The organism is Micromonospora sp. NPDC005979 (assembly GCF_040614415.1).
Lineage (GTDB): Bacteria > Actinomycetota > Actinomycetes > Mycobacteriales > Micromonosporaceae > Micromonospora.
Genome location: NZ_JBEXUR010000013.1, coordinates 113,452 through 170,668, shown reverse-complemented (window position 1 = coordinate 170,668; position 57,217 = coordinate 113,452). Strand labels below are relative to the sequence as shown.

The following is a 57,217-nucleotide window of genomic DNA, read 5'->3' as shown; positions in this document are numbered from 1 at the left end:
TCGGGGCCGCCGGGCAGCGGGGAATCGCCCAGTTCCTCCCCGAGGTGTGGCAGGCGTACGGCCCGAGCAACGCCTCCGCCTGGGATCCCGCCGTCGCGATCCCGGCCGTCGGCACCGCCATGTGTGCCCTGACCGGAGAGCTGTCCCTCCTGGAGGGTGATCCTTATCTGCTCGCCCTCGCCGCCTATCGCAGTGGTCCGACCGTGGTGCGGCAGAGCGGCGGCAGCCTCGACGCCGACACGAAGGCGTTCCTGAAGTCGGTGAAGTCACTCACCGACTTCTACGCGCTCGACGGACGACTGACCGTCGGCGTCAGCAAGCCCGCGCCCCCGCCCGCGCCGCCGTCGGCGACACCGCTCGCGCCGACGCCAGCCGGCCCGGGTACGCCGACGCCGAAGGCCGGCGACCCGCCCGCCCCGCCGGCACCGGCCACGCCGCCCGTGCGCCCCGTCGGCGCCAAGCAGCTCTACCACCCGATGACCAAGCTCTGCGCCAGCACCGGCGGGACCGGCGGGGGCACGCGGATGAGGCTGCAGACGTGTGACGACGACGACCCGACCCAGTGGTGGGTGGTCCTCGCCGACGGCACGTTCCGCGCGGCCGGGCTCTGCATGGACCTGGCCGAGGGCTCCGACCGGGACGGCACGGCCGTGTTCGCCTCCACCTGCGACGGGAGCCCAAGTCAGGTGTGGCGGATGAACGAGAAGGGTGGCGTCCTCAACATGCATATCCGCAAGGCACTGGACGCGAACGTGAACGTGCCGAACAAGCCGCTGCTCGTCTGGACCTTCGTGGAGAACCGCGAGCAGCAATGGGCCTGGCGGTAGCGCGGACGCGGGTACGCGGACGATCCGCGTACCCGCGTCGTGACGTCGTTGCGGGTGCGGCCGCCAGCTACCCGCCGTTCGCGCGACGGCGGAAGCGGAGTGCGAAGACGAGGCCACCGGCGGCGACCAGCCCGAGGCCGAGAAGGACGGCGAGCGCGGTACCACCACCGCCGCCGTCTCCACTCTGGGCACCTGACACCTGTCGCTCCTCGTCGAGCTGCCGGGCGACCGACGCGGCCGGGTTGATCATCCCAGCGCCGTAGCGGGCGTCCGTCTTGCCCTTCTCCATCGTGTCGGCCGTGCTCCGGATGCGCTCCTCGACCTGCACGGCGGTCAGATCCGGATAGGCGGCCCGGACGAGCGCCGCCTGGCCGGCCACGAATGACACAGCGAGCTGGGTTCCCGTGTTGCTCAGCACGCCGGCGCCACTGATCCCGAAAGTCGCCACGTCGATCCCCGGCGCGACGACCTCCACCGTCCCCTGCTGATACTCCTCGGCGAGCTGCCCGTCGGCGCCGACACCTCCGACCAGGAGCAGGGCGCCGGCCGCCGACCGTTCCCCGCCCGCCGGGACCGTGACGGGTTTCGTGGGCGCCCCCACCACCACGACCACGTCGTGGTTCATCGCCGTCGAGATCGAGGCCGCCACCGTGGGGTCGCCCAGGTCGACGTGGGAACCCAACGCGACGACCGAAGCGCCCGCGCTGACCGCCACCTCGATGGCGTTCGACGCGTCCATGGCCCGTCCGGTCGCGGAAGGTCCCACCATCCGGATGGGCAGGATCGTGGCGTCCGGCGCGATGCCGACCGGGGTGTCGTCGGCGCTGGCGCTGGCGGCGATGATGCCGGCCATCGCGGTGCCGGTGCCGAGGCAGTCGGTGTCACCCCGCCCGTTGCCGACGGTGACGTCCGCGCCGACGGCGACCCGACCACTGAGCTGGGGCAGCTTGCCGTCCACACCCGAGTCCACCACCGCGACCATGACACCGTTGCCCCGGCTCAGGTCCCAGGCGCCGTCGGCGGCCAGCCGCAGTTGCGCCCAGTTGGATCGACGGCTCGACCCGGCGGTTGCGGTACAGCTGGACGGTGTGCCGCTGCCGGTCGGTGGCCCACCCGGCGACGTGCTCGGGCTGGGCTTCGGGGAGGCGGACCCGGTCGACGTGGGCTTCGGGGCGGATCGGGTCGGCTTGGGGCCGGGCGGAAGCTGACCGTACCGGACGCCCTCCCCCGCCGCGTCCCACGGCAGCACCAGGTGCCAGCCGGGGTGGAGCTTGGCCGGATCGGTCAGGCCCGCCCCGTCCGCCTGGACACGCCCCGCGTTCAGGTTGTAGATCTCCGCGGACCGATCGCCACCACCGAGGAACCGGCTCGCGATCTCGGTGAGGTTCTCCGGCTGACCCTGGTGCTCCGCCACCACCACGTAGTATTTGACGTACGCCTGCGGGTCCGGCGTCGGTGCCCGGCCCGCCGACGCCCCCGCCGCCGAGGCGACCACGCAGCAGGCCATCGCCACGACCGCGACCAGGCGGGCCAGGATAGAGCGCTTCGCCAGCACTGGTGTCCTCCTTCAGTTGCCGCGGGCGACCGCCCCGGCTGTCACCATCTATTGCGGATCCGCGCCCGGTTGGTTCAAATCAATCTGAACCTGGGTTGCATCGACGTCGTGGTGTGGGCAGATCTGGTGTGGGCGGACCGAGGGTACCGAGGCCGCGATGTGCTGCGGCTGGCCGGCCGGCGGCCGCCCACCCTCGGGGACGAAGGTGCAGCGAATGGACGGTGGTGAGCCCGTGAATCCGGTGACGACGACGATCGACGCGGGCATCGACGAGCTGCCGGCCACCAGCCGCTTCGATCCACGTCGGCACCTGAGGATCCCTGGCCTGTTCGACCTCTGGTTGGAGCCCGGCCCCCGGGGCGGGCTGGTGGTGCCGGCGGAACCCAGCGCCACCCTGACCGCGCGGGGCATCGCCGACCTGGTTCGACGGTCCGGGGAACCCGCCGACGACGTACGGATCCTGACCGGAGACGGCGCCCGCAACGGCGACCTGTTCAGCGAGGTCGCCGGACTGCTCGGACACGACGTACTGGTCAGCCCCGACGGCGCGGAGATCCGGCACCGGCGTCGGGGAGACGCGGCGGTCGGACCGTCGCACGCGGTCCCACTGGATCGGATCACCCGCCGCCCGATGGACTGGATGGTGATCCAACCGCCGGACCTCGCCACCCCTCTGCCCGGTTGGTTCGCGGTGGATCGGGGCGTGGTCCGTCCCCGCACCGGTGTGGTCGGCCTGCCGCTGCCGGCCGGGCTCGCCCTCGCCACCCGCGCCGACTTCGTGCACCGACGCGCCGTCGCGCACCGACTGACCTCTACATCGGACGCTCTGGTGACCGTCGCCGTCACGGCGCGCGCGGCGGGCTTCCTCGTCGGCGACTACAGCGGGACGCAGAAGGTACACGGCGGTGAGCAACTCGCCGCCCTCCTCGGCGACCTCCCGCTCTACGGCTGCGACCTGCGGCTCTGGTTTACCTGGCCCTCCGATCCGCAGGAGCAGCGCAGCCTCGCCGCGCAGGCCCAGGAGTTCGCCGAACGAACCGGCGCCACGGTCTGGACTCCACCGCCGGGCGGCAGCGCCGAGTTGGTGGACGGCGGCCGCGACCTGCGCGCCCTCGACCCTGCGGGGAGCCCCGCCGAATGGCAGGCGCACCGGCCGGAGTACGCCGCAGGTCCGCTGGCACTGCGGGCGACGCCAGACGGTCTCCTCGTGTCGGTGTCGGCCCGCCCCCGCATCGCCGTTGCGGACGCTCCCATCGGGCCGCCGCATCCCGGCCTGCCGGACGCCGCGCAGGGACCGCTCACGGTGCCGGCCACGGCCCTCCCCCGCCCCGGCCTGATCACCGAAGGTCGCCGAGCGCAGGGGTACGGACCGCCGTGGCTGCCACCCGGGCAGCAGGTCAACGCCGAGGAGTTCGAGGCCTTCGTCGTCTGCCCGATGGAACCCGCCCGCGCGGTGGCCGAGGGGATACCGAGCGCGGAGCTGTTCGTCATCGCCCTCCTGGACCCCGGTCCGGTTCCCGACGACAGCCACCTGATCCGGGTTCGCGTCGCCCCCGGGGGCGCCATCCCGATGGCGACGCTCCGCTCGCACATTCCCGCGCGTCTGCAACATCTGCGGGGAGTGAACGACGCCTATCTGCTTCCGGCGGCGCGACTGGACCGGGTGTCCCCACGCGGAGGCTTCCGCACCTACCAGTTCGGACGACTCGTTCCGACTGCCGAGTGCGGGGGCGGTCCGCTGCGCATCCACTGTTCGTCGCGGGCCCGAACCATCGCCGGCCTGCCCAACGACGTCCGCCGTTGGCCGGAGACGGGCACCCGTCGCGCGTACGCACTCGTGCCGGCGTCGGGCGGCCGCCTGCCGCGCGGCTGGCTGCGTCTCTACCGCAAGGCGCCACCGGCCCGACCCGGCCGGCTCATGCTGGAGGTCCGGGTGCCCCGTGGACGCACCATCGACGTCATGTCGACGGCCGAGATGATCGTCCGGCTCGACCGGGTACGCCACCAGGCGGAGCGGCTGCGGGACGCCGGCGTCGAGCTGATCCTGGGCAGCCGCTCGTACGAGCGAGTCCAGGTCCGCCGCGCCTACCTCGCGCACGAGAACGCCTGGCAGCGGGTGCCGGGGACGGAGCCCGGGCCGCTCCCCGCCATACTCACCCGGGTTCAGCCCTCGATCCCCACCTGAATCGACCAGCGGCTGTGCGGGACGGGGCCGACCACGACCGGGATGCAGCGTCCGCCGGTCGCCGCGACGAGTCCGCGTAGGCCGTCTGCCCCGCCAGACGGCAGCCCGGCCAGGAAAATCACACACGGATCCGGCAGCTGCTCACCGGCGGCCGGCGCCTCCGGCAGAGCGGTCAGTCTCTGGTAGCCCTCCAGGTCCAGGGTCCCGAGCGCCTCACCGATCACCGCGACTCCGACTCGGCCGGCGTGCAGCCGACGGGCAAGTGCCGCGGCCAGTCGCTGGCAGGCGTCGAGGGCGCCGACGAGGGTGAGCACGTCGGGGGTTTGCCCGAGATCGACATGGAGCCGCCACGTGCCCCGGCTGCCCAACACCAACGGAACGGTCGACGGGGGCGTCGGCTCGGTCTCGGCGAGCCAGGCGTAGGCGGGCGTCTCCCCCCGGTTCGCCATGCCGATCAATCGGACGCGCACCGGGCCCACCGCGCTGAGGAGGTCGGTCCGCAGGCACGGCACCTCGCCCAGGGCCAGCGCCGCCGGCCTCGACTCCGGAGAGTCCAGCGAGTCTGACGAGTCCGTTGGCAACGGCGGCGAGGATGGCGGAGCCGGCGGCAGCGGGGGAGCTGACGGCGGCGGTGGAGCGGGCCGGGGCAGCGGGAGCGGGCTCTGGGACACCTCGGTCGCGCCTTCCCCAGCGAGCTCGGCGGGGGTCGGGGTGTGGTGCAGCTCCGGTGGCCATGGGCCGGCGTCATCGAGGGCGACGGCGCGCAACCCGTACCTGCCGCGGCGTAGCATCAGCACGGCGAAGACGGCGAACACCGCCGCGAGCAGGCCAGCGCCACCCCTGACCAGCAAGGGCGTGAACCGACCGGCGTCGGACGCGCCGGAGGCCGGGGGACGCCGGGACGCCACCGTTGGTGCAGTCGTCGGTGACCGGGCGACGGTGGTCGACGTCGTGGCCCCGGGCCTCGGTGCCGTGGCACTTGGCTTGGGCACGGCCGGGCTCCTGCTGGTCAGTGGGGAGTTCACCAAGATCGGTGGCAGGGCCCCGGTCCGCACCCCTGAGCCCTTGGCATCGCGGGGCAGCACGAGGAGCCAGCCGGGTCGCAGCTCGACGCCGTCGGTGAAGGTACCGCCGTCGGGCTGCTTCCTGCCGATGTTGAGTTGGGTGATCTCCCGGAACCTGTTGCCGTTGCCGAGGGTGCGCAGCGCGATGTCATAGAGGTACTCCCGCTGGCCGTCGACCGGCGGTCCCACCACGTAGTACCTGCCTGTCTCGTCGGGTAGCGCGGCTGCCGGCACCGCCTGGCTGAACAGCACGATCCCGACCGTCAGCAGCACCAACGCCAGCGCCCGCCGCATCAACACCGCTGACCTCCACGCCCCTCGCACCATCGCCATCCTTCCGTCCCGGCCCCCTTCTACGCAGCCGCGCCCGGGAGGTTCAACCGGGCAGCAGTTTTGCCCAGCCGTGACCCCTACCAATGAGCCTCCGCCTGCGCGGCCGCCGATGACATGGCCAGGGACTGCTTGCCAGTCAGCGGGCGTTCCTGCTGATCAACCAGAGCGGGCCAGCCCCTGCTTCGCCGTCACCGGGCCGCAGGCTGCTCACCGGAGCCAGCCGAGGAAGCGTCTGTGCAGCGCACCCGCCGGCACCCAGGTCAGGTCCTCCGAGGCCCGCACCAGCTGGGCACCTAGGTAGATTGCCAGGGAGATCGGAGCGCCGTCGAACTCGGCGCGCAGCTCGCGCTGCCGCGTGCGGCAGGGCCAGGGCGCATCGCAGCCGCCGCAGCTCCAGATCGGCAGCACCGGGCCGTGCGCGGTCATGCGCGACCTCCGAGCAGCGCCGCCACCAGCAACCGCGCCCGCCGACTGGTCCCCGAGGCCACCTGCCAGCATGGGTACGTCCTCACGGCCGCTGCCCCGCGACGGTGGCCAGGACGTCGACGCTGACCAACACCTCAAAGCACCACGGGACGGCACAGTCGGCCGTGGGCCAACTGCAGTCCGGGCCGTGGCCGTACACCCACGCGAACCGCGGGTCGTGCGACTCGTGGACCTTGACGATGACGATGTCGTGGCCGGTCTGGCCCTCGATACCGGGGCTGGGCTGCCACTGGCCGGGCCGCACCGACACCCGCGCGCCGGGCTCGGGCATCTGCCGGCCGCTCACCGGACCGGTGCCGGGCGGTACGGGCGGCGGGGCGGCGGTGGTTTCGCCGCAGGCGATTCGCATCCCCTCCTGAGCGAGTTGGGCCAGCCGGCAGGGGTCGCGTTGGTTCTCATGCCAGCAACCGGCGATCACGCAGAAGCCGGCGCTGTCCGGTCGGTGGGCCTCCCAGAGTGCGCGCGCCAACTGCCACAGCAGGAGGTGTTGGCACTCGTCGGGAGATTCCACGGATGGGTTCTCGACATCGAAGGACATACGCCGACCATCCCGCCCTGCGGGGCACCGCTCCATGGCCAGGTCATGTCACGGTGACATGGGACGGCTCGACCAGCACGAATGGCCGACCTAGGCTATGGCCGCGAACACATTGAGTAGTTGGAACGCGACGCTGGGAGCTGCCGTGCTGCTCGATCCGCTGCGAATACCGGAGGATGCGTGGTCGCACGGCGAGGTGTTGGCCGTCCTGGCCGCCCGCGATATCGGCAGGCTGTTCCGCTGGATCACGAGTCTCACCGGGGCGAGTCAGAGCCGGATCGGGGCTGCGGTCGGGCTCGAACAGGGCTACGTCAGCCGGATCATCGCGGGTCGCAAGGTCACTTCGATCGACGTCCTGGAGCGGATCGCCGACGGCTGCCGGATGCCCGACCAGGCGCGAACCACGATGGGCCTGGCACCCCTACAGACCGCAGCACCATCCAGCCTCGACCGTCGCACCCCCAGCGAACCGCCGGCCACCCGGACCTGGCAGGAGGACGTACACAGTGCCACAGAGCTTTGGGGAGGTGACGTGAACCGCCGAGACGTACTCCGGCAGGTGGCTTTCAGTTCCGCCGGCTACACCCTGCCGGCTCTGCGCTGGTTCACCGCCCCCGGCCCAGCCCCGGTCACCCAACCCGGCCGCAGGACGGTCGGTCAACCGGAGATTGACACCATCCGCGCGATGACCGCGACCTACCGCCAACTCGACAACCAGTACGGCGGCGGCCACGCCCGCGACACCGTCGCCCGCTACCTCCACCAGGAAGTGGCCCCACTACTCACTGACGGCCGCTACGACCATGTCAGCGGTCAACGGCTGCTCAGCGCCGCCGCCGAACTGGCCCAACTCGCCGGCTGGCAGGCGTACGACACGGCCGAGCATGGCATCGCCCAGCGGTACCTGACCCTCGCCCTGGACTTCGCCCACGCCGCCGGAGACGACGGTCTTGGCGCGGAGATCCTCGCCGCGATGAGCCACCAGGCCACCTATCTCGGCTACACCACCACCGGCCTCGACCTCGCCCGCGCCGCCGGCCAGACCGCCCGCCGTGCCGGCGTTCCCGTGCTGACCGCCGAAGCCCACGTCATGGAAGCCCACGCCCTGGCCAAGGCCAGCGACGAACGGGCCTGCGCCGCCGCCCTGCACCAGGCGGAGCAAGCCCTTGACCGTGCCGACCGCAGCACCGATCCGCAATGGCTCAGCTACTTCGACGAGGCATACCTGTCGGCCAAGTTCGGCCACTGCTTCCACGCCCTCGGCCGCCACGCCCACGCCGAACGCTTCGCCACCCGATCCCTGCGCATGGACAACCGATACGTCCGAGGCAGAGCCTTCAACCTGGCCCTGCTCGCCAGCGTCCACGCCCAACAGGGCCAACCCGACCGGGCCTGCGCCATCGGCGCGGAAGCCCTGACTCTGACCGAGCAGCTCCGCTCGGCCAGGGCCGTTCGCTACGTCCGTGACCTGCAAACCCAACTTGCCGCATACCGGCGACTACCCGCCGTCCGGCACTTCACCGGCCGCGTTGACGCCACCCTCGGCCCCCGACGCTGACCGTCAAAGCTCTCCCCGGGCATTACGCGCGACCAACTCCAGCACCGCAATCACCGTGCCGGCACCGACGATCTCACCGCGGGACACCAGCTCGTACGCCTCGTTAAGGGGGATCCAGGCGACCTGCTCGGCCTCGTTCACGTCCACGGGCGCACCGATGTGCTCAGCCTGCCGGGCGAGGAACAGCAGGTTCTCGGCGTCCGCAGTGCCGACCCACGGTTGGAAGGACAGCAACGGCTCGACCTCATGGGGCCGCCAGCCGGTCTCCTCCTCAACCTCCCGCACCGCGCACTGCGCCGGATGCTCTTCGTCGTCGACGTAGCCACCAGGCAACTCCCACACCCACCGGTCGAGCACGAACCGGTGCCGCCGCATCAATAACAGCCGCTCCCGATCGTCGAGTACGGCGACCATGGCCGACCGGGGAGCCCGGATCACGTACTGCTCGAAACGAACCCCGTCCGGCAACTCCACTTCGGCAATGCTCAGCCGCGCCCGGCGGGAGTCGTCGACCACCCGCTCGCCGTGCACGGTCCACCGGGTCAACTCCGTCGCCTGATCCTGCTCCTCCACCCCGCCAGTATCCGCGCCGAACCTCACCACGCACCGCATGCCCGGTGAGGCAAAGAGCTGCAATCCGCTGACCGCATCTGTGTCAAGCGATGCCTATCCTGCGTCCTTTCGCGAGGTAGCTGGTCACGCCTTTGTCAGCAAACACGCCGACCCCGGCCGCGTCCATCGGCACCGGTTGCTGTCACCGCTGCTGTAGACGACGCAGTGCGGCAGGTACGGGATGTCCAAGCGGGCCATGGCTATGCAACACCGCAGCCAGGGCGCAGCCACGTCTCACTGCCGTCCTAGCTACACTCGGCCTCTATGACGACGATCTATGCGGCCCAGGAGTGGCACGGCCACGGGAAGCAGAACTACTACTGGAACGAGTACCGGCTCGAAGATGACACTGTCGTCAAGTACAAGTGCCACCGACAGAAGTTTTTCGACGGGGAAGAAAACACCTGGCAGGAGAGCGAGACGGTCGTGAAGTCCTGGAGGGTTGACGATCCGAGCATCCCCGACTGGCTCAAGCAGTATCTCTGATGGCGCACTCTTAGTTCGTGACGTCGCTCAGACGTTGAAGCGGCACTTGAAGCGGCTTCTCTTTGGCCTCTGGCAACGCTGATAGGGCGCTCCTCGGGGCACCCTTCGGGTCCTCGTCATGTCGCGCTACTTACCGACGGTTCACGCGGTCTTGTGCCCCGGGGTGGCGTCTGAAGTCCCGGCGGCCATTACTTTGTCTCGCCTGGACAGCAGGAGCATCCAGGCCCACATCCGCAGGCGTCGGCGATATCCGGCTGCACCTTAAGGGGCACCGCGCAGCAGGCGTCGCCACGCCACGCCTCTCGCCCTTCCTTGACCGCCACTGCTGCAATAACGAGCCCGGCCAGTGGGTCTGCCCAGGACCAGCCGAACAGGCTGTTGAGGCCCAGACCGACCAGTACCACGGCTGACAGGTAGGTGCAGAGCAAGGTCTGCTTGGAGTCGGCCACCGCTGACCGGGAATCCAGCTCACGACCGGTGCGCCGCTGCGCGTAGGACAGCACCGGCATGATGAGCAGCGACAGGGCGGCCAGGACCAGACCGACCGAGGAGTGCTCGGCCTCTCCGCTACCAGCGAGCGCGCCGACCGACTCGACGGTGACGTACGCGGCAAGCGCGTAGAACGACACCGCGATGATCCGCAGTGCGACCTTCTCCCGCGCCTCGGGGTCACGGCCGGCGAACTGCCACGCCACCGCCGTCGCCGAGGACACCTCGATGACCGAATCGAGGCCAAAGCCGATCAAGGCGGTAGAGGAAGCAGCGGCACCGGCCGCGATTGCCACCACCGCCTCGATCACGTTGTAGGTGATCGTCGCCGCCACCAGGAGCCGAACCCGCCGAGCAAGGACGGCCCGCCGAGCTGCGAGGCCGCCGGACTGGACGTGAAGCAAAGGGACGGACATCAGCAGCAGCCCTTCTCGTCGACTTCCACACACACGCTTGGGTCAACTGACAGGACCAGGCTCAGCAGGTCACCGAGCGCATGAGCCAGCCGCATGTCGGCCAGCTCGTAGCGGGTCCGCCGCCCCTCGGGCACTGCCACAACCAAGCCACAGCCACGCAGGCACGCAAGGTGATTGGACAAGTTCTGGCGCGTCGTGCCGACCAGGTCGGCTAGGTCCGCCGGATAAGCCGGAGCCTCCCGCAGCGCCAAAAGCAACCGCGCGCGAATGGGGTCAGACAACGCATGGCCGAACCGGGCGAGCACTTGTCCGTACGTCAACGTCTCCACACAACCACAGTACAGGGAACGCTGTATTCAGCGCTGGATGTACCAGGTCAGCCATCCCGCTTGCCGGCGACCTGCCCTCCTGCGGAGCAGGCCGCCCGGACCGCCACGTCAAGACGGCCTAGCTGCACGATCGGACGCTGGCAGGTCGGGCACACCCGCCGCCGCCCTCAATGGACAAGCCCTCACCGGGCTCACGCCTCCGCCCCACGAGTAAGCCCTTAAGAAATGCGCCGGGCACAGTCGGTCGAAGCGGACAGGTTGGCGCGTGAGCTGTCGTTTCGCCTGGCATCGAGGTCAGTGGCGAACGCTTCGCTTTCCTCCAACGGCGGCCCGCAATAAGTCGCGACCGACTCATGGGTGACTCACGATCTCTGCTACGAGACAGCAAAAAGCCGGCTGGACTGCGTCCAACCGGCCTCTGACCTGCGAAGACTGAGAGTGGGCGATGCTGGTATCGAACCAGCGACCTCTTCGGTGTGAACGAAGCGCTCTCCCACTGAGCTAATCGCCCTCAGCGCCGTTGACTCTACCCGATCGTGGAACCAGACCAAAAATCCGGGGTCAGCGCGCCGCGAGGTACTGCCTCGCCTCGGCCACCACGTCGATGCCGAGGCTGAGCTTGAGGGAGAGCCAGACCACCGCTGCGACGAAGACCAGGCCGACGGCGCCGAGGACGAAGCGCAGCGGCAGTGACTGCCGTCTCACCCAGCGTGTCCAGCCGTGGACGTGCCGGCGGGTGAAGCCGAGCAGTCGGCGGGCCCAGTGGAATTCGACGGCCCAGATGCCGAGGCCGGCGATGACCAGCAGCCAGCCGGGGCCGGGCAGCGGGATGAGGGCGATGCCGATGGTGACCACCAGCGCGCCGGCGATCGCGATGAAGATCTTGAGGGCGATCCGGCCGGTGGGGTTGGCCCGGATCAGGTCGAGCGTGGTGGAGATCCGCTGTCGCCAGTGCGGGCGGCGCGAGGGCTCGCCGACGACGAGGACGCCACCGGGACGGCCCGGCTCGGGCGTCGACCGTCCGGGTCGCTCGGGCTGCTCCATCGGCACGTCGTACCCCCGCTTTTCGGCTGCTCGGACCGCGACGTTCGGCGAGCCCGGCGCGGTCACCGGATCCACTGAGGATCGGTTCGTGACCATTTCACCCCCCAGTGTCGCTCGGGCCCGTCACTGCAACGGCCGACTGGACGTTACCGGAGTAAGTCGACGACTGAGCCACCCGACGCCGGGCGGCATCACACACTGGGCAGAACCGGAAATCCTACATGAATGTTCACATTCACGAGGCGCTTCCGTCCCCCTTCCCACCACTGGGTGAAGTCAGCGTATGGCGGAGCGTAGCCAGGAGTAGCACCTGAGTATGGGAAAAGCGGGACACGCGCGTTCCGCAGCGGTGCCGGGGGGAGAACGTCCATGAGTGTCATCCGACCGACGACCGTAGAGGTCGAGACGTCGCTAAGGCTCGTCGCGCCTGACGCCACCGCCTTGCCGGTGCGTGCCAGTCTGCGTTACGACCCTGCTGACCCGTATGCGGTCCATGTCCTGTTCCACGCCGAATCGGCCGGTGGGGAGGCGGTGAGCTGGTCGTTCGCTCGCGAACTGCTGGTCACCGGCCTGGACGAGCCGGCCGGTATCGGGGATGTCCGGGTCTGGCCCTGGGCCACACCGCGCGGCGACTTCGTCGCGCTGGCCCTCTCGTCACCGGACGGCAACGCCCTCTTCGAGGTGCCGCGCAGCGTCCTGGTGCGATTCCTTCGACGCACGTACGTGGTCGTCCCGCGCGGTCGTGAGGCCGAGCACCTGGACGTCGACACTGCGGTGAGCCGGCTGCTCGCCGGCCGCTGAAAAGAGCAACACCGGGGCCGCGCGGATCTGCCGAGTCCGCGCGGCTCCGGCACACCCAACCCAGGGGGTACGACCACAGCCCGACCCGGGTTGGCCCGTGCTCAGCCGTGCGTGGTGATGCCGCCGTCGACGGGGATGACCGCGCCGGTCAGGTACGCGCCGGCCCGCGACGACAGGTAGATGGCGGTGCCGGCCATGTCCTCGGGGCGGCCGATGCGGCCCAGCGGCACCTGCTGTTCGATGGCGGAGCGGCTGGCCGGGTCGTCGAGCGCGAACGCCATCATCTTGCTCTCGAACGGGCCGGGCGCGATCGCGTTGACGGTGATCTGCTCACCGGCGAGCTGGTGGGCGAGGCTGCGGGTGAGCATGTGCACGGCGGCCTTGGTGGCCGAGTACGCGTACACCTCCATGAACGGCACCCGGATGCCGTCGATGGACCCGATGTTGATCACGCGGGCCGGGTCGTCGGCGCTGGCGGCGGCGCGCAGCGCCGGCAGCAGCGCGGTGGTGAGCCGGAAGACGGCCTTGACGTTGACCGCCCAGAGCTTGTCGAACGCGGCCTCCGGGTAGCTCTCCAGCGGCGCACCCCAGGTGGCGCCGGCGTTGTTGACCAGCACGTCGAGGCGGTCGACGCGCTCGCGTACGGCGGCGGCGAGGGCCTGCGCGCCGTCGTCGGCGCTCAGGTCGGCGGGGATGGCCTCGCACCGGCCCTCGGCGGAGAGTTCGTTGGCGACCTGCTCGCAGACGTCCGCCTTGCGGGACGAGATGATCACGCGGGCGCCGGCGCGGACGAAGCCCTGGGCGATCATCAGCCCGATTCCCCGGGACCCGCCGGTGACCAGGACCGTCTTGTCTTCCACCGAGAACAGCTCCGTCATAGGAATCCCATCGCGAGTCGGCGTGATCCGTCGTCCGGTGAGCGGCCGGCGGGGCGCCGGGCGGACCGGGCCCGGACGGCGCTACCGCCGGGTAACGTAGCCCGGCCGTGGGGACCACGACAAGCCTCGACGTCGCGGCGTACCCCGGTCAGGATGCGGTGACCTGCGGTTCGGGCTACCGTCGCAGGCGATGGTCTCCACCGATCCCTCCCCCGCGCCATCGATCGGAACGGCATCACCCGTACCCGACGAGATCTCCACGTTCGCGCTGGCCGACCTGGCCGGTGACCCCGGCTGGCGGCGGCCCGTGTTCGTCGAACGGGAGCTGCTGATCCTCACGACCCGCGGCCACGGCGACGCCGAGCTGGATTTCCACCTCCTGCCGTGCCGACCCGGCACGCTGCTGCGGGTCCGCGCCGGTCAGGTGCTGCGCTGCGCCGGCCCCCAGTTCGACGCGTCGGTGGTCGGCTGGACCGCCGACGCCCTGCACGGCCTGGCCGTCGACGAGGACGCGGCGCCGACCTGGCGGCAGTTAGCCGGCGAGGACGAGGACGCGGTGATCAACGAGGTGAGCCAGTTGGCGGTGGACTGCCAGCGGCACGGCGTCGGCCCCGCCGGCCGCGCGCTGCTGCGGCACCAGCTCGCCGTGCTGCTGCTGCGGTTGGCGCTGCCCGACGCGGACCAGGCCGGGCAGCGTAACGAGGCCGAGACGTTCCAGCGGTTCTGCCGCGAGGTGGAGCACGGCTACCAGGCGTCCCGGCGGGTCGAGGACTACGCCGCCGCGCTCGGCTGCTCGGTGCGTACCCTGACCCGGGCCTGCCTGGCCGTCACCGGCCGCAGCGCCAAGCAGGTCATCGACGAGCGGGTGGCGTTGCAGGCCGCCCGGCTGCTCGCGGCGAGCGACGAACCGATCGCGCAGATCGGCCGAGGGCTCGGCTTCTCCGAACCGACCAACTTCGGCCGGTTCTTCACCCGGGAGATCGGGGTCAGCCCCGGCGCGTTCCGGGCCTCCCGCGACCAGCCGGCGGGCGGCCGGGTCGTCCGACCCCGACCACCGGTCGAGCCGACGGGCGCCAACGGCGGGCGCTTCCGCTCCGGCACACCCGGCGGTCCCGGCAACTCGGGCCGGCCCGGTGGCCCGGGTATCCCGAGCGGGCGGGCATGATGACGGGGTGCAGATCTCCGCGCGCGGCGACTACGCGGTACGTGCGGCGCTGAGCCTCGCGACCGCGTACCCCTCGCTGCTGTCCACCCAGGCCATCGCGGCGGAGCAGGACATGCCCCGCAAGTTCCTGGAGGCGGTCCTGGCGGATCTGCGCCGGGCCGGTCTCGTCCGCGCCCAACGCGGCGCGGAGGGCGGTTACACCCTGGCCCGACCGCCTCGTGAGGTGACCGTCGGCGCCGTGTTGCGCGCGGTGGAGGGCCCACTCGCGGGCGTACGCGGCCTGCGCCCGGAGGAGACCCGTTACGAGGGCTCGGCGGAGAACCTGCCCGGCCTGTGGGTGGCGGTGCGCGCCGCGGTGCGACGGGTGGTCGACGAGGTGAGCCTCGCCGAGATCCTCAGCGGTCGGCTGCCCGCGCACGTCCGCAAGCTCACCGCGCTGCCGGACGCGTGGGAGCCACGCTGACGCCTCACAGGGCGCGCACCACCTCGTCGGTGTCGAGTCGGGGCAGCCGGTCGCCCCAGGCGTCCGGACCGGGGTGGCCGACGTTCACCAGCAGCAGCGCCTCGTGCCGGCCGTCGGGAAAGAACTCCCGCGTTACCCCGGCGGCGTCGAACCCGGCCATCGGGCCGGCGGCGAGCCCCGCCGCGCGTATCCCCAGCAGCAGGTAGCCGATCTGGAGGGTGGCGCTGAATCGGGCCTGCTCGGCGCGGGCCGTCCGATCACCCAGCCACTCCCGGGCCTGCGGTCGGTGCGGGTACAGCTCGGGCAGCCGCTCGTGGAAGTCCACGTCGGCGGCGAGCACCGCCGCCAGCGGCGCGCTGGCCGTCTTCGCCCGGTTGCTCGACGACACGTACGGCAGCAGCCGGGCCCGGGCCGGCGGCGAGCGCAGCAGCAGCACCCGTAGCGGCTGACCGTTGTACGCCGTCGGCCCGTACCGGACCAGATCGTGGATCGCGGCCACCTGCGCGTCGGTGACCGGCTCGTCGGTGAACGTGTTGGCGGTGCGGGCCGCCCGGAACAGCAGGTCCTGGGCGGCCCGGTCCAACACGAGCGGGTCGGCCGTGACGGGCGTGCTCACCCGCCGGCCGCCGTGGTGTAGCCGCCCCGGTGGTGCACCAGCGGTGGGCCGTCGCCGCCGTCGCCCAGGGCGAGCGGTTCGGCGATGACCAGGGTGTGGTCGCCGACCGGGACGCGGTGCACCACCCGGCAGAACAGTCGGGCCAGCACCCCGGTCAGCAGTGGCACCCCGAACGGCCCGGCCGTCCAGTCCGGGTAGGCGGCGAACCGGTCGATACCGCTGGTGGCGAAGACGGCGGCCGCCTCCCGCTGCCCGGCGGCGAGCAGGTGGACCGCGACGTGTTCGGCACGGGCCAGCACCGGCCAACTCGACGACTCCGTGCCGAGGCAGAACGAGACGAGCGGCGGTTCCAGTGAGACCGAGGTGAACGAGGTGGCGGTGAATCCGGCCCGGATCGGCTGGCCGAACCCGCCCAGGCACGCCGGGTCGGTGGACCGGGCCACGGCGGTGACCACGGTGACGCTGGTGGCCTGTCGGCGCAGCAGCGCGCGGAACAGGTCCCGGTCCACCGGTCGCAGGTCGGTCGCGTCCGTCGTCGGACGCTCCACGGTGGTCACGCCGGCACCGGGGCCGGCGCGGCGTGGGCGATGAGGGGAGGCTCAGTCCGCGGCAACATGAAACCCATGCTGCCGACGGCGCGAACGGCCGGTCAACGGTCTTCCACAAGATGAGACTTGCATCGCCGACGATGTTACGGAGCACCTTCAGCAGCGTTTACCGCAGCGCAACACCCATCTGGTGGATAGGAATTGCCGGTGTCGTGGCGGCACACCGTCCACCCGGGACGACGAGGGGGTTTCGGAATTCGCCCGGCCGGGAATGTTCGATACCGACACGGCAGGGAACGGTTGACGAGGGGAGTGCTCCGATGGGCCTCATGTTTCGCAAGCGCAAGAAGATCGGTCCGCTGATCCTGAACTTCACCGAGAACGGGTTCTCCTCGTGGAGCATCAAGATCGGACGCTGGTCCTGGAACTCCAAGGCCCGGGCACACCGCGTCGACCTGCCGGGACCGCTGTCCTGGAAGCAGGACAAGGCCCGGTCGTAACGACCGGGAGTCGAGCGGGGCGCCGGTGATTCACCGGCGCCCCGCTCGGCGTCTCCGCCCCGACCGCCCACCCTCCACCTCGTCGATCTTGCACTTTCGGTCGACGTTCTGCGCGGAAACATCCCTCGTGTCGCCGCAGCAACTGCAAGATCACGGGGGTCTCAGGGGGTTGGGGTGATGAGTTCGTCGCCGGCTAGGCGACCGGACTCGCGGTCTCGGGTTACCTTGCCCTCGTCCACGAGGGTGGCGAGGGCGTGGTTGGCGTCGGTGGCGCGGTAGACCGTCGCGGTCAGGGTGTGCCGGCGCAGCTCGGTGACCGGGCGCGGTCCATTCCGGCGTAGTTCGGCCAGCAGCTCGCGGGCCAGCGGTTCCCGGTCCGGGTCTTCGGCCACCTCGACAGGTGTGCCCGTCGGGTCAGCCGGATCGCGGTAGCGCACCCGGAGGCCCGCGCCGACCGTCCAGAGCGCATCGCGGACCGCCTCCAGGCTCCGGTCCGAACGGCTCCCGAACGCGATCACGCCGGGCGCCTCGTCGTCCGAAGCGTCGCCCACTCCCCCGTCCGACTCCAGCACCGGCGCCACCTCGGCGACCAGCGGGAAGCCGGCGAGGCCGAGGGCCGGGCGGGCGCTGGTGGCGGCGTGCAGCAGCACTTCGCCGTTGCGGCCGTTGGCGCAGGCACGCAGCACCTCGGCGTGCGCCGGGCCGGCCAGGTCGACGAAGCAGAACAGCGGCGCCCCGGCCGCGGCGGCCGCCTTCAACGCCACCGGCAGCCGGGCGGGGCCGCCGGGCAGCAGGTGCACCGTCACCTCGGGAGGCAACTCCGCCTCGACCGGCCCGAGCCGGGCCGGCAGGTCGCTGGCCTCGTCGGCCAGCGCCAGAATCGTCACCTGCCGGCCGCGTACCTGCGTGGCGTGACCGGCGACCGCCCGTAGCGCCGCCTCCGCGCCGCCTCCGTCGGCACCGGCCCAGGCCAGCGCGACGGTCACGCGGCGGGAGCGGTGCAGGGCGACGGGCAACCAGGTCGCCAGGTGGCGGACCAGCAGTTCGCGGAGGACGTCGGCGGTCCGGTTGGTTGGCATCGGTCCGTTCTACCCCATGGCCGTTCAGGCCGGGACGGAGATCCCCACGCCGCCGCGCGTCTGCCCGCCGTAGCGCTGCCGCTCGGCGGCCAGGTCGAGCCGGCCGATCCGCTTGCGGGCGGCCAACGTGGCGTCGTCGAGCTGGTCGGCCGGGACCAGCCAGACCACCTCGAATTCCAGCCCGTCCGGATCCTGCCCGTAGAGGCTCTTGGTGGTGCCGTGGTCGGACGTGCCGACCAGCGCCCCGGCGGCGGCGAGCCGCTCGGCGGTGGCGGCCAGCTCGTCGAGGGTGTCGACCTCCCACGCCAGGTGGTAGAGCCCGACGGTGGACCGGCCGGCGGTCGAGCGCCCGGCGCCCGCGCCGATCTCGAACAGGCCGAGGTCGTGGTCGTTGGTGGAGTCGGGAGCCTGGAGGAAGGTCGCGCCCCGGAAACCGGCCGGGGTCATCTCGACCGGGGTGAAGCCCAGCACGTCGCGGTAGAAGGCGACGCTGCGGGCGAGGTCACTGACGTAGAGAACCGCGTGGTTGAGCCGGTGGATACCCATGACCCCACACTAGCGCCAATTTGTTGAGCGTTCAACTATCCGGAGTATGATGGCCGTCATGACCCGCTGGCTTGACCCCGACGAGCAGCGCACCTGGCGGGCGTTCCTCGCCTCCTCCCGAGCGCTGATGGACACGCTCGACCGTGAGCTGCAACGCGATGCCGGAATGCCGCACGCCTACTACGAGATCCTGGTCCGTCTCTCCGAGGCGCCCGGTCGGCAACTACGGATGAGCGAGCTGGCCGAGGCGTCCGGGTCGTCGCGCAGCCGGCTCTCGCACGCCGTGGCCCGCCTGGAGGAGGCCGACTGGGTGCGCCGCGAGGACTGCCCCACCGACCGACGCGGGCAGATCGCGGTGCTCACCGACGACGGTTTCGCCACCCTCGCCGCCGCCGCGCCCGGCCACGTGGACGGCGTACGCCGGCACCTCTTCGACGCCCTGAGCCCCGCCCAGGTCGACCAGTTACGCCGAATCAGCGAGACGTTGGCCGAGCACCTGAGCAGATCCTGACCGATCGACACCGGCGCGGGTCTTGTACTTACCGTCGTCGGATGAGCACGATGGGGCGTGTCCTCCGGCTTCGACGAGTTGACTGACCAGGCGCACCACCTCGTGTCCGCTGGCGACATCGCCGGTGCCCAACGGCTGCTCTCCGACGCGCTCACCGACGCCGACCCCCGCCCGGCCAACGCCACGCCGGAGCTGGCCGAGGCGGCCAGCCTCCAGGCGCGGGTACTCGTCGCCCTCGGCGAGCCGCACTCCGCCCGCGGCTGGGCCGCCTTCGCGTACGCGGCCACGACCCGGTTGCACGGCCGCTCCGACCCCCGCACGGTGGCCGCCGCCGCGACCCTGGCCGCCGTACTGCACCGGGTGGGCAGTCACTCCCGGGCCGCCCGGCTGTACCAGGACGTGATCATCGAGCTGACCGCGCAGGACGGTCCCGAGTCACTGCGGGTGCTGGCCGCACACGCCGACCTGGCCACCGTCGAGTACGCCCGGGGCCAGTGCACGGTCGCCCGCGACCGTCTCCAGGACGCCTGGGAGCTGCACCGCGAGGTGTACGGCGACGGCCACCCCAGCGGCATCAAGATGTTGGCCCGGCTCGGGTCGATGCAGCGCGACTGCGGGCAGTTCGCCGAGGCGCACGACAACCTCGCGCTGGCCCGCGAGCTGTGCCGGCAGCATCTGAGCGCCGACGATCCGCTGGCCCTCCAGGTCGCGTCGCTGGCCCGGGCCGCCGCCAACCCCGACCACGTCTGCGCCGACGACACGTCCGCCGTCCGGGACGCACCGGTGGTGCCGGCCGCGCGCACGCCGCCGCCTCAGCCCGATCGGCCGCTCGATGCCGCCTACTACCCGCCGGCCCCGCAGGCCGCTGCTCCCGCCGGCCGTACCGACGAGGGCCTGGCTGGTTCCGGAGTCTCCAGCGGCGGCCCGGTACCGAATCCGCGGGTACCGGCCGACGAGCCGGACGGCTCCCCGGACTTCCGCTGGCCGCCGGCCGACGAGCCGGACGATGTCCCGGGCCTGCGCTGGCCGCCGGACCCGACGGACGATCCCGTCCCGCACCCCACCGTCGCGCCGGTGCCACCGTCGGTGGCCGGGTTCACGGGCGGCACCGAAGAGTCGTCCGGCGTGTACCGGCTGTACCGTCCCGGCGCGTCGTCCGAACCGGACCGACCGTCGGCGCCGCTGACGCCGTACACGCCGTCGCGGCTGCTGCCGGTGCCCGTGCACCGGGCGCCGGCAGCGACACGCAACAGGCTGGTGCCGGTGCTGGTGGCCGGCGTGGTCGTGGTGCTGCTGGGCACGGCGGCGGTGATCGCCGGCGTGGCGCGCGTCGGCGACGGGGACGACCCGAAGTCCGGGCCGGCACCGAGCACCGGCCCGAGCGGCACGGCCGCGTCCCCGACCACCGGCGCCCCGACCGCCGGCACGACCGCGCCGGCCGCCGCGCCGGGCACCCCGCCCGGCACGGTGTCGCTGCGCGACAACCGGGACAACATCGCCCTGCGCTGGACGTACCCGGCCGGCGGCGAGGGGCCGGTCATCGTCTCCGCCGGCCGGGCCGGGCAGGAGAAGACCGCGATCGCCACGCTGCCCGCCGGCACCGACAGCTACATCGTGTACGCGCTGAACCGCGCCAACGACTACTGCTTCACCGTCGCGGTCGTCTGGTCCACCGACACCGTGGCGAGCGCCAACCAGGTCTGCACCCGCCGTCGCTGACGTCCGCCGTACTCAGGGTCGGGCAACCGTCGGTGGCGGCTCGCCCCCGGCCGGCGTCGCCGGGAGCAGCAGGCGTACCCGTAGGCCGTGCGGGCCGTCGGCGTCGGCCAGGGTGATGGTGCCGCCCGCACGGCGCACCAGCTCCCACACGATGGCGAGGCCGAGGCCGGCGCCGCCGTGGTCGCGGCCCCGACCGTCGTCCAACCTCGTGAACCGGTCGAAGACCCGGCCACGATCGGCCGCCGCGATCCCGGGGCCGTCGTCGGTCACCGTTACCAGGTGGTACGCGGTCTCGTGCGGCTCGACCGCGAGGACGACGCTGCTCTGCGCGTGCCGGACCGCGTTGTCGACGAGGTTGGCCAGCACCCGCCGTAGCTCGGCCTCGTTCCCGGCCGTCCACAGCGGCCCCGGTGACGGCTCCACCCGCACCGGCGGCGACGGATACCGGGCGGCGACCTCGCTCAGAAGCGCCGCCAGGTCGACCGGACCGGTGCCCCGCGACGCCGGCATCTCGTCCAGGCGGGCCAGCAGCAGCAGGTCGTCGACCAGCCGGCTCAACCGCTCGGTGTCGGCGAGCAGGTTGCCGGTCACCGCCGTCCAGTCCGTCCGGTCGGCGAGCCGCTGGGCCACCTCCAACTCGGTACGGATGTTGGCCAGCGGGCTCCGCAGCTCGTGCGCGGCATCGGAGACGAAGGCCCGCTGCCGGGCCCGGGCCGACTCGAGCCGGCCCAGCATCCCGTTCAGGGTCACCGCCAGCCGATGGATCTCGTCGGCGGAGGCGGGCACCGGAAGTCGACCGGCGCCAGCCCGCCCGGTGATCTCCTCGGCGCCCCGGCGCAGCGCCTCCACGGGACGCAACGTCGCGCCGACCACCCGCCACGCCACCCCGGCCAGGACCACCACCAGCAGTGGGAACGCCACCAGCAGGATGGTCCGCACCACGTGCGTGCTCTGCCGCACGTCGGCCATCGAGCGGGCGACCAGCACGGTGAGCGGATCGGCCGACGTGCCGGCGGGTACGGCGACCACCCGGACCGGTCCGCGAAGCCCGACCCGCTCGGCGGGAACGTCCAGGCGTTGCCGGTGGCCGGTGTCCAACCACTCGGGGCGGGCCATCGGGACCAGCCGGTCCGCGTCGATCGAGGCCGCCCGGACCCGCCCCTGCGCGTCGATCACCTGGACCCGGACCTGCCCGCCAGCCACCGGCAGCGGGTCGGGCAGCGCGTCCTCGGCGGCGAGCAGGGCGACCGCGTCGGCGGTCCGGAACGCCTCGGTGTCCACGTTGCGTTGGAGCACGAAACGGAGCGCGCCGAGCAGCACCACCCCGCCGAGGGCGAGACCGATGGTGAGGCCGAACACGCCGAGCGCCAGGAGGCGGCCCCGCAGCCCCAGGCCGTGCAGGCCCCGGCGGGGCGACCAGCCGCGCGGCGGGTCGGCGGAGGTCACGTCGCCAGCCGGTAGCCGGCGCCCCGGATGGTCTCCAGCCGATCCCGGCCGAGCTTGCGACGCAGGTAGCCGACGTACACCTCGACCACGTTGGGCGCCGTCTCCAGGCTGGCGTCCCACACGTGGTCCAGTAGCTCGATCTTGGAGATGACCTGGCCGGGGCGGCGCATCAGATAGTCCAGCAGGGCGTACTCGCGCGCGGTCAACGTCACCTCGGCGTCGGCCCGGGTCACCCGCCGACGGGCCGGATCGAGCCGCAGGTCGCCGACCGCCAGCACGGCGGGGCGCTCCGGCGCTCCCCGGCGCAGCAACGCCCGCAGGCGGGCCAGCAGCACCACGTACGAGAAGGGCTTGGTCAGGTAGTCGTCGGCGCCGCAGTCCAGGCCGTCGGCCTGGTCGTACTCGCCATCCTTGGCCGACAGCATCAGCACCGGCAGCCAGTGCTGCTCGGCGCGCAGCCGGCGCACCACCTCGTAGCCGGAGAGCCCGGGCAGCATGACGTCGAGGATCATCGCGTCGTACCCGCCGTGGCGTGCCGCGTCCAGGCCTTCTGGGCCGGTCGCCGCCACGTCGACCGCGAACCCCTCGGCCTGCAGACCACGTTGCAGGGCAGCCGCCAGCCGGGCCTCGTCCTCCACCACCAACAACCGCACACCTCAAGGGTGCCACCCGGGTCACAGCTCGCGGTTCGGCGTCCTCAGCGCGTTCACAGCGCCGAGCGGGCAGGATGTCGGGCAGGAGGTGTGCACCATGTCGATCCTGAGAAGTCGTCCCGTCCTGCGGTGGCTGGTCCCGGTGGCCGCCGGCGTCGCCGTCATCGGTGGCGGCGCCGCCGTCGGCACGTTCGCCGCCGAGGCCGAGCCGAGCCTGCCGCCGCGTACCGCCGCCCAGCTCCTGGTGGACCTCCAGACCTCCTCCCTGGAGGGATTGTCCGGGACGGTCGTGCAACGCGCCGACCTCGGCCTGCCGCCGCTCGTCGGGCTGGTGCCCGGCAACGACCTGACCGCCCTGCTGAGCGGCACGCACACCCTGCGGGTGTGGTACTCCGGCCCGGACCGCCAGCGCGTCGCGCTGGTGGACACGCTCGGCCAGCGGGACATCATCCGCAACGGTCGGGACGTGTGGACCTGGGAGAGCCGCGGCAACACCGCCCGCCACCGCGCCCTGGGAGACTCGACGGGCGCCGCGAAGCCAGAGGCGACGCCGAGCCTGCCGGCCACTCCCCGGGAGGCCGCCGACCTGGCGTTGAGCGCGATCGATCCGAGCACCGAGGTCAGCGTCGGCCGCTCGGCCACCGTCGCCGGTCGGGACGCCTACGAGCTGGTGCTCGCGCCGCGTGACCGTGACTCGCTGGTGCACCAGCTCCGGATCGCCATCGACGCGAAGCAGCACGTGCCGCTGCGCTTCGAGGTGCTCGCCTCCGGTAGCGACCAACCGGCCTTCGAGATGGCGTTCACCCAGGTCGACTACCGCCGCCCCGACGCCGACCAGTTCGCCTTCAACCCGCCTCCCGGGGTGAGCGTCACCGAGGAGACCGCCGAGCGGCCGACCGCCGGCCGGCCGGCACCCGTCGCACCGGGTCGGGACCCCCAGGTGCGCACGGTCGGCGACGGCTGGACCACCGTCCTGGTCGCCCGCCTCGACGCCGCCGAGGGCCAGCAGCCGGCCGCCGCCGGTGCGGGCCAGAAGCCGGCCGACGCCGGTGCGGGCCAGAAGCCGGCCGACGCCGCGCCGGACGCCGACCTGTCGAAGCTGCTCGGTGGCCTGCCGGCGGTCAGTGGCGACTGGGGCAGCGGGCGGCTGCTCACCGGCAAGCTGTTCAGCGTGCTGCTCACCGACGACGGGCGGGTGCTCGCCGGAGCGGTCACGCCCCAGCGGCTCTACCAGGTGGCTCGCGGCTGATCTCCGCACACTCCCACGCCGGGTCGACCACACGGTCGGCCCGGCGTACCTGTGTGACCCGCATCGGCCCCGTCGGCTTGGTGACAGCGGGTCGCCCGCGCTATCTTCAACAATTCGAGGGCACAAAAAAGAACGGCATTAAATGCCGTTCTAGCATTGGATTCTAACGTTTAGGGAGACGGCTTGTCAAGGCACTCCGGCGGTCCCGGTGAATTGCCGGTCGACGACGAGATCGGCCGCGAGCAGGAGTACGTCTCGATGCTCTACGACCGTCTGGACGGGTTGCGTGAGCAGGCCGCCCACCGGCTCACCGCTGAGCTGCGCAACACCGGCGGCACCCTCCAGGACCGCTCCCAGCGCGACAGCTCCGTAGCCATGTACGCCGACCAGGTCGAGCAGTTCTCCGCCGTGGAGAATGGCCTCTGCTTCGGACGGCTCGACGGCGACGACGACTCCCGCCGCTACATCGGCCGGATCGGGATCTTCGACACCAGCGGCGACTACGACCCGCTGTTGATGGACTGGCGTGCCCCGGCCGCGCGGCCGTTCTACCTCGCCACCGCCGCCAACCCGCAGGGCGTACGCCGCCGCCGGCACCTGCGTACCCGCCAGCGCAAGGTGACCGGGCTCAACGACGAGGTCCTCGACATCGACAGCGCCTCCCCCGGCGGGCACGAGGAGCTGACCGGCGAGGCGTCCCTGCTGGCCGCGCTCAACGCCGGTCGGACCGGCCGGATGCGCGACATCGTGGAGACCATCCAGGCCGAGCAGGACCGGATCATCCGCGCCGACCTGCCCGGCGTGCTGGTGGTCCAGGGCGGCCCCGGCACCGGCAAGACCGCCGTCGCGCTGCACCGGGCGGCGTACCTGCTCTACACACACCGACGCGAGCTGTCCAGCCGTGGCGTGCTGCTGGTCGGGCCGAACGCGACGTTCCTGCGCTACATCTCCCAGGTGCTTCCCACGCTGGCCGAGACGGGCGTGCTGCTGCGTACCCAGGGCGACCTGTTCCCCGGAGTGAGTGCCCAGCGCTCCGAGCCGGCCCAGACCGCGGCGCTCAAGGGCCGCGCGGTGCTCGCCGAGGTGCTGGCCCTCGCTGTGCGGGACCGGCAGTGGGTGCCGGACGAGCCGCTGGAGATCGAGGTGGAGCGCGAGGTGCTGACCCTCGATCCGGAGACCGTGCGCGTCGCGCGGGATCGGGTACGCCGCACCGACCGTCCGCACAACCTGGCCCGGGCGCTGTTCGACGTGGAGATCGTGCACGCGCTCGCCGACCAGGTGGCCGAGCGGATCGGCGCCGACCCGCTGGGCGGCGACAACCTGCTCGACGAGGCCGACCGCGCCGAGATCCGTCGGGAGCTGCGCGAGGAGACGGAGATCCAGGCCGTACTCGACCGGTTGTGGCCGGTGCTCACCCCGCAGCGACTGCTCGCGGACCTGTACGCGGACCCGGACCGGATCGCCGCCGCCGCGCCGATGCTCACCGGCGACGAGCGGGCGCTGCTGCGCCGCGAGCCGGGCGGCTGGACGCCCGCCGACGTGCCGCTGCTGGACGAGGCGGCCGAGCTGCTCGGCGAGGACGAGCGGGCCGCCGCCGCCCGGCGCGAGCGCATCCGCCTCATGGAACGGGAGTACGCCGAGGGTGTGCTGGAGATCGCCCGGGGCTCCCGGTCGATCGACGTGGAGGACGAGGCCGAGGGCGGTGAGATCCTCGGCGTGACCGACCTCATCGACGCGGATCGGCTGCTGGAACGGCAGGAGGAGGCCGACCGGCTGACCACCGCGCAGCGCGCCGCCGCCGACCGCACGTGGGCGTTCGGCCACATCATCGTGGACGAGGCACAGGAGCTGTCGCCGATGGCGTGGCGGCTGCTGATGCGCCGCTGCCCGAGCCGGTCCATGACGATCGTCGGGGACGTGGCGCAGACCGGCGCGCTCGCCGGCACGCCCTCCTGGGCCGACGCCCTCGCCCCGTACGTGGCGCAGCGGTGGCGACTGACCGAGCTGACGGTCAGCTACCGCACGCCGGCCGAGATCATGGCGGTCGCCGCCGAGGTGCTCACCGAGATCGACCCGGAGTTGCGGCCACCGCGCTCGGTGCGGGAGAGCGGCGTACCCCCGTGGGACCGGGCGGTGCCCGACGGGCAGCTACCCGCCGAGTTGGTGTCGGCGGTGACCCGCGAGGCCGCCGGGCTGGCCGAGGGCCGGGTCGGTGTCATCGTGCCGGCCAGCCTGGTCGACACGCTCGGCTCGGCGCTGACCGCCGCGCTGCCCGAGGCCACGGTGGGCGAGAACCCGGAGCTGGAGAGCCGGGTGGTCGTGCTGACCGTCGCCCAGGCGAAGGGGTTGGAGTTCGACTCGGTGCTGGTCGTCGACCCGGACCGGATGGTGGCCGAGTCGCCGCGCGGGCGCAGCGACCTGTACGTGGCGCTCACCCGGGCCACCCAGCGTCTGGGCGTCCTGCGGCCCTGCGGCTGACCAGACACCCGACGTGCCCCCGCCGACCGGCTGGTCGGCGGGGGCACGGGTGGGATCACCGCCGGTCGGTCGAGCGGTCCCGGATGGACTTGCCCGGACCGGTCGCCGAGGTGGACTGGTCGCTGGTGCTGCCGCCGGTCGGCGTGCTCAGGCCGCCGGTGGTGGCGTCGCCGGTGGTCGTCGGCGCCACCTTGCCGGGGTGTCGCTCCGGTTGGCGGGCCACCCGGCGTACGCTCGCCGGCCCGGCGGTGCCACCGGTGGTCGTCACCGCGCCCTGCCCGCCGACCGGGCCGCCGTCGTGCAGCACCCGCGGGTCGACCCGTTCCTGCGCCGGATCGAGCGGGTCGTCACGTTGGAGTTGGGACTCCACGTCGGTGGGGGGCACCGTCACCTCGTCGAGGGCGCCCTCGCCGTACACGCCGCCGGCGATCCGGTTCTCGGCCTGGCGGGCGGCCTCCTGCCGCATGTCGTCCTCACGCACGTCCATCACCTCACAGAAGCTGTGGAACCGACTGCGTGCCCGACCACCCGTGGACGAAACCCGCAGCACTCGTACGCCTTGGAAACGGACACTTCGCGCGACCGGGCGTGATGCGGGCGCGGCAGCGCGTCGTCGATTCTTTTCCGGGCCAGGGAGTGTTACCTGGTCGGCGGCCTCGGGTAGTCGGTGGGCGTCCCCGCCGTGCAAGCGAACCGTGCCGTGGCCGAAACGCGGTAGCGGGGCGAGGGAAGGCAGGTACGACTCATCGCATCCTGAGGAGGACCAGATGAGCACGCAGGCTGCTTCCACCCGGCCGATGAACCGGCCCATGAACGACCCGCAGAACCCCGCCATGATGCGGGACACGCAGCAGATGCCGGCAATGCGCGACGGGCACCGAGACCCGATGCCGTCGCCGGGTACGGAGACCAAGCAGGCGTTCCTGACGACGGAATTCTGGGTCTACGCCGCCGCCGTCGCGCTCCTCGTGATCGCCGCGTTCTGGAAGGGCACCACCGCCAACGGGTTGAACATCAACAACCCGAGCCAGACGTGGCTGTTCCTGAGCATCCTGACCGGTGGTTACCTGGTCAGCCGGGGCCTGTCGAAGGCCGGCTCCGAGCGCCGGTCCGGCAAGGAGCGGAGCATGCGCGGGCGCTGACGCGCCGTACGTGAAACGGTGGCCTCCGGGAGAGTTCTCCCGGAGGCCACCGTCGTCTACGGAACGCGTTACTCGTCGCCGCCGAAGTCGCCGAAGTCGCCCTCGAAGGCGTCCTCGATCATCTCGCCGGCGATCATGCCGCCGGCGACACCGAGCGCCGCGCCGGCGACCATGCCGCCCACACCCATGCCGCCACGGCCGTGACCGTGGCCGTGACCCGGACCGTAGCCGTGACCGTGGCCGTACTGGGACCGGAGGTTGCCGTAGCGGGACGTGGTCTCCCGCAGCCAACCGTCGACGACCTGCGCCCAGTCGACCCGGTCGACGTCGGCGTGTGACACCTGGTAGCGGCCGAACGCGTCGTGCCCGGCGCTGAGGAAGCCGCCGCGCTTGTCGCACTCCAGGATCACCTCGACACCACGCTGGCTGGTCACGAAGGTCAGCTCGACCTCGTTGATCGTGCTCGCGTACTGCGGCGAGGCGAAGAACTCGATCTCCTGGTAGAACGGCAGCGTCTGCTGCACGCCCCGGATGTGGCCGCGCTCCAGGTCAGCGGTCTTGAACCGGAAACCCAGCCGTTGGAACGCCTCCAGGATCCGCTCGTGCACCGGCAACGGGTGCACCGCAACGTGGTCCAGGTCGGTCTTGTCGACCGCGCGGGCCACCGACAGCTCGGTCCGCAGGCCCATCGTCATGCCGTGCAGGCGCTGGCCGTACACGTCGGTGATCGGGGTCTCCCACGGCACCGGGAGCTGGAACGGGATCGACAGCTCCTGCTTGGGCGCGAGCTGGAAGGCCCCGCTGACCGCCATCCGGTGGAACTCCATGGTGCCGGCGTACTCCGTGTCGTGGCCCTCGACCTCGACCCGGGTGACCAGGCCGATCACCACCTGCTCGATGGCCGCCGGGTTGTCACCACCGACGATTCTGACCTCCCCGTCGAGGGTCAGGCCGGGCCGGGTGTTGGGGTTGGCCAGCACAGTGTCCACGCTGGGACCACCCACACCGAACGCGCTCAACATCTTCTTGAAGACCATCGGAACTCCTGTGCGACAGCCGACCGCTCCACCATGGAGTCGGACGTTGACTCACCGCGCACCCTATCCAGACCCCCTGTGAGATGGCTGTGAGCACGCGGGGCCACCCCGTTTGATCAACTCGCCATCGTCGAAGTCGGGCTATCAACCCGACCGGGACACCCCGACATCGGCGCTGTGGAGTCGATCAGCGCCCCCGCGCGGCTCAGGCCGGTCCCAGGTCCGCGATCGCCAGGTCGGCCGCGCGCTCGGGATCGCCGCCGGCCCGGCGCAGCAACCCGTCCACACACCAGTAGCCCGAGCGGTCGGCGTCACCGGTGATGTCGAGATTCAGGTCGAGGTCGCAGCGCTCGCCCGCGACGGTGACCTCCCAGCCGGGGCGACGCGAGTGCACGGCGAGCAGTAGCCGCCAGGCCAGGTCGGTCCGCCGGTCACGGCGCACCGGATCGCACTCGCGCAGGGCCTCGGCGACGTGGTCGGCGTCGGGATCGAAGCCGGCCAGCAGCGACAGCAGCGACGGGTCGCCGAGGTACGCGGCGGCCTTGATGGTGAAGTTGTGGACCTCTTCCTGGGCGAGCAACTCGCGTACCAGCGGGAGTGCCCGCGGGTCCCGCCGTCGGGCCAGTCCGCGGGCGCCTTCCGCGCGTACCTCCGAGTCGACGTCGCGGGTACGGTCCCACAGCGCCTGCCGGACGGCGTTCCCGTCCGCGGTGCTCACCCAGCCGAGCCCGAAGGTGGCCCACTCCCGAACCCTCGCGTCGGGATCGGCGCAGAGGTCGATCAACACCGCCTCGCCGGCCTCGGCCGGCGGGTCGTCGAGCACCATCGGCACCGCGACGGCAACCTGGAAGCGTACGTCGCTGTCGGGACTTCGCGCGAGGGTGACCAGGGTCGGCAGCGCGCGAGGGTCGCAGGTCGCACCCAAGGCGCGGGCGATCGACCAGTGCACCTCGGGATCGGTCTCGGTGGCGGCCAGCGAGATCAGGGCCGTCGCGGCGTCCACGCGCAGGTCGTCCCCGTGCACGTCGCTGGCGAAGCCGAGCAGGTCGCACGCCGCCGCACGCACCACGCGGTCCGGATCGGCAAGCCGACCGACCGCCAGCCGGACGGCCACCGGACCGGCCTCGCCCGCCTGCTGGAGCAGCTCCGACCCGTCGTCGGATTCGCCATACTCGACGGTGCGCCGCAGCCTATGCACCGCCTGGTCGAGCAGGTCCGCCACTTCACGCGCTTCCATGGCGCGATGGTGCCTGCCGGCCAGTGTTTGCCGCCACCGACTTCTGATCAACTCGACATCGCCGAAGTCGGGCTATCAACCCGACCGGGACACCCCGACATCGGCGATGTCGAGTCGATCACGGATCGGTACGGGTGAACCTGCCGTCCTTGACCCCGTTGACGAACGCGGTCCAGCCGCTGACGCCGTAGACGAGGGTCGCCGCCGCACGGTCCTTGCTGTCGCGCACCGCCACCCGTCCAGAGCCATCGAGAACAGGCCCCGCCTCGACGCAGCTCCCGCCGTTGCTGTTGCTTCGAGTGCTGATATGCCAGGCCACAGCCGGTAGGGATTCGTTCATGGCAGTTCCTCCGTGATCTTCGCGATCAGCTCGGCCGCCTCGCGCTGATCGAGCGCGACATCCTGAAGGCGATGGTACGCAAGCGCGTAGCGTCTCGACTTCGGAGATTCCATGAATCGGCGCCCACCCAGAGTCTCGGCATAGGCCACCTCGGGATAGGGCTTGGGCATTCCGAAGAGGACGAATGAGCCGTCGAGCCCGGCGTGCAGGCCAACCCGTGATGGCAGCACCCGAAGGTCGATGTTCTGCCGCCGCATCAACTCGACGAGGTGTCGTAGTTGGCCGCGCATCACGGCAGGGCTACCGACCGGTCGGCGAAGAACGCTTTCGTCGATGACGGCCGCCACCTGGATGGCGCGATCGCGACTGAGCACACGCTGGCGGTCGACTCTCAATTGCAGCCACTTGCGCACCGAGAAATCCGATGCCTGCTCCCCCTCGGCGTTACGGATCACCGCTTCCGCGTAGGCCGCCGTCTGCATGAGCCCCGGCATGAGAAAGGCGTCCCACGAGCAGATACGCTCCGCTCTGCTCTCCAACCAGGGAAAGTCGATGAATGAGGCGTCGACCAACTCGTCGTAGTCGTCGTCCCAACGGTCGGTCCGCCAGGCGTCCTCGGCAAGTTGGAGGAAGCGGCTACGCTCGCGCCCGTCGTGCTCGCCGTAGAGATCGAGAAGCGATTCGACGACGCCCCGTCGAAACGGCCACTCGGCACGTTCCCAGCGGGCGATGGACGAGAAGTCTCGCTCCAGGAACTCGGCCGCCTGCTTGAGAGTGATGCCCCGCTGCTCCCGCAACTGTCGCATCTGCTGGCCGAGCCACTGGGCACGCAATGTCTGGACGAACGATTCACGCCTGGCGGGCATGGGTCCCCTCTCTTGACGTCCCTCATGACGAAATTCGTTGGTGTCGTTGCACCAAGACCGAGGCCACTGGGAACGTGACCTGCGGGTGAGGGTGATCGCCGGCCCCCGGGGAAGCCCGGTGCAAACACGGCAACCGCGGCTGTGCCAACAGCCGAGAAGGTGACGAGAGACGGCCTCGCGAGTGGCAGTCGCATACCGGCTCTCGTCGGGTCTCAACTAGAGCGTCGGGTTGACGTGATCCCGGCTCCGAACCGACTTGTACGAATACCTACCACGAAGAAGGACGCTCCCGCGACCCCGATGCGTCCATGGACCGACGACAGCAGAGGTGACCGATGACCAGAGGCGCGCTCTACGACGGTGGCCGCCTGCATCCGCGGCACGTGCGCGACCATCAGTTCGCCAGCGTGGGCTTCGGCCGGCGGGGCCTCGACCCCCGGGAGGTGCGGCGGTTTCTGCACCGCGTCGCGCTCGACCTGACCGCGCTGCACCACGATCTGGCGCTGCTCAGTGAGGAGAACGCGCGGGTCAAGCGGGCGCTGCGGGCCCGGCAGGGCGCCTGGCCCGAGGGGCGGCAGTGGTGATCCCACCGGACCGGATCTTCGTACCACTCCCTCGGGACGCCGTGCTGGCGTTCACCGAGGCGACCGAACCGCCGCCCCGACACGTGATCCACCTGCCGGTGGCGGTCGCCGATCTGGCCGAGGCGCTGGAGCTGGCCCGGAGGCTCGCTCGGTCGCTGACCTCGATTCCGCAGGTCGACGTCGCCGGGATGACGGTGTCGGCCGAGGACGCTCAAGACGTACGACACTGGGTTTTCTGTGACCGGATCATGCCGGACCGCCGCCGTTGCGCACGGCGGGCCGATCACCACGGGTCCTGCCTACCTACCGACGATCCCTAGGGTGTCGGTCGGGCTCGTGACCGCTGCACCTCACGGTCCTGGGCGGCGTTGTCCAGGACCGTGACCACCACGTGTTCGGGCAGATCGAGCAGGGGACGCAGGTCACCATCGAGCACCGTGCCGACCACGAGCCGCCGCAGACCGGACGCGGCGGCGAGGGGCGACGCCGACGCGATCGCGCCGAGACGCAGGGTGTGCAGGTTCGGAAGACCAGCCAGCGGATCCAGCCGCAGCGGCTCGACCGGCGCCGACTTCGCGTTGGGTCGGACCACAACCTCCTGCAGTTCGACCAGCCGGGCCAACGGCTCCAGGGAATCCACGGCGGCATCGACCACTTCGAGCTGCCGTAGCTGGGGCGCTTCTTCGACGCCGTGCAGGGACAGGGCGGCCTTGCGCCCTTCGATCCTCAGGTACACCAGCTCGGACTTGGCCCCGAGCAGGGTCAGGTCCGAGCCGGCGTACCGGTCGATCGTCAGGTTTTGCAGGGCCGACAGCGCGCCGATCGTCTCCAGGCCCGGCCGCTCCGACAGCACGAGCGTGTCCAGCTTCGGCGTCAGATCGAGCCGGACCGCCTTCTTGGACCGCGTCAGCAACGACAGACCGAGAAGATCCTCCAGTTCGAATACCAACGTGTCATCACGTAACGGACCCTCGATCGCGACCCTGCGCAGATTGGGCAGGTCGCGCAGGAAACTCAGGTCGAGCTTCCGACCGGTGTCACTGTCGAAGGCGAGGAAGACGGCATCGCAACCACCCTCGACGTACCGGCGGGTGTCACCCTCCCGCCAGACGCTGTCCGAGAGCAGATATTCGCCGGGATTCACCGTCTGATTGCCGAACACGGTGCCGTCTCCTCCGCCCGCTCGCCTAGTAACTTCGGTTGTAGAGGGTACCGCGCCCCCGAGAGGGTCCCCCGAACGCGCGGATGGTGCGCTTCTCCAACCGCCGCATCCGGGCCCAGGAGTTCCTGCCCTTGCTGAACGTGTAGTGCGAGATGTGATTGATATCGGCCGCGCCGAGGCCCTCTCGCCGGAGCGCGCCCTTGCTCCGGTTCACGTGCTGCCCGATCCGCCGGTGCATGTTCTTCGAGATACCTACGTACTTCTTGCCGTTGTTCAGATGAATGATGTACATGCCCGAGGACCTCGGTACGCCCCTACGCGCAGCATCCAGGATCGGGCAGCTCGCGTTGTGAACGAGGATGTCCAGATCGTCGACGGCGACCACGTACGTGTGGGTGTCGCCGACGTTGAGGTTGTGGACCGTCTGCCCCGGCAGCCAGCCGCGTTCCTGGACGCGTCGGACCGTGGCCTTCTCGCCGCGGCTACCGACGATCACGTCCCCGGCACCGACCTCGGCGGCGTTCGTCCAGCCCTTGCCGTCGACCCAGATCGGATGTTCGGCGGTGGCGGTGAGGACATCACGGGCGTCGCCGTCGAGGTCGATGTCGACGAGATGCCGGCTGCCCTGCCCGACGAAGGTCCCGAGTACGGGCTGCGCCGCCGAGATCCCGGTCTTCGGGTCGGTGGACATCACCAGGTCCCCGACCTGGATCTCCGCGATGGGCAGATAGCGTCCGTCGGCCATCAGGACGGGAGTGTCCGGCGCGAAGGAATTACATCTCTTCGCCGCCCGTGCTGCCTTGGCCGCCTTTCTGGCCTTGCGGGCCTTGGCCGCGGCACGGGCAGCGCTGGCGGCCAGTCTCGCGCCCTTGACCGCCGCTCCGGCGCCGATGGCCGCTGCCGCTGCTCCGCCGAGGGCCCAGGCGGCTTCCTTCCAGTTGCCGGTGGCGGCGTAGGAGACGGCCGAGACAACCCCGGCGATCGTGCCGATGGGACCGGGGATCATGGACGCGTAGGAGGCGACCTTCGCGACCTTGGACAGGCCCTTCTTGATGCTGCCCCAGCCGAACTTGCCGTCGAGGTCGGTGCAGTTGACGGGATCGCCGGCGCAGTAGTCGTAGGCGGTGGCGTTGCCGCCCTCGACGGGGTCGACCTGGAGGAAGCGCCCAAGGGCGGGGCTGTAGAGGCGTACGCCCATGAGGATGACGTCCGCCATCGCCTCACCGGAGCGCTGCTTGCCGCCGAGCCAGCCGTAGCGTTGGTCGGCCTGCCCCGCCATCGGGACACCGAACTCGTCGTAGTCGAACAGCTCGGGCTCGGTCAGCGCGGGGTCGATGGTGGCGGCGACGTCGCCGTGCAGGTTGATCAGTTGGAGGCGTACGTCTCCGGTGGCGCTGGTGGTGGCGCCGAGGTCACCGTCGGGTCCGGAGACGTTGCGGGTGATGCTGCCGAGGGTGGTGTCCTCGACGATCCACCGGGGTTCGTCGGAGTCGTCGCCGTAGTGGTTGAGCTTCGAGGTGGCGTTGGCCCAGTTGCCGTCGACAAGCGTCTCGGTGGTGAAGGCACGGAACCGGTGCGCCGGGTCGAGGGTCCAGGTCTGCCGCGAATCGCCGAGTTGTTGACGTTGGACCAGGTCGTTGGCGTAGTAGGCGTTGGTCAGCCCACCGGGCATCGCCACGGTTCGGCCGAAGGCGTCGTAGACGAATCCGGCGTCGGTGAGGCGGTCCGCGGTGTCGTACGTATGGTCGGCCTCCGCATCGGCCGCGTCCTCGTCGCAACTGCCGTCGGCCGCCGGGTCGAAGGTGGAGCTGTTGGTGCGGTTGGTACGGCTGTCGTAGGCGTAGGTGCGGGTCACGCAGCCACCCGTGATCGCACTGTCCTGGCGTGCCTTGGTCAGCCGGCCGAGCCGGTCGTAGGCGTAGTTCTTGCCGCCGCCGGTGTAGGTGTGGTCCACCCACTGGCCGGCGGTGTTCTCGACCACGGACTCCGAGTAGATGACCGCCCCGTCGGAGTCGCGGGTGTACGTGCGCTCGACGGGTTGCAGGTTCGCGTCGAGCCGGTCCCTGCGGGTGAGGCCGCCCGGGTATCCGAGTTCGGTGATCTGTCCGTCGGGTGAGTACTTGGCGGTGAAGGTCCCGGCGATGTTGTCGGTGACCGAGGTGAGCAGGCCACGTGGCTCGGCGACCCGGTCGTACGCGAAGACCGAACTGCCGGTGGGGTCGGAGACCTTCGACGCCTTGCCGAACCGGTCGAACTCGTTGACGGTGGTGCCGCCGTCGGCGTCGGTGTAGGAGGCGAGTCGACCGAGGAGGTCGTACTCCCGGGTGATGGTCGCACCGTCCATCGTCGTCTGGGTCACGTCACCGGAGGTCGGGCTGTAGACCGTGGTGACCGCGCCGAGAGCCGCGCCCTCGTCCGACGTGATGACCGCGCTGGTCACCCTGGTGGCCGCGTCGTAAGAGGTGGTGGTGGTGCGGGTCTTACCGGCAGAGGTCTCGGTGACCACTGCCTCGTCGCCGTAGCGGGTGTACTCGGTGACCCGGCGTACGGGCAGATCGGTGGTCATCCGGTCCGGGTCGTGCCCGGCGACGGCGCCGACAGCGCGGGTCACGCACGGCTCGCCGGCCCACTCGGGCCGGTCTCCGCACGCGGCGTCCTGGGTGTTGGTACCCGCCGTGTAGTAGACGATCTCACGGGCCATCGCGTCCGAGCCGGAGGAGCCGATCCCCCAGGACTTGAGGACCCGCCCGGCGGCGTTGTGCACCGCGTACGCGGTCAGATTCTGCCCACCGGCACCGGCGTCGGCGACGACCTTCGTCGCGGTCTTCAACGTCCACCCGGACACGCCGCCGTGTTCGGCGTCGTAACCGTTCTTGCTGACCCGCACGTCGACGTCGGGATAGCCGACGATCTGGGCACCCTCGCTCTCGGTGGTGACGAGGTGGTAGCTGGCGCCGTCGGGCTTGCCCTCGTCGTAGACGTTCACCGCGTGGCTGCGGCCGATCACGGTCGTGCCGGCATCGAGGGCGGTCAGCGGACCGCTGCCGTCCGGGTCGGCGACGGGGTTCTCCAGGACCATGGTGACGGTCGTGCCAAGGGTGTCGATCAGGTCGATGCCGTCGGTGGAGTACTTGTTGATGGTGGACAGGGCGAGCGCCCGGTTGGCGGTGTCGGTGTTGGCCAGGCCGAGTTCGGCGAGGTGGGTGTTCGAGTCGGGGAGGGTGCCGAGGGCAAGTTCCCGGTCGGTGGCCTCCAGGGTGCGGATGACGTTGCCGAACCGGTCGTACTCCTGGGTGTCGATGTGCCCGCCCGGCGTGGCGGTGTTGACCTCCTTACCGCTCGCGCCGAGGTAGTGGATGGTGGCGTAGGTGTAGCCGCCGGTGCCGGGTGAGCTGGGGATGGCGCTGTTACGGCCCGGGTTGTCCTCGGGGCCGAAAACGGCGGTGGCGTCGGTGGGCAGGTCGAGCTGGCCCCAGGTCGCGGCGGCGGCGGCGTTGAGGTTGTGCGGGCCACCGGCTGCCTGGGTCAGGGGGACGTTGTAGACGACGTTGGTGGCGAGTTCGCCGTCCGTGGCGGTCTTGGAGCCCTGCTGCAGGGCCGCCCGGCGGGCCTTGAGGAGCCGGCCGGGGTTTTCGTCGGTGGCGAGGTCGGCGACCTGGTCGGCGTTGAGAGCCTTGCCGTAGACGCGGACGTCGTCGATGTCGCCGTCCCAGACGTTCGCGGCGGCGCCGGCCCACTTCGCACGGCCGATGACGAAGTTGCCGGAGGCGTTCCAGCCGCCGGTCGCGGCGGTCGACGTCTGCTGAATGCCGTTGACGTACAGCTTCATCTGCCCGGCCGCGGTGTCGTAGACGCCGGTGAGGTGGGTCCACTGCCCCGCCACGGTGCCGGTGTTGGAGCTGGCCCGGACCGGGGTCGCCGAGGTGTTGTCGGAGGTGACCCGGGAGAACGCCCAGCGGTCGGTCTCCTTGACGTAGTTGAGGAAGAAGCCGCTGGTGCTGGCGCCGTCCTTGGAGACGGCGGTGCGGTTGCCGTCCTTGTTGTTCAGCCGCACCCAGGCCGAGACGGTGTACGAGGCGGTGTTGGACAGGGCGGTCCCGGCGACGCTGATCTGCTGGCCGGTGCCGGCGGTGAACGTCGCGGCCCGGTCGGCCGGATCGTCGGGGTCATTGCCCTGGCCCCAACCGACACCGCTGGCGACGGTGCCGGTCCGACCGCTGCCGGAGGCGTCGCTGACGCTCGTCCCGCTGCCCTCGTCGAGGTTCCAGCGCAGCGCGGCGGTGTCGACGTCGGGGTTGCCGTAGTCGAACATCCAGGGCAGCTCACCGGCCGGGGTGACCTTCGTGACCCGCCCGTTTCCGTACTCGTAGGCGGTCTTCAACGCGGGGGTGACGCGAGGGTCCCACACCTCGCGCAACTGCCCCAGGTTGTCGTAGCTGTAGCGGGCGATGACCGTGGAGGTGGTCGCCGAGGCGGCCGGGTCCCAGGCCCACAGTCTCACCTGCGTCACCCGGTCGACGTAGTCACCGAACACCGTCTGCGACAGGCCGGCGGTGGTCGCGGTGGCGTAGACGTACTCGAGTACCTCGCAACCACGGGCCGGGGTGGCGCTCGTGCAGTGGTTCGTGTCGTCGACCCCCGGCTCAGCCGGGTTGATCACCTTTTGCAGCAGGAGACGACTGCCGGTGGTGTCGTAGACGTACCGGGAGGTGGTGTCCGACTCCGGTGTCCACGACGAGGTCGCCGCCCACACCCCGCCCTGGGAGGTGAACTCGGTGGCGGTGCCGTCGATCTCCGACAACCGGTACGAGGTGGTGCCGACCTTCGACAGGACCAGGCCCTCGGCGCCGGGCTCCGGAGTGAAGCTGACCCCGTCGGGGTTCTTCGCGAACGTGATCCAGCCGCCGCCGATCGTGTTGACCCGGGCCAGGGACGGTTCGGGGAAGGTGACCGTGGTGTATTCGACGTCCGCCGCGCCGCCGGTCGCACCGCCGGTCCAGGCGGGGCCGAACGGCGCGACGATCTCGGTCATGGAGAGGTTGTCCCAGTAGACCTTGCGGCCCGAGCCGCCCTGCATGCCGTTGTAGAGGCGGAAGAACGCCTCCGTCGCGCCGGCCGGGACGGTCATGTCGACGGAGAGTTCCTGCCACCCGTCGAGGTAGGCGGCCATCTTCGACGACACCTCGGTGTAGACGCCGTTGACCCGGTGGAAACCGACGATCCGGAGCCCACGCTGGGTGTACGCCGGCACCAGACCGGTCGCGGCCGGCACGTAGACCCAACCCGTCATCCGGTACGTCTTACCCGGCGTCATGTTCAACCGGAGTCCACCGCCGTCGCCGCCCACCGCGACGTAGGTGTCGTTGCTGGTCGTGGTGACCGGGGTGATCTCCAACGAGTCGGCCGGAGTCGTCTCGCCCTGCCCTCTGGCGGTCGACCGGACCGCCGATGAGGTCGACGGGACGTTGAACCCGGTCAGGTCGGTGGAGACCTGCTGCTGGTTCGCCGTCAGGCGCTGCACCATCGGCTGGTAGCCGTCGCGGTAGCCCCGGGACGACGCCGAGCGGGAGACACTCAGCCCGAGTTCGTCGGCGTCGCCCGAGGAGAGCGCGTAGTCGCCGGTGAGCAGGTTCACCGAGCCCGGCCCGACCTCGTCGTCCGAGGCTCCGTCACCGCTGGAGTCGACGGTCACCCGCACCCACGGCACCGTGTACGCCGGGGTCGTGCCGGTCGCGGTGTACAACTGGGCGCGGACCTCCACCACGCCGCCGACCAGGCCGAGGGTGTCGGTGGCGTTCCAGACCGCGTACCCGCCGAGCGCGGAGAGGCTTACCGGACTCGCGGCGGTCGCGAGGATCTGCGCGCCGGTGGCCGAGGTCAGGTTCGCCGACGGCACCGGCAGCGTCGCCGAGCCGGGTCCACGTCGGTATTCGAAGTAGCCCCGCGTGTAGCCCGCCACCGGAGTGGTGACCTGAAGTTTGGTCCGCTTGACGATGGTCGCACCGGGCAGCGGCTGCGCCAGCGCGGCGCTGCCGGCCTCGAAGACGTACAGGTTCGGGTTGGACAGGTTGCCGGCCGAGTCCTTCGCCTGCACCGTCAACGTGCGATGCCCGTCACGCGGGGCCAGCGAGACCGGCTGGGTGCCGGTCGCCGCGACCGTGGTCGCCGCCGTGTCGTAGTCGAACCGGTACACGTACGCGGCCAGGTCGGTCGTGCCCGAGGCGGGAGAGAAGGTGAACGTGTCGGCTGCGCCCGCGCCACCGTGCGGCTGGCCGTCATTCAGGTACACGCTGGCGGAAACGAACGGCACCAACGGCTTGTCCGTGTCGACCGTCAAGGTGGTCCAGCCGGTGTAACCGCCGTAGTTCCACGGGTCCTTGCCACGGACCTGCCACTCGTACTGGGTGCCGTTGACGAGGTCCACCGGCACCTGCCACGAGGCGGTCGAGCCGTTGGTCCACGCCGGGCTGCCCGAGCGCAGGCCGGACGAGGACACGACCGCCTGGGTGGCCTTGTTGCGCACGACGAACTCGGCCTGCAGCGTCTGGCCCGCGTTCGCGTCGGCCAACTTGGCCGACAGCGTCGGCCGAACCGAGGCGGTACGGGCCCCGGCACCGCAGGCGGTGAAACACGGCGACACCGCTAGCGCGCTCGGGACACTCGGAGCGCTGTTGTACGTGATCGCGACGGACGGCGGATGGGTGCCCTCGGCGGAATCGAACCGCTTCCAGCCTGCGGTCGTGGTCTCCGAGGTCGCGCGCAGAAGCACACTGGCGCTGGTCGCGGACGTGTCCGCGCTGTACTGCAGCGCGCCACCGACCTCGATGTACACCCAGCCGTCACCACAGGAGGAGCTGTAGCCCCGGGTCTCTGACGAGGTGCCCACCTTCGCCCGCGCCGTGGGCTGGTCGGTCCACCGCACCGACGAGTCGACGTAGTCGGTCCGCCAGGCCTCCCAGCCGGCGGCGGTGCAGGACCACGAGTGGTAGTTCCACAACTTCAGCTTCGCGCTCATGATCCGGCTGCCGGCGAAACCGGAGGTGTTGAATCGCAGGTACGACCGCGCGGTGAACGTTCCGCCGTCCGTGGAGTGACCCAACTTCAGGTCGGCCGAGCCCGACTGGTCACTGGAGTACGAGTTCTGCACGAACGCGTCGAAGGACGGTGACAGCGACGTCGGCGGGTCGATCGTCACCGGGAACGTCAGGTCCGCGCGGGCGAGGAACTTCGCGTCCGGGGTCAGCTCGACCACCGTGCGACCCGCGCCCTTCGCGACCGTCCGCAGACCCACCGGCGCCCGGTTGAGTCGCTCGCCGGACTGGGCACCGACCTCGGCGTCCCACATGATCGGCGTCTGCGCCCGGCTGACCTGCCGACCGGCCTTGTCCTTGAACAACAGGCCGCCCATGCCGTCCCCGGCCGCGGTCAGCTTGCCGGTCCGGATCGGCAGCGTCAGCTTGCGCACCTGCGCCAGTCCGGCCCGGTCCTTCACCACGAAATGCTGTTCGTAGCCGGTGGAGTGGGCGTGGAAGACCAGGTCGACACTGGGCAGCACGTTCGGGTACGTGATCGTCCGGCCGGACAGGACCGGTTGCGGCAGGACTCCGGTCCACGCCAGGCCGACCTTGTCGTCACCGAGGCCGAGGGAGGCGACCTCGTGCTCACCGTTCGTCGACGCGGCACCGGCGAACACCAGCCCTCGCGGGTGGGCGATCGGGGCGACCGTGCCGTCGGCACGACCCTGGAGGGTCAGGTCCACCGGCACCCACTTGTCGCCGTTGCGGACCCGGACCGGGGCGAGCGCCTGCTCCTCGGTCAGCGTGCCGTCGGCATTCGCGAAGAGCTGCGTCGTCTCCGTACGCCGGCCCGCGATCTCGACCCGCGCACCGCACAGCTTCGCCGCCACCGCGGCCGACACCTCGTCCGGTCGGTCGTCCGGACACGTCGGCTTGGGCGCCGCCGCCGCGGCGGGTGCGGCCCGGGCCGGCTCGGCGGGGCGTGTCGGCACGTCCGACAGGGTCGCGACCAGTACCAGGACCAGCATCATCGCCAGCCTGGATGCCCACCGCACCGCACGGCCTCGCGTCAACCTGGTGAACACACTCGAAGGCCAAGCCTGAGTCCGCACAACACCCTCCCCCGCCACACACGCCGGATGACGAGCGGAGAGTACGGAGATCCTTCCAAGAGACTCAAGATCTTGACTAGATGAATGCCTGCTGATAGTTCCCTGAGCGCATCCACTCTCGGTAGCAGCGATAACAGACGATGGCTATTGAAAAGTGTCCTAACTGGACTCCCCGACCGCCCGGATGGTCACCGAAGATTGGCCTGATCTTCAGGCGCTGTGGGAAAAGTCGCTGACCTAACCGGTCTTGACGACGGCCAGTTCGCCAACCTGCTCACCGATCGTGGTGCACGCCTCGGCCGACATGCCAGCGTCGGTGATGAGGACGTCGGCGGCCTCCAGCGGCGCGATGGTGGCGATGCCGATCGTCTCCCACTTGGTGTGGTCGGCGAGCACCACCAGCCGGCGGGCGGCCCCGATGAGGCAGCGGTTGACGCCGGCCTCCAGCAGGTTCGGGGTGGTGAAGCCGGTGCGCGGGCTGAGCCCGTGCACGCCCAGGAAGAGCAGGTCGACGTTGAGCGCGCTGATCGCCGCCTCGGCGACCGGGCCGGTCAGCGCGTCGGACGGGGTACGGATGCCGCCGGTCAGGACGACGGTCTGGTCGGCGCGCGGGTTCTGGTAGAGCGCGTCGGCGACCGGGATCGAGTTGGTCACGACGGTCAGCCCGCGCACGTCGGACAGCAGGGTGGCCAGCGCGGCGGTGGTCGTACCGGCGGACAGCGCGATGGCCATCCCCGGCTCCACCATCGTGGCCGCCCGCTCGGCGATGGCCCGCTTCTCGGCCTGCTGGCGGATCGACTTCGCGGCGAAGCCGGGCTCGTCGGCCGAGCCGGGCCCGGCGAGCGTCGCGCCACCGTGGACCTTGTCCACCAGGCCGCGCTCGGCCAGCACCTCCAGGTCGCGCCGGATCGTCATGTCGGACACGCCGAACCGGCTGACCAGGTGGCTCACCCGCACCCCGCCGCGCTGGCGGATCAGGTCGAGGATGGCGCTCTGCCGCTGCTGGGCCAGCATCTGGGGAACCTCCTTCGCACCGTGGCCGTCGACCACACTACGACCGGTCCTCGCGGACCACGGCCACCTCGCCGGCCGGCACGGTCAGCTCACCCGCGCACCGCGTGCCGGTCAACAGCGCGACACCGGTCGCCGAGATCCGTACTTCCGACGACGTGTGGTTGATCGCGAACAGCCAGGTCCGCTCGCCGTCGCGGCGTCGTACCACCTCCACCCCGGTCGGCGCCTGCGCCGCCGGACGGACGCCGGCCTCGTCGAGCAGCCGGGCGACCAGCCGGTCGGTGGCCGGCTCGTCGAGCCGGGCGCCGACGTACCACGCGGCGCCCGCGCCGACCGGCCGCCGCGTGAGCGCCGGCACGCCCGGCAAGGGCCCATCGGTGTACGACGCCAGCACCTCGGCGTCGTCGGCGTGCAGCCACTCGGTCCACACGTCGACCGTGCCGCCGTCGTCGAGTCCGACGCGCTCGCCCTCGCGCAGGGGAAAGAACTCCTCGGTGCGGACGCCGAGCAGGTCCCGGAACGCGCCGGGGTAACCGCCGAGACGGATGTGGTCGTTCTCGTCGACGATGCCGCTGAAGTAGGTGACCGCCGCCGTGCCGCCGGCCTCGGCGAATCGGCGTAGCGCCTCGACGTCGGCGTCGCGGACGAGGTAGAGGGTGGGTACGAGGACCAGCCGGTAACCGCTGAGGTCGGTCGACGGGTGGACGATGTCGGCGGTCACGCCGGCCCGCCACAGCGCGCCGTACAACGCGTTGAGGCGGTCGGCGTACGTGACGTCGACGCTCGGGTGGGAATCCAACTCGACCGCCCACCACGCTTCGAAGTCGAACAGGATCGCCACCTCGGCGTCGACCCGGCTGCCGCGCACCTCGGCGAGGGCCTTGAGGTCCGCGCCGAGCTGGCAGACCTCGCGGAACACCTTGGTGTCCGGGCCGGCGTGCGGCACCAGCGCGGAATGGAACTTCTCGGCTCCGGCCCGGGAGGCACGCCACTGGAAGAACAGCACCCCGTCGGCGCCCCGGGCGACGTGGGCCAGGCTGTTGCGGCGGAGCTGGCCGGGGAGCTTCGCGACGTTGCGCGGCTGCCAGTTGACCGCGCTGGTGGAGTGCTCCATGAGCAGCCAGGGCTCGCCGCCGGCGACGCCCCGGGTGTGGTCGGCGGCGAGCGCCAACCCGAGGTGGGACCGCGGGTCGGCGGCGTTCAGGTAGTGGTCGTTCGAGACGAGGTCCACGTCGCCGGCCCAGGAGTGGTAGTCCATGTGCTTGGCCATGCCGACCATGAAATTGGTGGTGATCGGTTGGCGGACCAGCGTCTTGAGCGCCTCGCGTTCGGCGCGTAGTTGGGCGCGCTGCTCGTCGGAGGAGAAGCGCAGGAAGTCGAGCTGCTGCGTCGGGTTGGCGAACGTCGGCGCGGTGCGCGGCGGATTGATCTCGGCCCAGTCGCCGTAGCGCTGGCTCCAGAACGCGGTGCCCCACGCGTCGTTGAGCCGGTCCAGGTCGCCGTAGCGCTCGCGCAGCCACCCCCGGAACGCCTCGGCGCTGACGTCGCAGTAGCAGTGCACGTTGTGGCAGCCCAGCTCGTTGGAGACGTGCCACATGACGACGGCGGGGTGCTCGGCGTACCGGCCGGCGACCGCGCGCACCAGCTCCAGGGAGCGCTCGCGGAACACCGGGGAGCTGGGGCAGTACGCCTGCCGTCCGCCCGGCCAGAGGATCGCGCCGTCGGCTCGTCGGGGCAGCGTCTCCGGGTGCGCTCGGGGCAGCCAGGGCGGTGGACTGGCGGTGGCGGTGGCCAGGTCGACCTGGATGCCTCCGTCGTGCAGGAGGTCGAGCACACGGTCCAGCCAGCCGAACTCGAACCGTCCGGGATGGGGTTCCAGGCGTGCCCAGGAGAAGATGCCGACGGAGACCAGGTTGACCCCGGCCCGTCGCATCAGCTCGACGTCCTCCGACCAGGTCTGCTCGGGCCACTGCTCGGGGTTGTAGTCGCCGCCGAAGTAGATGCCCTCGCCCTGCCATCGCCGCATGACAGGTGAGGGTGCACCGACCATCCACCGAAGTCAACAGGTTCCAACATCGACTTCCTTTCCAACGTTTACCTCGTAACAGCCGGATCACGACTGGGTTATCAGAGGCGAAAGTACCTCTTGACAGTGGCCTATGGAGAGGTAGCTTGAGGCCCCAACTGGCCGATCGTGTTCGCCAATGTGGATTCTCGGTGGATCACGATGCGTATATCCCGGCTGGACCGCTCCTCACCACACCTGACCCCTTGGACGTAGCACCTCTTCATCCGCAGGAGGCACCGATGTCCCGTCCCCGATCGCAAGCCGAGTACCTGGCTCGGCTCGTACCGCCCTCCGTCGCCGGCATCAACCGACGGTCACTGCTGGCCGGCGCGGCCGGCACGGGCGCGCTGCTCAGCACCGGTCTGCTCGCCGGCTGCGGCGACGACTCCGGCTCCGGCGGGTCCAGTAAGGACGTCTCGCTCGGTTCCAACCAGTCCGACCCGAAGCCCAAGGACGTCCTCGCCAAGATCACCGACGGGTTCAAGACCTCGTCCGGCGTCCAGGTCGCGACCAACACGGTCGACCACAACACGTTCCAGGAGAACATCAACAACTACCTGCAGGGCAAGCCGGACGACGTCTTCACCTGGTTCGCCGGCTACCGGATGCGCTTCTTCGCCGCCAAGGGCCTGGCCAGCGACATCAGCGACGTGTGGGACAAGATCTCCGGCTACTCCGACGCGTTCAAGAAGGCGTCCACCGGGGACGACGGCAAGCAGTACTTCGTGCCGGGGACGTACTACCCGTGGGCGGTCTTCTACCGCAAGTCGGTCTGGCAGCAGCACGGCTACCAGGTGCCCACCACGCTGGACCAGTTCACCGCGCTCGGCGCGCAGATGAAGAAGGACGGCCTCACCCCGATCGCCTTCGCCGACAAGGACGGCTGGCCGGCGATGGGCACGTTCGACATCCTCAACCTGCGGATCAACGGCTACCAGTTCCACGTCGACCTGATGGCCGGTAAGGAGGCCTGGACCTCCGACAAGGTCAAGAAGGTCTTCGACACCTGGGCCGGCCTGCTCCCCCTGCACCAGCCGGACAGCCTCGGCCGCACCTGGCAGGAGGCCGCGCAGTCGTTGCAGCAGAAGAAGAGTGGCATGTACCTGCTGGGCCTCTTCGTCGGCCAGCAGTTCAGCAACGAAGAGCAGGACGACCTCGACTTCTTCACCTTCCCCGAGATCGACCCGGCCATCGGCGCGAAGGCGCTGGACGCCCCGATCGACGGCTACATGATGGCCCGCAAGCCCAAGAACGAGGACAACGCCCGCAAGCTGCTCGAGTACTTCGGTGGCAAGGCCGCCGCGGACATCAACCTCAAGAACGACCCGGCCGTCCTCGTCGCCAACAGCGGCGCGGACGTCGGCGGCTACACGGCCCTACAGAAGAAGGCCGCCGAGCTGGTCGGGTCGGCCACCGAGATCGCCCAGTTCCTCGACCGGGACACCCGGCCGGACTTCGCCTCCACGGTGATGATCCCGGCGATCCAGCAGTTCATCAAGAACCCGAAGGACATCGACGGGCTGACGTCGTCCATCGAGAACCAGAAGAAGTCGATCTTCACTGACTGACGGCGGAAGGGGAAGGACATCGTGTCCGACCTACCCCTGATCCAAGCGGATCGCGCCGTGCCGCCGCCGCCGGCGACCACCTCCACGGGTGGTCGTCGCCGGCGGCTACGGCTCCTGTCCCCCACCGACCGCGTGGTCATCACGCTGATGGTGCTCGTCCCACTGCTGCTCGTCACCGCGCTCGTCTGGCTGCCGGCCCTGGCGACCGTGGTGCTGTCCGGCACCGACTGGGACGGCATCGGTCCACTCAACGAGATCGAGTTCGTCGGCGGGCGCAACTACAGCGACGTGGTGAACATCTACCCGCCGTTCGTGCCCGCGGTCCAGCACAACCTGCTCTGGCTGGCTGTGCTGTTCGTGGTCGCCACGCCGTTCGGCATGTTCCTGGCCGTGCTGCTGGACAAGGAGCTGCGCGGCAGCCGCTTCTACCAGACGGCGCTGTACCTGCCGGTGGTGCTCTCGCTGGCGCTGATCGGCTTCGTCTGGCAGCTGCTCTACTCCCGTGACCAGGGTCTGATCAACGCCGTCCTCGGCACCGGCACCGACTGGTACGGCGACTCGAACGTCAACATCTGGGCGGTCATGGTCGCCTCCGGTTGGCGACACGTCGGCTACATCATGCTGCTCTACCTGGCCGGGCTGAAGGGCGTCGACCCGTCGCTGCGCGAGGCCGCCGCGGTCGACGGCGCGTCCGAGGTCCGGACGTTCTTCCGGGTCGTCTTCCCGGTCATGCGACCGATCAACATCATCGTGCTGGTGGTGACCGTGATCGAGTCGCTGCGCGCGTTCGACCTGGTCTGGGTCGTCAACAAGGGCCGCAACGGCCTGGAGTTGATCTCCGCGCTGGTCACCCAGAACGTGGTGGGTGAGGCGAGCCGGATCGGCTTCGGCTCGGCGCTGGCGACGATCATGCTGGTCGTCTCGCTGGTCTTCATCACCATCTACCTGGCGACCGTGATGAGGGAGAACCGGCGATGAGCGTCGACACCCCGATCCGCCGACGCCGGCTGACCCCGCTGCGGATTCTGCTGCACGGCTTCCTCGTCGCCGTGGCGCTGATCTGGCTCTTCCCGATCGCCTGGGCGGTCCTCACGTCGTTCCGCTCGTACCAGTACACCGCCGCACACGGCTACGTCTCGTTCGGCGGCTGGACCATCGACAACTACGTCACGGCCTGGGAGCAGGCGGAGTTCGGCAAGCACTTCCTCAACTCGGTCTACATCACGGTTCCGGCGGTGCTGCTGACGCTCCTCCTCGCCTCCTGCGTGGCGTTCGTCATCGCCCGGTTCAGCTGGAAGATCAACCTCCTCCTGCTCGGGGTGTTCACCGCCGCCAACCTGCTGCCGCAACAGGCGCTGCTCATCCCGCTGTTCCGACTGTTCACCGAGGTGCCGCTGCCGGAGTTCATGAGCGACTCCGAGCTGCTCTACGACAGCTACTGGGGCCTGATCCTGATCAACGTCGCCTTCCAGTGCGGGTTCTGCGTCTTCGTGCTCAGCAACTACATGAAGGCGCTCCCCCACGACCTGTACGAGGCGGCGATGGTCGACGGCGCGAGTGTCTGGCGGCAGTACTGGCAGATCACCATGCCGCTGTGCCGGCCGGCCCTGGCCGCGCTGGCCACCCTGGAGGTGACCTGGATCTACAACGAGTTCTTCTGGGCCACCGTCCTCATGCGTACCGGTGACAAGTTCCCGGTGACCAGCTCGCTCAACAACCTGCGCGGCCAGTTCTTCACCGACAACAACCTGGTCTCGGCGGGCAGCGTGCTCGTCGCGATCCCCACCCTCGTGATCTTCTTCATGCTCCAGCGGCACTTCGTCCGGGGCCTGACCTTGGGAGCCTCCAAAGGATGACGATCCTGCACCTGCGCCGCGGGCGGACCAGCCTGGTTCTCGACGCGCGCGGCCCGGGACTGCCCCGCGTGGCGCACTGGGGTGGCGACGTCGGCGACCTGGACGACGACGGCCTGCGCCACCTCGTGGACGCCACCGTGCCACCGGTGGTGCCGAGCAGCTTCGACGAGCCGCCCGTGCTGTCGCTGCTGCCGGAGGCGAGCGCCGGGTGGAGCGGCCGACCGGGGCTGGCCGGGCACCGCGACGGGCGGGACTGGTCCACCACGTTCCGGCTCGACGGCCTCGCCGTCGACGAGCCGGCCGACGCCCCGGCCCGGGTCACCGTACGGGCCTCGGACGAGGTCGCCGGGTTGTCCCTGACCATCGAGATCACGCTCGACCCGTACGGCGTGCTGACCGTCCGGCACCGGCTCCGCAACGACGGCGACGGCGCGTACGAGGTGCGGGAGCTGAGCCCGGTGCTCCCGGTGCCGGCGGTCGCCACCGAACTGCTCGACCTGACCGGCCGCTGGTGCCGCGAACGCTCCCCGCAGCGGCACCCGTGGCAGCACGGCGCGTGGGTCCGCGAGGGGCGGCACGGTCGGACCGGGCACGACGCCACGCTGCTGCTGGTGGCCGGCACCGCCGGGTTCGATTTCGGCCACGGCGAGATCTGGGCGGTGCACACCGCGTGGAGCGGCGACCACCTCACCGTCGCCGAACGCCGGCCCACCGGCGACTCCACCCTCGGTGGCGGGGAGCTGCTGGCCCCCGGCGAGATCCGGCTCGCCCCCGGCGAGGCGTACGAGACTCCACTGCTCTACGCCGTCTGGTCCGACGAGGGGCTGGACGGACTCAGCGACGTACTCCACTCGCACGTGCGGGCGCGGCCCGGACACCCGCGATCGCCGCGCCCGGTCACCCTCAACGTCTGGGAGGCGGTCTACTTCGACCACGACCTGGACCGGCTGCGGGCCCTCGCCGACCGCGCCGCGCAGATCGGCGTGGAACGGTTCGTGCTCGACGACGGCTGGTTCCGCGGCCGGCGCGACGACACGGCCGGGCTGGGCGACTGGTACGTCGACGAGGACGTCTGGCCCGACGGCCTGCAACCGCTCATCGACCACGTGACCGGCCACGGCCTTCAGTTCGGCCTGTGGGTGGAACCGGAGATGGTCAACCCGGACTCGGACCTGTTCCGCGCGCACGCCGACTGGCTGCTGACCCCGCCGGGGCGGCTGCCGCCCGCCTGGCGCAATCAGCAGACGCTCGACCTGGGCCGCCCCGAGGCGTACGACTACGTGCTGGAACGCCTCGACGCGCTGCTCACCGAGCATCCCGGGATCAGCTACCTCAAGTGGGACCACAACCGGGACCTCACCGAGGCGGGACACCACGGCCGGCCCGGGGTGCACGGGCAGACCCTCGCGGTCTACCGCCTCCTCGACGAGCTCCGTCGACGCCACCCCGGCGTCGAGATCGAGAGCTGCTCGTCCGGGGGCGCCCGGGTGGACCTGGCCATCCTGGCCCGCACCGACCGGGTCTGGGCCAGCGACTGCAACGACGCCCTGGAACGGCTCGGCATCCAGCGCTGGACCGGCCTGCTGCTGCCACCGGAGCTCGTCGGCACGCACATCGGCCCGGAGCGCTCGCACACCACCCACCGCGTACACGACCTGGGTTTCCGGGCGGCCACGGCGCTGTTCGGTCACCACGGCATCGAGTGGGACATCGCCTCGATCAGCGCCGCCGAACAGGCCGAGCTGACCGCCTGGGTGGCGCTGCACAAGCGGCTGCGTCCGCTGCTGCACGCCGGGCGGGTGGTCCGGGTCGACCACCCGGACCCGGCCGTCTGGGCACACGGCGTGGTCGAGAAGGACAAGACCCGCGCGTTGTACGCGGTGGCCCGGCTCGCCACCTCGGTGGCGCAGACCCCGGGCGCGGTACGGCTGCCCGGTCTCGACCCGGCGCGGCGTTACCGGGTGCGCCCGGTCCAGGACGTGCCACCTCCGGCGACGATCGACCTGTCCGGGCCGCCCTGGCTGGCGTCCGGCGTCACGCTCAGCGGAGCGGCGCTGGCCCGGGTGGGCGTGCAGCTACCCGCGCTGCACCCCGAGCAGAGCCTGCTGTTCGAGGTCGACGAGGTCGGCTAGAAATTTCTTACCTCCGGGGTGTCGAGAACGGTCTCGTCGGCTTCTACCTCAGGGTGAGAGCACCGACCACGGTGCGCGGGCGTGAGGAGCGAGACGATGAAGTACATGCTGTTGATGCAGTTCAGCGCCACCGGGACCGACTTCCCGGGCATCGACACCTGGACGCAGGACGAGGTCCGGGCGCACGTCGGGTTCATGCGGGAGGTCAACGAGAAGCTGGTTGCCGATGGCGAGTGGGTCGACGCGCAGGGCCTCGGCGGCCCGCAGCAGGCGCGGATCGTGCGCGCCGACGAGGGCGGTGCGCCGGTCGTCACCGAGGGCCCGTTCGCCGAGACGAAGGAGTTCCTCGCGGGCTTCTGGATCGTCGACCTCGACAGCCGGCAGCGGGCGGTGGAGTTGGCCGCGCACATCTCCACCGCGCCCGGCCCCGGTGGTCGGCCCCTGAACATGCCGATCGAGGTGCACCCGGTGATGTCCGCTCCGTCGCAGGAGCTGTGAGCGCTGACCACCGACCTTCGCATCGAGGACCTGCTGCGCGAGCTGGCGCCGCAGGTCCTCGGCGTGCTCACCCGCCGGTTCGGTGACTTCGCCACCGCCGAGGACGCCGTACAGGAGGCACTGCTCGCCGCCGCCAGCCAGTGGCCGGCCGACGGGTTGCCGACAAACCCCCGGGGCTGGCTGATCCAGGTCGGCTACCGCCGGATGATCGAGCTGGTCCGCGGCGAGCAGGCCCGGCGTCGCCGCGAGGACCTGGTCACCCGCCAGGACCCGGACGACCGGCGGTACGCGCCGGCCCCGGACGAGGAGCTGTCCGCCGAGCGGGACGACACCCTGGTCCTGCTCTTCCTCTGCTGCCATCCGGCGCTCGCCCCCACGTCGGCGGTCGCGTTGACCCTGCGCGCGGTCGGCGGTCTGAGCACCGCCGAGATAGCCCGCGCGTTCCTGGTGCCCGAGGCGACCATGGCGCAGCGGATCAGCCGGGCAAAGCAGCGGATCCGCACGTCCGGGCTGCCGTTCCGAATGCCCGGGGAGGCGGAGCGGGCCGATCGGTTGGCCGCCGTCCGACAGGTGCTCTACCTGATCTTCACCGAGGGGCACACCAGTACCGCCGGCCCGGACCTACGCCGGGTCGACCTCGCGGCCGAGGCGATCCGGCTGACCCGGGCGCTGCACGTACGCCTGCCCGACGACAGCGAGACCGCCGGGCTGCTCGCGTTGCTGCTGCTCACGGAGGCGCGCAGCCCGGCACGAACCGGGCCCTCCGGAGAGCTGATCCCACTGGCCGAGCAGGATCGCAGTCGCTGGGACGCGGCGGCCATCGCCGAAGGCGTCGCACTGGTCACGGCGGCGCTGCCGCGCGGCCCGGTCGGCCCCTACCAGGTGCAGGCCGCCATCGCCGCGCTGCACGACGAGGCTCTTAGTACCGACGCGACCGACTGGCCCCAGATCCTGGCGCTGTACGACGTGCTGGACCGGTTGGCCGGCACCCCGGTGGTGGCGCTCAACCGGGCCGTCGCGACCGCCATGGTGCACGGGCCCGCTGCCGGCCTGAAGGCCCTCGACGCGCTGACCGACGATCCCCGGCTGGCCGGACACCACCGGCTGCCCGCCGCCCGCGCGCACCTGCACGAGATGGCCGGCGACCGGGAGCGGGCCATCGCGGACTACCGGGATGCCGCCGCCCGCACGAGCAGCCTCCCCGAACAGCGCTACCTCACCATGCGCGCCGCCCGCCTCGCCGCCGACAGCTCCTCTGCCGAAGTTGTCAATCTTGGACAGTTTCCGTCAGCGGGGAACGGAAACTGTCCAAGATCTACCCAAACCACGGAGGGCGGCGAGGACTGATGGCGTACGTGCTGCTGGGGATCGCGATCCTCGCCGAGGTGGTGGCGACCAGCCTGATCAAGAGCACCGCCGGGTTCACCCGCGTCTGGCCGACACTGGGCTGCCTCACCGGGTACGCGCTGGCGTTCCTCCTGCTCGCCCAGGCCGTCAAGGAGATACCGGTCGGCGTCGCGTACGCGCTCTGGTCGGGCCTGGGCACCGCGGCCATCGTGGCGATCGGCGCGGTGTTCCTGGGCGAGTCGGTCGGGCCGGTCAAGCTCGTGGGCATCGCTCTGATCATCGCGGGCGTGGTCATCGTGAACCTGACCGGCGAGCAGCACTGAGCGGGCTCGGGTTGCCGAAGGACGCGATGGCCGGGCCCGGTACGGGCCCGGCCATCTGGCGTTGGTCGCCGCCGGTCGCTCAGCCGGCGGTGCAGCTCATCTGCGGTGCGGGGTTGGTGCCGTTCCAGCTTCCGAGGAAGCCGAAACTCGCGCTGGCCCCGGCGGCCAGTCGGCCGTTGTAGTCCACGTTCCGCGCGGTCACCGTGGAACCGCTGCTGGTCAGGGTGGCGTTCCAGGCCTGGGTGACGCTCTGGCCGTTGGCGTAGGTCCACCGGGTGGTCCAGCCGGTGATCGCGTTGGCGCCGGCGGTCACCCGCACCTCACCCTGGAAGCCGCCCTGCCACTGGTTGGTGATGGTGTACGTCGCCGTACAGCCACCGGCGGGCGGCGGCGTGGTCGGCGGAGGGGGCGTGGTCGGCGGGGGCGTGGTCGGAGGAGGCGTGGTCGGAGGAGGCGTGGTCGGCGGCGGGGGGCCACCGAAGACGGTGGCCTCGCGGGACGTCTGCCGGATGCCGTTGACGCCGTTGAAGACCCGCTGCCCCCAGGTGGTCAGGCTGGCCGGGTTGAAGGCGGTGGCCATGTCGAGATACTCGACGCCACCCCCGTTGCCGCTCCACGACCAACCGAGCCAACCGATCCCGTTGGCCTGGCTGTACGCGAGGATGGTGTCCTCGTCCGGGTCGCCGTCGGAGTGGTTGAAGCCGAACTCCCCGACCACGATGGGCAGCCCCGCCGTACGAAACCGGCCCAGATAGTCGGTGATCTCGGCGGCGGTGTCGAAGACGCCGTACATGTGGATGGAGAAGATCGTGTTGCGGGCCGGGTCGGCGGCGAAGACCGACGCGGCGTTGTCGCGCATCGTGAACGACCAGTCCTGACCCCAGTTCGGGGCGTCAACCATGATGGTGTGGGTCAGGCCGCCGGCCCGCAGCCGCTTGATCGCGTTGGCGCTGTCGGTGGCCCACGAGGCATAGTTCTGGTTGCCGTACGGCTCGTTGCCGATGTTGACGAGAACGTACCGCTCCTGGCCGACCAGCACGTCCTTCAGGCTGAGCCAGTAGTCGACGGCACGGTCCAGGGTGATCGCGCCGCTCTGCTCGCCGTAGCCGGTGGTGTCGTGGACCTCCAGCACGCAGATCAACCGGTTTGCCTTGCACAGCGAGATGACGTTGGCGACGTCGGCGTTGGTGTTCCGGGTCCAGCGGTCGCCGCTGGCGAGCACCACCCGCACGGTGTTCGCGCCGAGCGCCTTGACGTTGGCGAACGAGCTGGTCTGCTGCGGATACCAGGTGTGCGCGTGGTTGACGCCGCGCATGACGAATTCGGCGCCGTTGGCGTCGTAAAGCTTGCCGCCCGCGACGGAGAAGCCGGCCGCGGCGTGCGCCGGTTGACCGAACGCCAGCACGGCGAGCAGCAGCGCGAGCAGGGCGGCGCCGACGGCGGAGAGTCGAGTCTTCATGGCCTTCCTCAGGGAGGACCCCCGATGCCCGGCGAGGGTGGGGTACGACAGGGGAAGGCGGCTGCAGCCCGACAGCCGCCACCCGACTCCCGGCGGCGCGCATCAGCCTAGGGCGATGGATCAGCCCTCGCAACCGGTTCAGTAGAACGCTTCGAAGGGGCGGACGGCCGTGACGGCCCGCGCGGACGCGGGCCGTCACGGGGCGGTCATCCCCACCACAGGATGTGCGCCACACCGAGGGTCTTAACCGGTTAAGAGGACCGTAGGCGGGTCCACCGCATCCGTCAAGCATCGCCCCGGCGAACCGGACGGGAGGGTTGACCGCTGCTGACCTGGGTATCCCGGGACGAACCGTCGGCGAGAAGGAGATAACGGGATGGTGAGCGTCGGCTACACCCTGATGTGCGAGCAGGCCGGACCGAAGCAACTGGTGGACCACGCGGTGCGGGCCGAGGCGGCCGGCTTCGACCAACTGGTGATGTCCGACCACTACTATCCGTGGCTGGACTCGCAGGGCCACTCCCCGTACGCCTGGTCGGTGCTCGGCGCGGTCGCGCACGCGACCTCCCGCGCGGAGCTGATGTCCTTCGTGACCTGCCCGATCCGCCGCTACCACCCGGCCGTGGTCGCCCAGAAGGCCAGCACCATCGGCGCGCTCTCGGACGGGCGGTTCACCCTCGGCCTGGGCGCCGGGGAGAACCTCAACGAGCACGTGGTCGGCGGCTGGCCGCACGTGCAGCAGCGCCACGAGATGTTCGAGGAGGCGTTGCAGATCATCCGTCCGCTGCTCAACGGCGAGACGTTGACCTTCTCCGGGAACCACTTCGACGTACCCGACGCCTACGTCTGGGACCGCCCCGAGCGGCCCGTCCCGATGGCGATCGCCGCCTCCGGCCGGCAGTCCGCCACGCTCGCCGCCGAGTACGGCAACGGCCTCGTCTCCACCGAGCCCGACCGGCACATCATCGAGATGTACGACGACGCGGGCGGCGCGGGCCAGCCCCGCTACGGACAGGTGGCGATCTGCTACGGCCCGGACGAGGCCGAGTGCCGCAAGATCGTGCACGACCAGTTCCGCTGGTTCGGCATGGGCTGGAAGGTCAACGCCGACCTGCCGGGGCCGGAGTCCTTCGCCGCCGCCACCCAGTTCGTCCGGGAGGAGGACGTCGCCGAGGGCATCTCCTGCGGCCCGGACGTGGAAGCGCACGTCGACGCGTTCCGCAAGTTCGTCGACGCCGGCTTCACGCACGTGGCGATCATCCAGGTCGGCGGGGAGACCCAGCCGATGTTCCTGGACTGGGCGCAGGATCAGCTACTGCCCCGGCTCCGCGAGCTGTGAGCCATGCGCTTCGGTAACACGGAGATCCGCCCGCTCGGTGGTGGCCTCGGCTGCCTTCTGATGATCCTCTTCTCGATCGTGGCCTCGGTGGTGCTGACGGTCCTGCTCAACCTGGTTCTCTGAGGCGTCGTCAGCGGCGCAGACCCAGTGCGCTCAGCACCTCGCGGGACGCCACCCGGGCCGGGTCGAGCACCGCGCGTCGGGTCCACCGGGCCGCCGGCGGGACGATGGCCCGCCAGACCGCGCGCAGGCCACGCGCCATCGGCACGACCGTCACCGACCAGACCCAGTGGATGCCCGACAGCAGCGGACGTACGGTGTGCCGCCACAGCCAGCGCAGCCCCAGCCCGACCGGGCGCAGCAGCAGTCGGTAGACCAGCCGCAGCACCCAGCCGGCGGTCCGCCACGCCCCCACCAGCGCGGCCACGACCAGCCGGACGAACCCGACGACGAGCCACCAGACTCCCCGCGCCAGGCCGACCACGACCCACCGGACTCCCCACGCCAGCGCGACGAGTGCGGCGCCCACCGCCCCGGCGAGCGCGGCGACGCCGCGCCACAGCAGCCGTCCGGCGGGGGCGAGGGCCGCGCCCAGCCAGCGCAGCGGCCGCACGACCAGATGCTCGGCCAGCCAGACCAGCACCCGACCCAGGGCCACCAGAGGTGGGCGCAGGCCGTGGCGGGCCAACCACACCAGCGGCGTCCAGAGGATCGTGCGGACCGCCCAGGCGAAGGCGTACGCCAACCACACCAGCGGCAGCCAGACAAGCGTGCGGGCCACCCAGGCCACGCCGCGCCCCAGCCACACCAGCGGCACCCAGACGAGGTTGCGGGCCACCCACGCGACACCCCGGGCCAGCCACACCAGCGGCACCCACACGAGGTTGCGGGCCACCCAGCGCAGCGGACGCCACAGTAGGTGGTCGGCGCACCAGAGCAGCGGACGCCACACCAGCCGGTCCAGGGCCCAGACCAACGGGGCCACCAGCCAGTCGCGCAGGAACCGTCCGACCGGGGTCAGCAGGTACCGGCCCAGCAGCCGGCCGGCAGCCGCGATCAGCTCCCAGAGCAGGCGTACCGGCAGCACGAAGACCAGCGCGACACCGCGCGCGACGGCCGCGACGAGCGGTAGCGCGACGGTGTCCGGCTCGGTCGTGCCCACCGCCGACGGAGCTCGGGCCGCGAGCGTCACCATCGGCGTGGCCGGCCGGTCGGTCGGCGGCCCGGGCAGCGGCGGACGGAGGGTGGGGCGGTCGGTCACGGTGGGCACGGTAGCCCCACGACGCCATCCGCCGGGACCCCGGCGCGGTCACAGGTCGATGGTGACCAGCAGTGGATAGTGGTCGGAGGCCGTGTCCGTCGTCGCGTCGCGGATCACCCGGCAGTCGCGCACCCGCTCGGCCACCGCACGGCTGCCCAACAGGTAGTCCAGGCGCATCCCGGCGAACTCCGCACCGCCGAACCGGGTGGGCACGGTCAGACCCGCGGCCTCCGGCGCGTCGCCGTTGGCGGACGGCCACAGGTCGACCAGGTCGGCGGCGAGCAGCCGGGCGACCGCGCGGGTGTCCACCGCACCGCCGCGCCGACGGAGGTGCCGCCGCTTGTAGAGAGCGGGCAGGCCGTCCAGACGAGCGGTGTGGTCGACCGTCGGATCGAGCGAGTTGAGGTCACCGGCGAGCAGGGTCATCGGCCCGGGGGCACGGCGCAGGGCAGCGACCAGCCAGTCGACCTCCATCCGTCGGCGACCTCCGGAGTACGGGTACAGGTGGGTGCCGACAACGGTGAGCGGCCCGGCCGGGGTGGACACCACGACGCGGGCGGCGGCGTGGTGGAACGGCCGACGCAGGGGCCCTGCGGCGAGCACCCGGTACGGCGGCCGGACCAGCACCGCCACCGGCTGCCCGAAGCAGGACCGGGCGAGGTGGGGCGTCATCCCGACCCGGTCCGCCACAGCAGCCATCAGCCCCGCCCGGTCGAAGCCGCGCAGCTCCTGCAACGCCAACACGTCCGGCGCCTGCTGGTCGACGACCTGGACCACCCGATCGAGCCGGTCGGAGCCGCCACGGTCCCGGCCGCCGGTACGGATGTTCCAGGTCATCACCCGCAGCATGACGGTGCTCAGTCGGGTCGGCCGGCGCGCGCCAGCTCGTCGTCGAGGGTGTCCACGTCCTCCGACTCGATGGCCGGTTGGTTGCCCTCGGCCAGGTCGGCGTTGGGGCGGATCACGAGGTAGAGCAGGCCGATCCAGAGCGCCGAGAGCAGGATCGCGCCCATGAAGTCGGTCGGGTGGTGCATCCCCCGGTACATCCGGGAGGTCGCGACCCCGGCCGGCATGATCACGGCCAGTGCCACGAAGACCCACCGCCACCAGCGGTCGGTACGCGGGAACACGATCAGCGTCATCGCCAGCCAGACGCAGATCGTGGCCGCGATGTGCCCGGACGGGAACGAGGAGGTGGGCATCTGCCCGTCCAGGTTCTCCACCGGCGGACGCGGCCGGCCGACCACGTGCGCCGAGGCGAGGAAGAGGGTCAGCTCACCGA

General features: G+C 71.0%; 50 protein-coding genes, 1 tRNA gene and 1 pseudogene (2 of these 52 running past the window's edge). 23 read left to right on the top strand and 29 right to left on the bottom strand.

The window, feature by feature from the left end; translation table 11 throughout:
• Positions 1–827, top strand: partial view of a ricin-type beta-trefoil lectin domain protein gene (locus tag ABZ272_RS22205; protein ID WP_355051842.1) — the 3' portion only. Its footprint begins 748 nt before the window's first position; 827 of the gene's 1,575 nt are visible here — the last part of the coding sequence; its start codon lies beyond the left edge, outside the window; the stop codon is at positions 825–827.
• Positions 828–894: 67 nt separating this feature from the next.
• Here ABZ272_RS22205 and ABZ272_RS22200 read toward each other — a convergent pair whose 3' ends face one another.
• A complete protein-coding gene (locus ABZ272_RS22200; protein WP_355051841.1) occupies positions 895–2,382 on the bottom strand; it encodes a S8 family serine peptidase in 1,488 nt (495 codons plus the stop codon).
• A 214-nt stretch (positions 2,383–2,596) separates the two neighbouring features.
• On the opposite strand from ABZ272_RS22200, the gene ABZ272_RS22195 reads away from it, so the two are divergent.
• On the top strand, positions 2,597–4,567 hold the full coding sequence (locus tag ABZ272_RS22195; protein WP_355051840.1) for a hypothetical protein: 1,971 nt from the start codon (positions 2,597–2,599) through the stop codon (positions 4,565–4,567).
• On the opposite strand, the gene ABZ272_RS22190 is transcribed toward ABZ272_RS22195, so the two are convergent.
• From ABZ272_RS22190 to ABZ272_RS22180, 3 genes and pseudogenes are all read right to left on the bottom strand, one after another.
• Positions 4,546–5,931, bottom strand: a complete 1,386-nt coding sequence (locus ABZ272_RS22190; protein ID WP_355051839.1) for a hypothetical protein — start codon at positions 5,929–5,931, stop codon at positions 4,546–4,548. The genes ABZ272_RS22195 and ABZ272_RS22190 overlap by 22 nt on opposite strands.
• Before the next feature lie 240 nt (positions 5,932–6,171).
• Entirely contained in the window at positions 6,172–6,390 is a 219-nt protein-coding gene (locus tag ABZ272_RS22185) for a hypothetical protein (RefSeq protein WP_355051838.1), read from the bottom strand.
• Between the two features lie 367 nt (positions 6,391–6,757).
• Positions 6,758–7,024: pseudogene (locus ABZ272_RS22180) on the bottom strand (hypothetical protein); the annotation flags it as partial.
• Between the two features lie 109 nt (positions 7,025–7,133).
• On the opposite strand from ABZ272_RS22180, the gene ABZ272_RS22175 reads away from it, so the two are divergent.
• Positions 7,134–8,546 (top strand): helix-turn-helix transcriptional regulator, encoded by a 1,413-nt coding sequence (locus ABZ272_RS22175; protein ID WP_355051837.1) that lies wholly within the window; start codon positions 7,134–7,136, stop codon positions 8,544–8,546.
• Between the two features lie 3 nt (positions 8,547–8,549).
• On the opposite strand, the gene ABZ272_RS22170 is transcribed toward ABZ272_RS22175, so the two are convergent.
• On the bottom strand, positions 8,550–9,158 hold the full coding sequence (locus ABZ272_RS22170; RefSeq protein ID WP_355051836.1) for an NUDIX hydrolase: 609 nt from the start codon (positions 9,156–9,158) through the stop codon (positions 8,550–8,552).
• A 264-nt stretch (positions 9,159–9,422) separates the two neighbouring features.
• Between ABZ272_RS22170 and ABZ272_RS22165 the strand changes: the two genes are divergently transcribed.
• Complete coding sequence (locus tag ABZ272_RS22165) at positions 9,423–9,644, top strand: hypothetical protein (protein ID WP_355051835.1); 222 nt, start codon at positions 9,423–9,425, stop codon at positions 9,642–9,644.
• 188 nt (positions 9,645–9,832) lie between these two features.
• Here ABZ272_RS22165 and ABZ272_RS22160 read toward each other — a convergent pair whose 3' ends face one another.
• The 4 genes from ABZ272_RS22160 to ABZ272_RS22145 all read right to left on the bottom strand — a co-directional run bounded on the left by ABZ272_RS22160 (position 9,833) and on the right by ABZ272_RS22145 (position 12,018).
• Positions 9,833–10,549, bottom strand: a complete 717-nt coding sequence (locus tag ABZ272_RS22160) for a cation transporter (RefSeq protein WP_355051834.1) — start codon at positions 10,547–10,549, stop codon at positions 9,833–9,835.
• Entirely contained in the window at positions 10,549–10,878 is a 330-nt protein-coding gene (locus ABZ272_RS22155) for a metalloregulator ArsR/SmtB family transcription factor (RefSeq protein ID WP_355051833.1), read from the bottom strand. Before ABZ272_RS22155 ends, ABZ272_RS22160 begins: the two co-directional genes overlap by 1 nt.
• Before the next feature lie 439 nt (positions 10,879–11,317).
• Positions 11,318–11,389: transfer RNA gene (locus ABZ272_RS22150), tRNA-Val, on the bottom strand.
• 50 nt (positions 11,390–11,439) lie between these two features.
• Entirely contained in the window at positions 11,440–12,018 is a 579-nt protein-coding gene (locus ABZ272_RS22145) for a TIGR02611 family protein (RefSeq protein ID WP_355051832.1), read from the bottom strand.
• 273 nt (positions 12,019–12,291) lie between these two features.
• Between ABZ272_RS22145 and ABZ272_RS22140 the strand changes: the two genes are divergently transcribed.
• Positions 12,292–12,723 (top strand): SsgA family sporulation/cell division regulator, encoded by a 432-nt coding sequence (locus ABZ272_RS22140; RefSeq protein WP_067311359.1) that lies wholly within the window; start codon positions 12,292–12,294, stop codon positions 12,721–12,723.
• 101 nt (positions 12,724–12,824) lie between these two features.
• On the opposite strand, the gene ABZ272_RS22135 is transcribed toward ABZ272_RS22140, so the two are convergent.
• A complete protein-coding gene (locus ABZ272_RS22135; protein ID WP_355051831.1) occupies positions 12,825–13,601 on the bottom strand; it encodes a glucose 1-dehydrogenase in 777 nt (258 codons plus the stop codon).
• A 190-nt stretch (positions 13,602–13,791) separates the two neighbouring features.
• Here ABZ272_RS22135 and ABZ272_RS22130 point away from each other — a divergent pair, with 190 nt between their 5' ends.
• Both ABZ272_RS22130 and ABZ272_RS22125 read left to right on the top strand, forming a co-directional pair.
• Positions 13,792–14,766, top strand: a complete 975-nt coding sequence (locus ABZ272_RS22130) for an AraC family transcriptional regulator (RefSeq protein ID WP_355051830.1) — start codon at positions 13,792–13,794, stop codon at positions 14,764–14,766.
• 7 nt (positions 14,767–14,773) lie between these two features.
• Positions 14,774–15,229: an Rrf2 family transcriptional regulator gene (locus ABZ272_RS22125; RefSeq protein ID WP_355051829.1), complete on the top strand. Its 456-nt coding sequence runs from the start codon at positions 14,774–14,776 to the stop codon at positions 15,227–15,229.
• A gap of 4 nt (positions 15,230–15,233) precedes the next feature.
• Here the strand turns inward: ABZ272_RS22125 and ABZ272_RS22120 are convergent, their stop codons facing one another.
• The gene (locus tag ABZ272_RS22120) at positions 15,234–15,845 is read right to left on the bottom strand and encodes a malonic semialdehyde reductase (RefSeq protein ID WP_355051828.1); all 612 of its coding nucleotides are present in this window, start codon (positions 15,843–15,845) and stop codon (positions 15,234–15,236) included.
• Positions 15,842–16,402: a flavin reductase family protein gene (locus ABZ272_RS22115; protein ID WP_355051827.1), complete on the bottom strand. Its 561-nt coding sequence runs from the start codon at positions 16,400–16,402 to the stop codon at positions 15,842–15,844. Before ABZ272_RS22115 ends, ABZ272_RS22120 begins: the two co-directional genes overlap by 4 nt.
• Positions 16,403–16,713: 311 nt before the next feature.
• On the opposite strand from ABZ272_RS22115, the gene ABZ272_RS22110 reads away from it, so the two are divergent.
• Positions 16,714–16,893, top strand: a complete 180-nt coding sequence (locus ABZ272_RS22110) for a DUF4236 domain-containing protein (RefSeq protein WP_355051826.1) — start codon at positions 16,714–16,716, stop codon at positions 16,891–16,893.
• 161 nt (positions 16,894–17,054) lie between these two features.
• Here ABZ272_RS22110 and ABZ272_RS22105 read toward each other — a convergent pair whose 3' ends face one another.
• Positions 17,055–17,972, bottom strand: coding sequence for a hypothetical protein (locus ABZ272_RS22105; RefSeq protein WP_355051825.1), 918 nt, complete (start codon positions 17,970–17,972; stop codon positions 17,055–17,057).
• Between the two features lie 24 nt (positions 17,973–17,996).
• On the bottom strand, positions 17,997–18,518 hold the full coding sequence (locus ABZ272_RS22100) for a VOC family protein (protein ID WP_355051824.1): 522 nt from the start codon (positions 18,516–18,518) through the stop codon (positions 17,997–17,999).
• A gap of 49 nt (positions 18,519–18,567) precedes the next feature.
• Here ABZ272_RS22100 and ABZ272_RS22095 point away from each other — a divergent pair, with 49 nt between their 5' ends.
• Together ABZ272_RS22095 and ABZ272_RS22090 are read left to right on the top strand one after the other, a co-directional pair.
• Complete coding sequence (locus ABZ272_RS22095) at positions 18,568–19,029, top strand: MarR family transcriptional regulator (protein ID WP_355051892.1); 462 nt, start codon at positions 18,568–18,570, stop codon at positions 19,027–19,029.
• 57 nt (positions 19,030–19,086) lie between these two features.
• Complete coding sequence (locus ABZ272_RS22090) at positions 19,087–20,748, top strand: tetratricopeptide repeat protein (protein WP_355051823.1); 1,662 nt, start codon at positions 19,087–19,089, stop codon at positions 20,746–20,748.
• A 12-nt stretch (positions 20,749–20,760) separates the two neighbouring features.
• Here ABZ272_RS22090 and ABZ272_RS22085 read toward each other — a convergent pair whose 3' ends face one another.
• Complete coding sequence (locus ABZ272_RS22085; RefSeq protein ID WP_355051891.1) at positions 20,761–22,119, bottom strand: ATP-binding protein; 1,359 nt, start codon at positions 22,117–22,119, stop codon at positions 20,761–20,763.
• Between the two features lie 71 nt (positions 22,120–22,190).
• On the bottom strand, positions 22,191–22,847 hold the full coding sequence (locus ABZ272_RS22080) for a response regulator transcription factor (RefSeq protein WP_355051822.1): 657 nt from the start codon (positions 22,845–22,847) through the stop codon (positions 22,191–22,193).
• 97 nt (positions 22,848–22,944) lie between these two features.
• Between ABZ272_RS22080 and ABZ272_RS22075 the strand changes: the two genes are divergently transcribed.
• Complete coding sequence (locus ABZ272_RS22075) at positions 22,945–24,096, top strand: sigma-E factor regulatory protein RseB domain-containing protein (RefSeq protein ID WP_355051821.1); 1,152 nt, start codon at positions 22,945–22,947, stop codon at positions 24,094–24,096.
• A 183-nt stretch (positions 24,097–24,279) separates the two neighbouring features.
• Complete coding sequence (locus ABZ272_RS22070) at positions 24,280–26,574, top strand: ATP-binding domain-containing protein (protein WP_355051820.1); 2,295 nt, start codon at positions 24,280–24,282, stop codon at positions 26,572–26,574.
• 55 nt (positions 26,575–26,629) lie between these two features.
• Here ABZ272_RS22070 and ABZ272_RS22065 read toward each other — a convergent pair whose 3' ends face one another.
• The gene (locus tag ABZ272_RS22065) at positions 26,630–27,055 is read right to left on the bottom strand and encodes a hypothetical protein (protein WP_355051819.1); all 426 of its coding nucleotides are present in this window, start codon (positions 27,053–27,055) and stop codon (positions 26,630–26,632) included.
• 286 nt (positions 27,056–27,341) lie between these two features.
• On the opposite strand from ABZ272_RS22065, the gene ABZ272_RS22060 reads away from it, so the two are divergent.
• On the top strand, positions 27,342–27,716 hold the full coding sequence (locus ABZ272_RS22060) for a hypothetical protein (protein WP_355051818.1): 375 nt from the start codon (positions 27,342–27,344) through the stop codon (positions 27,714–27,716).
• A gap of 68 nt (positions 27,717–27,784) precedes the next feature.
• Here the strand turns inward: ABZ272_RS22060 and ABZ272_RS22055 are convergent, their stop codons facing one another.
• From ABZ272_RS22055 to ABZ272_RS22040, 4 genes are all read right to left on the bottom strand, one after another.
• Positions 27,785–28,753: a sporulation protein gene (locus ABZ272_RS22055; protein WP_355051817.1), complete on the bottom strand. Its 969-nt coding sequence runs from the start codon at positions 28,751–28,753 to the stop codon at positions 27,785–27,787.
• 205 nt (positions 28,754–28,958) lie between these two features.
• The gene (locus ABZ272_RS22050; RefSeq protein ID WP_355051816.1) at positions 28,959–29,990 is read right to left on the bottom strand and encodes a HEAT repeat domain-containing protein; all 1,032 of its coding nucleotides are present in this window, start codon (positions 29,988–29,990) and stop codon (positions 28,959–28,961) included.
• A gap of 118 nt (positions 29,991–30,108) precedes the next feature.
• Entirely contained in the window at positions 30,109–30,330 is a 222-nt protein-coding gene (locus ABZ272_RS22045) for a DUF397 domain-containing protein (RefSeq protein WP_355051815.1), read from the bottom strand.
• A complete protein-coding gene (locus ABZ272_RS22040; RefSeq protein WP_355051814.1) occupies positions 30,327–31,196 on the bottom strand; it encodes a helix-turn-helix transcriptional regulator in 870 nt (289 codons plus the stop codon). The genes ABZ272_RS22045 and ABZ272_RS22040 overlap by 4 nt, the downstream gene beginning before the upstream one ends.
• Positions 31,197–31,531: 335 nt before the next feature.
• Between ABZ272_RS22040 and ABZ272_RS22035 the strand changes: the two genes are divergently transcribed.
• Positions 31,532–31,780 carry a DivIVA domain-containing protein gene (locus tag ABZ272_RS22035; protein ID WP_355051813.1) on the top strand — a complete coding sequence of 83 codons (249 nt, stop codon included), beginning with the start codon at positions 31,532–31,534 and terminating at the stop codon, positions 31,778–31,780.
• An 83-nt stretch (positions 31,781–31,863) separates the two neighbouring features.
• Complete coding sequence (locus ABZ272_RS22030) at positions 31,864–32,100, top strand: hypothetical protein (RefSeq protein ID WP_355051890.1); 237 nt, start codon at positions 31,864–31,866, stop codon at positions 32,098–32,100.
• Here the strand turns inward: ABZ272_RS22030 and ABZ272_RS22025 are convergent.
• The 4 genes from ABZ272_RS22025 to ABZ272_RS22010 all read right to left on the bottom strand — a co-directional run bounded on the left by ABZ272_RS22025 (position 32,097) and on the right by ABZ272_RS22010 (position 44,110).
• Positions 32,097–32,942: a hypothetical protein gene (locus ABZ272_RS22025; RefSeq protein WP_355051812.1), complete on the bottom strand. Its 846-nt coding sequence runs from the start codon at positions 32,940–32,942 to the stop codon at positions 32,097–32,099. The two genes, ABZ272_RS22030 and ABZ272_RS22025, sit on opposite strands and share 4 nt — an antisense overlap.
• Positions 32,943–32,967: 25 nt before the next feature.
• Positions 32,968–40,986: a LamG-like jellyroll fold domain-containing protein gene (locus ABZ272_RS22020; protein WP_355051811.1), complete on the bottom strand. Its 8,019-nt coding sequence runs from the start codon at positions 40,984–40,986 to the stop codon at positions 32,968–32,970.
• A gap of 321 nt (positions 40,987–41,307) precedes the next feature.
• Positions 41,308–42,084, bottom strand: a complete 777-nt coding sequence (locus ABZ272_RS22015) for a DeoR/GlpR family DNA-binding transcription regulator (RefSeq protein WP_355051810.1) — start codon at positions 42,082–42,084, stop codon at positions 41,308–41,310.
• A gap of 37 nt (positions 42,085–42,121) precedes the next feature.
• Positions 42,122–44,110, bottom strand: coding sequence for a beta-galactosidase (locus ABZ272_RS22010; protein WP_355051809.1), 1,989 nt, complete (start codon positions 44,108–44,110; stop codon positions 42,122–42,124).
• A gap of 281 nt (positions 44,111–44,391) precedes the next feature.
• Here ABZ272_RS22010 and ABZ272_RS22005 point away from each other — a divergent pair, with 281 nt between their 5' ends.
• The 7 genes from ABZ272_RS22005 to ABZ272_RS21975 all read left to right on the top strand — a co-directional run bounded on the left by ABZ272_RS22005 (position 44,392) and on the right by ABZ272_RS21975 (position 51,876).
• Complete coding sequence (locus ABZ272_RS22005; protein ID WP_355051808.1) at positions 44,392–45,720, top strand: ABC transporter substrate-binding protein; 1,329 nt, start codon at positions 44,392–44,394, stop codon at positions 45,718–45,720.
• 21 nt (positions 45,721–45,741) lie between these two features.
• Entirely contained in the window at positions 45,742–46,698 is a 957-nt protein-coding gene (locus tag ABZ272_RS22000) for a sugar ABC transporter permease (protein ID WP_355051807.1), read from the top strand.
• Positions 46,695–47,576 (top strand): carbohydrate ABC transporter permease, encoded by an 882-nt coding sequence (locus ABZ272_RS21995; protein ID WP_355051806.1) that lies wholly within the window; start codon positions 46,695–46,697, stop codon positions 47,574–47,576. The genes ABZ272_RS22000 and ABZ272_RS21995 overlap by 4 nt, the downstream gene beginning before the upstream one ends.
• Complete coding sequence (locus ABZ272_RS21990; RefSeq protein ID WP_355051805.1) at positions 47,573–49,708, top strand: alpha-galactosidase; 2,136 nt, start codon at positions 47,573–47,575, stop codon at positions 49,706–49,708. Before ABZ272_RS21995 ends, ABZ272_RS21990 begins: the two co-directional genes overlap by 4 nt.
• Positions 49,709–49,804: 96 nt before the next feature.
• Positions 49,805–50,206, top strand: coding sequence for a YciI family protein (locus ABZ272_RS21985; RefSeq protein ID WP_355051804.1), 402 nt, complete (start codon positions 49,805–49,807; stop codon positions 50,204–50,206).
• Between the two features lie 3 nt (positions 50,207–50,209).
• Positions 50,210–51,553: a sigma-70 family RNA polymerase sigma factor gene (locus ABZ272_RS21980; RefSeq protein WP_355051889.1), complete on the top strand. Its 1,344-nt coding sequence runs from the start codon at positions 50,210–50,212 to the stop codon at positions 51,551–51,553.
• Positions 51,553–51,876 (top strand): multidrug efflux SMR transporter, encoded by a 324-nt coding sequence (locus ABZ272_RS21975; RefSeq protein WP_355051803.1) that lies wholly within the window; start codon positions 51,553–51,555, stop codon positions 51,874–51,876. The genes ABZ272_RS21980 and ABZ272_RS21975 overlap by 1 nt, the downstream gene beginning before the upstream one ends.
• Positions 51,877–51,955: 79 nt before the next feature.
• Here ABZ272_RS21975 and ABZ272_RS21970 read toward each other — a convergent pair whose 3' ends face one another.
• Positions 51,956–53,335 carry a cellulase family glycosylhydrolase gene (locus ABZ272_RS21970; RefSeq protein ID WP_355051802.1) on the bottom strand — a complete coding sequence of 460 codons (1,380 nt, stop codon included), beginning with the start codon at positions 53,333–53,335 and terminating at the stop codon, positions 51,956–51,958.
• Positions 53,336–53,711: 376 nt separating this feature from the next.
• On the opposite strand from ABZ272_RS21970, the gene ABZ272_RS21965 reads away from it, so the two are divergent.
• Positions 53,712–54,674, top strand: coding sequence for a TIGR03557 family F420-dependent LLM class oxidoreductase (locus ABZ272_RS21965; protein ID WP_355051801.1), 963 nt, complete (start codon positions 53,712–53,714; stop codon positions 54,672–54,674).
• A gap of 130 nt (positions 54,675–54,804) precedes the next feature.
• On the opposite strand, the gene ABZ272_RS21960 is transcribed toward ABZ272_RS21965, so the two are convergent.
• The 3 genes in view from ABZ272_RS21960 to ABZ272_RS21950 are tightly spaced (at most 48 nt apart) and all read right to left on the bottom strand, a layout consistent with a single transcriptional unit that may run on beyond the window.
• A complete protein-coding gene (locus tag ABZ272_RS21960; protein ID WP_355051800.1) occupies positions 54,805–55,935 on the bottom strand; it encodes a hypothetical protein in 1,131 nt (376 codons plus the stop codon).
• Between the two features lie 48 nt (positions 55,936–55,983).
• Positions 55,984–56,784 (bottom strand): endonuclease/exonuclease/phosphatase family protein, encoded by an 801-nt coding sequence (locus ABZ272_RS21955; protein WP_355051799.1) that lies wholly within the window; start codon positions 56,782–56,784, stop codon positions 55,984–55,986.
• An 8-nt stretch (positions 56,785–56,792) separates the two neighbouring features.
• On the bottom strand, positions 56,793–57,217 hold the 3' portion of the coding sequence (locus ABZ272_RS21950) for a phosphatase PAP2 family protein (RefSeq protein ID WP_355051798.1). Its footprint extends 1,066 nt past the window's final position; 425 of the gene's 1,491 nt are visible here — the last part of the coding sequence; the start codon falls outside the window, past its right edge; its stop codon occupies positions 56,793–56,795.

Coding starts and splice junctions, on each gene's coding strand:
- ABZ272_RS22195 (WP_355051840.1), top strand. CDS start 2,597: ATGGACGGTGGTGAGCCCGTGAATCCGGTGACGACGACGATCGACGCG.
- ABZ272_RS22185 (WP_355051838.1), bottom strand. CDS start 6,390: ATGACCGCGCACGGCCCGGTGCTGCCGATCTGGAGCTGCGGCGGCTGC.
- ABZ272_RS22170 (WP_355051836.1), bottom strand. CDS start 9,158: ATGCGGTGCGTGGTGAGGTTCGGCGCGGATACTGGCGGGGTGGAGGAG.
- ABZ272_RS22165 (WP_355051835.1), top strand. CDS start 9,423: ATGACGACGATCTATGCGGCCCAGGAGTGGCACGGCCACGGGAAGCAG.
- ABZ272_RS22160 (WP_355051834.1), bottom strand. CDS start 10,549: ATGTCCGTCCCTTTGCTTCACGTCCAGTCCGGCGGCCTCGCAGCTCGG.
- ABZ272_RS22145 (WP_355051832.1), bottom strand. CDS start 12,018: ATGGTCACGAACCGATCCTCAGTGGATCCGGTGACCGCGCCGGGCTCG.
- ABZ272_RS22140 (WP_067311359.1), top strand. CDS start 12,292: ATGAGTGTCATCCGACCGACGACCGTAGAGGTCGAGACGTCGCTAAGG.
- ABZ272_RS22135 (WP_355051831.1), bottom strand. CDS start 13,601: ATGACGGAGCTGTTCTCGGTGGAAGACAAGACGGTCCTGGTCACCGGC.
- ABZ272_RS22130 (WP_355051830.1), top strand. CDS start 13,792: ATGGTCTCCACCGATCCCTCCCCCGCGCCATCGATCGGAACGGCATCA.
- ABZ272_RS22110 (WP_355051826.1), top strand. CDS start 16,714: ATGGGCCTCATGTTTCGCAAGCGCAAGAAGATCGGTCCGCTGATCCTG.
- ABZ272_RS22105 (WP_355051825.1), bottom strand. CDS start 17,972: ATGCCAACCAACCGGACCGCCGACGTCCTCCGCGAACTGCTGGTCCGC.
- ABZ272_RS22100 (WP_355051824.1), bottom strand. CDS start 18,518: ATGGGTATCCACCGGCTCAACCACGCGGTTCTCTACGTCAGTGACCTC.
- ABZ272_RS22095 (WP_355051892.1), top strand. CDS start 18,568: ATGGCCGTCATGACCCGCTGGCTTGACCCCGACGAGCAGCGCACCTGG.
- ABZ272_RS22075 (WP_355051821.1), top strand. CDS start 22,945: ATGTCGATCCTGAGAAGTCGTCCCGTCCTGCGGTGGCTGGTCCCGGTG.
- ABZ272_RS22060 (WP_355051818.1), top strand. CDS start 27,342: ATGAGCACGCAGGCTGCTTCCACCCGGCCGATGAACCGGCCCATGAAC.
- ABZ272_RS22055 (WP_355051817.1), bottom strand. CDS start 28,753: ATGGTCTTCAAGAAGATGTTGAGCGCGTTCGGTGTGGGTGGTCCCAGC.
- ABZ272_RS22050 (WP_355051816.1), bottom strand. CDS start 29,990: ATGGAAGCGCGTGAAGTGGCGGACCTGCTCGACCAGGCGGTGCATAGG.
- ABZ272_RS22045 (WP_355051815.1), bottom strand. CDS start 30,330: ATGAACGAATCCCTACCGGCTGTGGCCTGGCATATCAGCACTCGAAGC.
- ABZ272_RS22040 (WP_355051814.1), bottom strand. CDS start 31,196: ATGCCCGCCAGGCGTGAATCGTTCGTCCAGACATTGCGTGCCCAGTGG.
- ABZ272_RS22035 (WP_355051813.1), top strand. CDS start 31,532: ATGACCAGAGGCGCGCTCTACGACGGTGGCCGCCTGCATCCGCGGCAC.
- ABZ272_RS22020 (WP_355051811.1), bottom strand. CDS start 40,986: ATGCTGGTCCTGGTACTGGTCGCGACCCTGTCGGACGTGCCGACACGC.
- ABZ272_RS22015 (WP_355051810.1), bottom strand. CDS start 42,084: ATGCTGGCCCAGCAGCGGCAGAGCGCCATCCTCGACCTGATCCGCCAG.
- ABZ272_RS22010 (WP_355051809.1), bottom strand. CDS start 44,110: ATGCGGCGATGGCAGGGCGAGGGCATCTACTTCGGCGGCGACTACAAC.
- ABZ272_RS22005 (WP_355051808.1), top strand. CDS start 44,392: ATGTCCCGTCCCCGATCGCAAGCCGAGTACCTGGCTCGGCTCGTACCG.
- ABZ272_RS21995 (WP_355051806.1), top strand. CDS start 46,695: ATGAGCGTCGACACCCCGATCCGCCGACGCCGGCTGACCCCGCTGCGG.
- ABZ272_RS21990 (WP_355051805.1), top strand. CDS start 47,573: ATGACGATCCTGCACCTGCGCCGCGGGCGGACCAGCCTGGTTCTCGAC.
- ABZ272_RS21985 (WP_355051804.1), top strand. CDS start 49,805: ATGAAGTACATGCTGTTGATGCAGTTCAGCGCCACCGGGACCGACTTC.
- ABZ272_RS21975 (WP_355051803.1), top strand. CDS start 51,553: ATGGCGTACGTGCTGCTGGGGATCGCGATCCTCGCCGAGGTGGTGGCG.
- ABZ272_RS21970 (WP_355051802.1), bottom strand. CDS start 53,335: ATGAAGACTCGACTCTCCGCCGTCGGCGCCGCCCTGCTCGCGCTGCTG.
- ABZ272_RS21965 (WP_355051801.1), top strand. CDS start 53,712: ATGGTGAGCGTCGGCTACACCCTGATGTGCGAGCAGGCCGGACCGAAG.
- ABZ272_RS21955 (WP_355051799.1), bottom strand. CDS start 56,784: ATGCTGCGGGTGATGACCTGGAACATCCGTACCGGCGGCCGGGACCGT.